Here is a 55,792-nt window from a genome sequence, read left to right on the forward strand (position 1 = left end):
CTGCGGCAACACTTCCTTTGCCGCTTCGTCGAGGATCGCCAAGGCCTCGCCCTTGCTCACGCCGGGGCGCGGGGCGAAGGTGATCGATACCGAGTTCAGCTGCTGGAAGCGTTTCAGCGATTGCGGCTGCGCGGTTTCCTTGAGCGTGATCACCGTGGACAGCGGGATCAGGTCGCCATTGCGGGCGCGGGTGTAGTAGTTGTCGAGCGCGGAGGCGTTGAGGCGATCGCTGCGCTGCACCTGCGGGATCACCAGGTAGGAGCGGTTCTGCATCGCGAAGCGGTTGCTGTAGCCGCCGGACAGCATCGCCGCCATGTCGGCCGCCAGCGTGCGCATGTCGATGCCGAGCGATGCTGCCTTGTCGCGATCGATGTTGACCTCGATCCGCGGCTTGTCGATCTTCAAATCCTTGTCGAGGAAGATGAAGCGCTTGCTCGCCATCGCCTTGGCCAGGATGCCGTCGGCCAATTCGGACAGCTGGCTGAGTTCGCCGACGCCGCCGATGATGAATTCGCCGCCACCATCGCCACCGGCGCTGGGCAACGCAGGCGGCACCAGGGCGAAGGTGTTGAGGCCGGTGACCTGGCTGATCTTCGGCTGCAATTCCTGCTGCAGCACCGCGTTGGTCGAACGCGAGCGCTCGCTCCACGGCTTCAGCACGAAGCCGGCCATCGCCATCGGGCTGGCGCCGCCGCCGCTGCCACCGAAGCCGCCGTTGAACAGGAAGTAGTTATCCACTTCCGGCACGCTCCTGGCGATCTCGGTGATTTCCTGCGTGTACTTCTCGACGTAGTCGAGCGTCGCGTACGGATCCGCCTGGGCGATCGAGAAGATGAAGCCCTGGTCTTCCATCGGCGCCGGTTCCTTGGGCGCGGTGACGTACAGGAAGCCGCAGCTGACCAGCACGATGGCACCGAATACCGCGATCACCGACTTGGTCTCCAGCGCGCCGTGCAGCTTGCGCTGGTAGCCCTGGCGCAGCCACTCGAAGCGCGCGTCCAGCCAGGCTTCCAGCTTGCCCTTGCCGCCGGCCGTGTGCGGCAGCAGGATCTTGGAGCTCATCATCGGTGTCAGCGTCAGCGCGATGATGCCGGACAGCAGCACCGCGCCGGCCAGGGTGAAGGCGAATTCGGTGAACAGCACGCCGGTCAGGCCGCCCTGGAAACCGATCGGCAGGTACACCGCGATAAGGGTCGTGGTCATCGCCACTACCGGCCACGCCAGTTCGCGTGCGCCGCGGATCGCCGCGTCGTACGGCGACATGCCTTCCTCGATGTGGCGGTGGATGTTCTCCAGCACGATGATCGCGTCATCGACCACGATGCCTATCGCCAGCACCATCGCCAGCAAGGTGAGCAGGTTGATGGTGAAGCCCATCAGCAGCATCAGGAACAACGCGCCGATCATCGACAGCGGGATGGTCACCGCCGGGATCAGCACGCTGCGGAAGCTGCCCAGGAACAGGAAGATCACCACGATCACGATGACCAGCGCCTCGACGATCGTGCTGATCACTTCGTTGATCGCGTCCTGGATCGCCTCGGTGCTGTCGTAGGGGATGGTCGCCTTGATGCCCTGCGGCAGGCCCGGGACGATCTGCTCGTCCCACAGCTTGCGCACATCCTTGATCACGTCCAGCGAGTTGGCGTCCGGCGCGACGAAGATGCCCATGAAGGTGGCGGCTTCACCGTTGATGCGCACCGAGGTGCCATAGCTTTCCGAACCCAGCGCGACGTCGGCCACGTCGCCGAGGCGAATGATCGCGCCGTCCTGCTCGCGCACCACCAGCTTGCGGAACTCGTCGGCGTCGCGCAGGTCGGTGCGCGCGGTCATGTCGATGGCGACCATCTGGCCCTTGGTCGAGCCCACTGCGGCCAGCACGTTGTTGGAATTCAGCGCGTTGGCCACGTCGCTGGCGGTGACCTTGAGCGCGGTCATGCGATCCGGCTTCAACCACACGCGCATGGCGAAGGTGCCGGCGCCGAGGATGTCTGCGCGCTGCACGCCCGGCACGGTGACCAGCTTGGGCTGGATCACGCGGGTCAGGTAGTCGGTGATCTGGTTGTTGTTGAGGGTCTCGCTGGCGAACGACACGTACATCGCCGCGATCTGCTGGCCCTGCTGCAGGTCGATCACCGGGTCTTCCGACTCCGGCGGCAGCTGGCCGCGCATCTTGTTGACCTTGGCCGAGATCTGGGTGAGCGCTTCGCTCGGGTCCTGGTCCAGCTTGATGTAGGCCTGGATCGTGCTGATGCCGGCGGAGCTGGTCGAGCTGAGGTATTCGATGCCCTCCGCGCTCGCGATCTCGCGCTCCAGCGGCGTGGTGATGAAGCCCTGGATCAGGTCGGCATCCGCACCGTAGTAGACCGTGCTGATGTTCACCACCGCATTGCGCATCTCGGGGTATTCGCGCACGTTCAGCTCGGTGTACGCGCGCAGCCCGAACAGCAGGATGAACAGGCTGACCACGATGGACAGCACGGGCTTGTTGATGAAGAGATCGGTGAATTTCATCGGGTGTCCTCTCCCGTTCCCTCATGCGGCAACGGGTTGGGGTGCATGTGGCGGTGGACGATCAGCGGTTGGCGGCCTGCGGCGCCGCGTCGGCGGTCGGCTGCACCTTGTTGTTGATCGTCACTTCGGCGTCGTTGCGCAGCTTGAGCAGGCCGGAGGTCACCACCTGTTCGCCGGCTTTCAGCCCTTCGATCACCGCGACCAGATCGCCGCGAGTGGCGCCGGTCTTGATGAAGCGCTGGGTGACGGTGAGCTTGTCGCCGGTCAACGGCTTGCCCTGCATGTCGGTCTCGCCTTCCTTGCGCTTGACCTTGCCGATGACGAACACCGCATTGCCGTACGGGTTGAAGCTGACCGCGGTCTGCGGGATCACCACCACGTCGCGTTCGCCGCTGAGGGCGAAGCCCACGTGGGCGAAGCTGCCCGGGCGCAGCTTGCCGTCCGGATTCTGCACGGTAGCCTGCGCCTTGAAGTTGCGGGTATTCGGATCCACCAGCGGTTCGACGGCGGTCACCCGGCCATCGAACACCACGCCCGGGATCGCGTCCACGGTGGCGCGCACCATGGTGCCTTCGACCATCTGGTCGATGCGTTGCTCGGGCAGGCTGAAGTCCAGGTAGATCGGGTCGAGTTGCTGCAGGCTGACGATGGCCGCGCCCGGCGCGATGTACTGGCCCAGGTTGATCTTGCGGATGCCCAGCACGCCGGAGAACGGTGCGCGGATCGTCTTCTGGTCGATCAGCGCATGCTGTGCGTCGACCTGCGCCTGCGCGGTGGCGGCGGCGGTGATCTTCGACTGCACGTCATCCAGCGAGACCAGCTTGTCCTTGCCCAGCTTCTGCCAGCGGTCGGCTTGCACCCGGGCCAGCTTGGCGGAGGCTTCCAGCGACTTCAGCGTGGCCAGCTCGTTGGCGGCATTCAGGCGCACCAGCACCGCGCCGGCGCGGACCGGCTGGCCGGCATCGAACTCGATGCTGCGCACTACGCCGCCGGATTCGGTGGTGACGTCGGCACCGTTGATCGCGACGAAGGTGCCGACGGCCTCGGCATCGTCGCTCCACTTCTGCGCAAGCGCATTGGCAGTGCTCACCGCAACGGCCGGCTGCGGCATGTTGTCGAAGAACTTGTTGGTTTGCGCGCCGATCATCGCCTTGGTGCCGAACACGCCGCCGAAAATGACGAGGGCGGCGATGAGCATCAGGATCATGCGCTTGCGCGTGGAGGGCGGGCGCTTGGGTGTGGTCTTCGACATGAGGTGGCCTCTGCGGGATGCAGGAATGTTATTAAACTGAACGGTCTACTATTGTGCCTGAAACCGTTTGCGGCGCAATCCGTGACTGAGGTCATGGTTACGTTTGCATACGCAGCACGACGAATGGCCGGCGTGTTTTTCGACATCGCAGCGGCATGGATGGCGGGCACAAAAAACCCCGCAGCTTTCGCTGCGGGGTTCGGATTCGCGGACGGATCGCAGGGGGAGCGATCCGGGTGGCGCGAAGGAATTACTTGGCCTTGGCAGCCTTGGTCACCTTCTCCACTTCGGCCTTGGCCTGGGCGGTGACGGTCTCGAACTGACCCTTGGCCAGTGCGCCGATGGCTTCGTTGGTCTTGATGGTGTTGGCGAACACTTCCTGCGCGATGCCGAAGCTGCGCTCGGTGCTGGTGCGGGCGATCTGGGCGCCCTTCGGCAGCACGGCCTTCAGGCCATCGAAGTCACGCACATTGGTCAGCTCGCCGAAGAAAGCGAAGGCGGCATTGGCGTTCTCTTCGAAGGTGGCCAACTGCAGGCCGAATGCCTTCTCGGCATTCTGCAGAGCGAGGCGATTGACGTTGGCGGCCACGTCGGCGAACTGGCTGGTGGTCTTGGTGAACTGTTCGTTGAACTGGTACATGGCGGGTCTCCTGCGATATCCGGCAGGGATTGCCGGTTTGTGCGATGCAGCATAAGCTCACTTATGTTGCGATGCAACATCACGCCGACGAGCGGTCGCCAGCCATTCAGTTTCAATGGAATCAGCGATTTAGCGCAGGAGCTCGCTTAGCTGCGTCGGCCGAAATGGTGCTGGCTCGGGCGTGGCGGGGGCAGCAACCCCTCCGCCGGCGGCGGCACCGCCAAGGCGCCGGCCACGGCCCGGGCGAACGGGGCAAGATGATCCAGTGCGCGCGCGTAAACCCCGCGTTTGAACGTCACCACATGCTGCATCGGGTACCAGAAATCGACCCAGCGCCAGCCGTCGAACTCGGGTTTGTCGGTCAGATCCAGGCGCAGGTCGGCATCGGCGCCCTTGAAGCGCAGCAGGAACCAGACCTGTTTCTGGCCGATGCAAACCAGCCGGTCGTTGCGGCGGATCGCTCGTGGCGGCAGGCGGTAGCGCAGCCAGCCGGGGGTGGCGCCCAGCACGTCCACGTGTTGCGGCATCAGCCCGGTCTCTTCCCGTAGCTCGCGATACATCGCTTCCAGCGGGGTCTCGTCGGTGTTCATCCCGCCCTGCGGGAATTGCCAGCCATCCCGGTGCACGCGACGTGCCCAGAACACCCGTCCATCCTCGTGCATCAGCACGATGCCCACGTTGGGGCGAAAGCCGTCCGGATCGATCACGATCGGACTCCGGCAAATTCACTACGCCCGACTCTGCCACGTGGCTTGCGCACGGAGCAAGCGGGCCGTGCGTGGATTGACGGCCACCGCCGATGCGTGAATAATTCGCGGTTCTCCGCGCGGCTATGTAGCTCAGCCGGTTAGAGCACAGCACTCATAATGCTGGGGTCGGTGGTTCGAGTCCACCCATAGCCACCACTGCGGATACACATCGAAAACCCGCCGAATGGCGGGTTTTTCGTCTCCACACAGACTTCGCGCGCAGGGCCGAATGGACGTCTTCAAAGTCTTCACCATCGAAGCCGCGCACCGGCTGCCAAACGTACCGGAAGGGCACAAATGTGCGCGCCTGCACGGGCATTCGTTCCGGGTCGAACTGCGCGTGTCCGGCGAACCAGGTGCGGACTCCGGCTGGGTCATGGACTTCGCCGACATCAAGGCCGCGTTCCAGCCCCTGTACGACCAGCTGGACCACCACTACCTCAACGAGATCGATGGCCTGGACAACCCGACCAGTGAGCGCCTCGCCATGTGGATCTGGGCACGGCTCAAGCCGGTATTGCCGCCGCTGTCCGAAGTGGTGGTACACGAGACCTGCACCTCCGGGTGTTCCTACCGGGGCTGAACGGCAGCAGTCGGGCGATGGTTTGGAATTGACAATCATTCGCGTTTGCGGTCTGATAGTCGAGCCATGTACATCTGCATCTGTAACGGCGTCACCGACCACCAGATCCGCGAAGCGGCGGAGGCGGGTTGTGCCTCGCTGGCCGAACTGACCATGCGCACCGGCGCTGGTGCGAATTGCGGCAGTTGCCTGTCGTCGGCCGAGGCGATCCTGGACGACGTGCGAAACCGTCGCGAATTGCCATTGCCGGTCTTGCAGCGCGCTGCATAGTCGTGGCTTGGCAGAGACCGGCCATCCCAATCACGAGCCATGATGCGGACGATTCGCGTTCCGCTATTTTGCATGACTTCACGCTAGAGTCCGCGCATCCCAGCAAGTGAAGGAGCGCAGCCATGAAGGGCGACGCCAAGGTCATCGAATTCCTCAACAAGGCGCTCTACAACGAGCTGACCGCGATCAACCAGTATTTCCTGCACGCCAAGATGCTGAAGAACTGGGGCCTGAAGGAATTGGCCGAGCACGAGTACCACGAGTCGATCGACGAGATGAAGCACGCGGACAAGCTGTCCGACCGCATCCTGTTCCTCGATGGCCTGCCGAACTTCCAGGCGCTGGGCAAGCTGCGCATCGGCGAGAACCCGCGTGAGTTGATGCAGTGCGACCTGGCCCTGGAGATGGAAGCCGTGCCCCTGTTGCGCGAAGCGATCGCGCATTGCGAATCGGTCAATGATTACGTCAGCCGCCAGCTGTTCGCCGATATCCTGGATTCCGAGGAAGAGCACATCGACTGGATCGAGACCCAGCTGTCGCTGATCGACCGGATCGGTGAGCAGAACTACCTGGCCCAGCAGCTCGACAAATAAGCCACGGCTCGCGCCGTGGCATCAGCCGCCTTGCAGCTTCGCCTGCAGGGCGGCACGCACCTGGGCGAACTCGCCGACGATGCGCGCCACCGCATTCGCAGGTTGGGCCAAGGTACCGTCGCGCGCGCCATGCTCGAGGTCGCGCGCGGCATCGGACAGGGTGGTCGCGCCCACGTTCGCGCTGGACGACTTCAAGGTATGCGCCGCCACGCGCAGCGCGATCGGGTCGCCACTGACCGCGGCGCGCTCGAGTTGCGCGATCAGGCGCGGGGCATCTTCCAGGTAGAGCGCAATGATCTTGTCGACCTCGCCGCCGAGTACTTCGCGCAGGTCGTTGAGCACATTTTCGTTGAGTACCTGCGGCTGCCCGGGTTGTTGCGCCGGGTGGTCGCCGGTGATCGGCTCGACCGCCAGCTTCACTCCACGCCACCGGCTGATGCAGCGCTCGAGTTCGGCGCGGGTGACAGGCTTGGCGAGGTAGTCGTCCATCCCTGCGTCCAGGCATTTCTGCCGATCGCCGGCCATCGCATTCGCGGTCATCGCAATGATCGGAATGCGTTGTTCGGCCCCGCTATTGTGTTCGTGCTCGCGCCAGCGTCGCGTCGCGGCATAGCCATCCAGTACCGGCATCTGGCAGTCCATCAGCACCAGGTCGTAGGCGGATGCCTGCAGCTTCTCAAGCGCCACCTGCCCGTTGCCTGCTGTTTCGCAATCCATGCCGATGACCTGCAGGAGGCGTTGCGCCACCATCAGGTTCACCGGGTTGTCCTCCACCAGCAGGATGCGTGGCGTGGCCTGTTGCGTCATGTTGCTGCCTGCGGGCAATGAATTGCGATGGGCGAAGGGATCGATATGTGTGGTCTGTGCACCCGAGAGCGCTGCCCGCAAATCCGGATCGGGTGCGCCGCGCGGGATCACACTGGCCCCGGAAGGCAAGTCGACGGAGGTCGTCTCGTCGCCGCGAAGGTAGAGCAACCTGACTTTGCCGTAGAGAGCCGTGCGCTCCAGATTGCGCGCCAGAGAGAGTGCGGTGCTGCGAATGGTACCAAGGTCGCCGAGTACGACCGAATAAGTCCAGGGGTCGCCTTGCGAGGCCGCTTGGCGCAGCCGCTCCAACGCATCATGGGTATTTTCCGCGGTAGTCAGGCGCATGCCCCAGTTCGGCAGCAGCATGGCCAGGCGTTGGCGCAGCCGGCCATCAGCGGTGATCAGCAGGACACGAGCACCGGTGAGATCCGCTTCGCGCGCAGGCATGTCACCCTGGACCTTGAGCAAAGGGATCTCGAACCAGAAGGTCGACCCCTGGCCTTGCTCGGAATCCACGCCGATGTTGCCACCCATCAAGGTGACGATGCGCTGGCAGATCGCAAGCCCAAGCCCGGTACCGCCATACAGTCGCGTCGTCGAGGCGTCGGCTTGGCTGAAGGCCTGGAACAGCCGATCCTGCGCGGACTTGGAAATGCCGATGCCGGTATCGCGGACTTCGAAGCGCAACTGGTGCTGGGCCGCGGTTTCGCGCATGCGCTTCACGTTCAATGCGACGTTGCCGCGTTCGGTGAACTTCACCGCGTTGCTGATCAGGTTGCTGAGCACCTGCCGCAAGCGCACCGGGTCGCCGCGCACGGGCAGGCGCACGCTTTGTTCGATATTCAGCTGCAGGCGCAGTCCCTTGGACTCGGCCGGGCGCTCCATCAGCGTGATCACGCTTTCCAGCAATTCGCGCAGGTTGAAACCCGTGGTCTCCAGTTGCAGCTTGTCGGCTTCGAGCTTTGAGTAATCGAGGATGTCGTCGACGATGCGCAGCATCTGGTGCGAGGACGTGAATGCGGTGCGCACCAATTCCATCTGGTCGAGCGGCATTCTCGAGTGCATCAGCAGGTCGAGCATCGGCACGATGCCGTTGAGCGGTGTGCGGATCTCATGGCTCATGGTGGCCAGGAACTCGCCCTTCGCCATGACCGCGGCTTCGGCGGCCTGCTTGGCGCGGGTGAGGTCGTCCTCAAGCTGGGTATGGCGGTTGATTTCGAGTTGCAAGGCGTTGACTTCGGCTTCGCCACGACGGCTGCGTTCGTTTTGCTCGCGCAGCAGGGCTTCATTCTTGCTGGCAGTCAATGCCATGGTGGTGGTTGCAAACAATGCCAACAGTGCGAGTGCGAGTGCCATGCCTTGCCAAGGGCCCCGCACATCGAATTGATCCAATGCCAACGTCAGAGCCACGCCTGCGGCGGCACCCAGTGCCAACCATCGTACGGTCAGCAGGTTGGAGCCGCGATCAACGCCGTCGTTCATAGGGTTGCGTGCTGGAAATCGAAATTGAGTTCGTGTTCGACGCGCTGCACCAGGTTGCCCTGGATGAAGTCGATGCCGCCCATCCACAATGCCGCCGCAGCTTGCGGGTCTTCCACTGCCTGTCCAATGACTTGCAAGCCGAGGCGATGCGCGCGGTCGATCGCTTCGCGCATTTCGTCGCGCAAGTTCGGCGGCAGCGGTTGGCGTGCGTACTCCGCGGACAAGCGCAGGTAGCCAAGCGGCAGTTGTTGCAGCAACTGCTCGGCATCCCCGTTGTGCCGGTATTGACTGAGACAGAACTGCACGCCGACGGGGACCAATTCTTCGCAGAACTGGCGCAGCAGCATCGAGTGCACCAGTGCATCTTCCAGGCGCATGTCGATCACGAGCGACGGGCCGTCGATGCTGGCCGCTTCCAGTTCCTGCGCAAGCCAGCTTGCATAGTCGTCTTGTGCAAGCGTGCGTGGCGACTGCGAGACGAACAGGCGAATCGGACGGCTCTCCGCGCGTCGTTTCTGCAGCAAGGACAAGGCCTGCTGAATCACCCAGCGGTCAAGCTGGGGAACCAGGTTGGCGGAATCGGCAAGAGGCAGGATCTCGCCGGCGCTGTGCTCGTTGCCGGTGCTGTCGCGCATACGCAGGAGTACCTGGAATTGCGCTTCTTCGCCCCCCGCCACTGCGACCACCGGTTGGAATGCCAATTGCAGGCCGTCGTTCTCGAGCGCGATACGGATTTCATCGAGCAGGCCGTCGGCGGCATCCGCGGCGGATGCGCTCGGCGGGACATAGGCGCCGATGCCGGCAGCATCGGTTCGAGCGAGCCGCGCGCCTTCCTCGGCGGACGCCAGTGTGGCGCCTGCGTCGCTAAAGCCATGCGTCAGATCCGCATAGCCGACCGTCGTGCGCAGTCGGATGGTCTCGTCGCCCACTTGGAAGTCGTGATAACCCATGCCATCGCGCAGGTTGCGTGCCAGGGCGTCGAGTGGAATGCCGCCCGGATCGGACGCGATCACCAGGAAGGCATTGTCGCTGAGACGTGCTGCAGCATGCGATTGCGCCAGGTCGCCCAGGAAGCGTCCGGCATCGCTCATCAGTTGCTCGAATTCGGCATAGCCGAAGCGATTGCGCAATGCGATGGCGTTGCCGGCCTCCAGCATCAATACACCGCCGGTGCGTTGGGGGAGCAGTTCGGCAAGCTTTTTCATCAACGCCGGGCGAGTAAAGAGGCCGGTGATCGGATGACGTTCCGGCTCGGTGGTGACCGCTTGCCTGCTCTGTGCAAGTCGCGCGCGGTGCACGCGGCTTTTTACCGCCGCAATCAGGTGGCGTGGCCGAACCGGTTTCAGGATGAAATCGTCCGCGCCGTGCTCCAACACCTCCATTTGCCTTTCCGGATCCTGGTCGCCGGTCAGGAACACCACCGGTAATTGCGAGAAACGCGGGTGTTCGCGGATCTGCAAGGTCAGGGCAGTGCCGCTGGTGCCCGGCATATGCAGATCCATCAGCACCAGGTCGGGCTCGAAGTGCTCCACGGCGGCCATCACCTGTTCCGGCACGGCAACGACCTCGGCTTGCATGCCGGCGCCACGCAGGATGGCCTCTGCAAACAGGGCCTGGCTGCGGTCGTCTTCAACGACCAGAATGCGATACGGCGTCTCGCTGAGCGAAATGGACATTGGTGGCAAGGCGGGGGATGTCCCTGCATTTTGCCTTGAGATCGCGCCGATGGAACCCTTGGCTTGCGAAGAGGGCGGTATTTCGGTCGTGCTGGATGGATCCGTCATGCTGCCCCCTGTCGGGCATCACGCAACACGCGCCCGTATCAGGGCCTAACGCAAAACGCGGGGACGGGAGGCCATGGCGGGGCGTCAGCCCGGTTGCGGCTTCGGCGCGCGACCGAACACCTTGCGCCAGATCCACCACACAAACAGCGCGAACAGCAGGCTGATGCTGACCACGATCGCCAACGCCAGCCACGGATGGCTGAAGGCCAATGCCAAGCCGCCAACGACGACGGCATCCTCGGTTACGGAGGCCGTCCAGTTGCTGACCGGCTCGGGCGAGGTGTTGAGCAGGGCGCGTGAACCGGTCTTGATCAGGTGGCTGGTCAGGGCCACGCCCGCACCAGTGGCCAGCATGCCGGCACCCAACTCGCCGTTGGGCGACATTGCCGCCGCTGCCAGGAAGGCACCCGCCGGCACCCGCAACAGGGTATGCAGCAGATCCCAGACCGAATCCACGCCCGGGATCTTGTCGGCAAAGAATTCCGCCGCCGCTAGTGCACCGGACGTGCCCAGCACCCACGGTGATTGCGCGGCCTGCATCGCTTCCGGCAGGTGTAGCCAACCGAAATAACCGGCCAGGCCTACGCCGAACACGGTCAGGTACACCCGGATGCCGGCCAGCCAGGCCAGCAGCACGCCAATGGCGAACAGGTGGGCTTGGTCCATTGCAGTGCTCCCCGAACGCCCCGAAATGGCGTCATGGCCCGAGTCTATACGGCAGTGCGGCTTGACGGATGCTTAAAACCGATGCGATATCGCGCCATGCAGTTTTTCACACCACCCCGTCGGGCCGCCGGCAGCGGCCATCCGCGGATGGCATTCGCCTTACTTGTGCTGGCCGCGCTGGCCTTCGGCGGCTGGGGCCTTTGGCGCGCGTTCGGGCCGCAGCCGGCCAACGCCCGCGACACGTTGCGCACGCAGGCTTCGCGCATCGACATCCTGGAGCAGGAGGTCGCCACGCTGAAGCGTTCGGACCAGATCAGCCGCCAGGCCAATACCGATCTGCAGGGCACCCTGGCCGAGCGTGACGAGGAAATCGCCAGCCTGCGCGCGGACATTGCTTTCTACGAGCGATTCGTGGGTTCCACTGCGCAGCGCCACGGCCTGTCCGTGCACGAATTGAAGCTCCAGCCGCAGCGCGACCCGCAGCTCTGGCACTTCGTCGCCACCCTGACCCAGAACCTCAACCGCGGTGCGGTCAACCGCGGCCGCCTGCTGCTCATGGTGGAAGCCAGCAACGGCGGGCGCATGCAGAAGCTTGGCTGGGGCGAGTTGCGCCAGCAGCCGAACGCCCCCGGCATCGAATATTCCTTCAAGTATTTCCAGCAGATCGAAGGCGATCTGGTACTGCCCGTCGGGGTGAAACCGGTGCGGGTGATCGCGCGGCTGGTGCCCGCCGCAGGTAGCCCGATGGAGCAGAGCTTTACCTGGGGCGATGCCACCGTTGGCGCACCCGCAAACCGCTGATTTCCGCCCATGCGGTTGAACGGCGCGCGTCTGCGCCCCATTCTGTGCACATGGATATCGTCACGCTCGACACCGTCACCCACGCCGCCCCGCCCCCGCCAATGGATTTCACCGCCGCGGCGGCAGCCAAGGTGCGCGAACTGATCGCCGAGGAAGGCAATGCGGAACTCAAGCTGCGCGTGTACATCCAGGGCGGTGGTTGCTCCGGGTTCCAGTACGGGTTCGAGTTCGACGAGAACCAGGGCGAGGACGATTTCGCCATCGTCACCGACGGCGTGAGCCTGTTGGTGGATCCGCTCAGCCTGCAATACCTGGCCGGCGCGGTGGTGGACTACAGCGAATCGCTGAGTGGCGCGCAGTTCGTGATCCGCAATCCGAACGCCAAGACCACCTGCGGCTGCGGTTCGTCGTTCACGATGTGAGCGAGCGCGGCTCGCCCTTTGCCTTCGTCGATGGCGCGCTGGATCGCGCCGATCACCTGCGTGGCGACTCCAATGCGCTGAGCGCGCTGTGGTCGCAGGCCGGCGTGATCGTGCTGGATGCCGATGGCCGCGCCTTCGCCGATGAAGGCAAGGCGTTGCGCGTCATGCGCGGTGCTGAACTCGGCGGTGGCCCCGGCACCACGACGTTTCTTGGCCTGCGCGATGGTAAAGCCTGGTTCTTCGCCGATGCCGCAACACTCGCCATCGAAGCCCCCAATCGCGTCGACTTGCGCAGTGCCGCCACCTACTGGCCGGCGTGGCAGGCCAGTGTGTTCGCGCAGGCACGCGCGCTGCAGCACTGGCACCAGCGGCATCGCCATTGCGGCGTGTGTGGTGCGGCGATCGAATTCCGTCGCGCCGGTTGGCTCGGCGTGTGCACCGCATGCAATAGCGAGCACTACCCGCGCACCGATCAGGCGGTGATCGTCGCGGTCGGCAACGGCGATCGCCTGCTACTGGGTCGACAGGCCGGCTGGCCGCCGCGACGCTGGTCGGTAGTGGCCGGCTTCGTCGAGCCCGGCGAAACCCTGGAACAGACCGTTGCCCGCGAAGTGCTGGAGGAAACCGGCGTGCGCGTGCGTGCCGGTACTGCGCGTTACCTGGCCTCGCAGCCGTGGCCATTTCCCGGTTCGCTGATGCTGGGCTTCATCGCCGAAGCGGAAGCGGACACGCCGGTCGCCAATGACGAGTTGGAAGACGCGCGCTGGTTCACCGTCGATGAAGTGCGCGCCGGTCTGCAGAACGATTGGGCGAAGGCTGATGCGGAAGGCGAGGGCATCGTGCTTTCCTCACCCATTTCCATCGCGCGGCATGTGATCCGTGCGTGGCTGGCCGAGCAAGACGCAGCCCGCGCCGACAACTGAACGCGCCAGCAAGTAAACTCGTGGCATGGCCGCCACCCTGCTTGCCGTCATCGTCGCACTCGCCATCGGTCACCTTGCGCCGGACGCCGCCTCCGGCGTGCGCCAGTACGGCTGGTTCGGCGGCTGGCTGCGTTGGCTCAACGCGCAATTCCCCGAAGGCAGCATCTGGCGTGGCGCGTACGGCATCGCGCTGGCCTTGGTGGTGCCGCTGCTGGTGGTCGGCCTGTTCCAGCTCGCACTCGACCAGCCGCTGTGGGGCTTCGTCGGCCTGCTGTTCGACATCGCCGTGTTGTTCTACTGCTGGGGCCCGCGTGATCTTGATCTCGATGTCGCCGCCGTGCTCGACGCGCCGGATGCCGCATCGCGCCGCAGCGCCGCCGAGCGCCTGTGGCCGGAAGGCGAGCCCGCCAAGCTCGATGGCGCATCGCTGGTCGAAGCCGTGTTCCGCAACGCGCTGCGCCGCTGGTTCGGCGTGCTGTTCTGGTTCTGCCTGCTCGGCCCGTTCGGCGCGGTGCTGTATCGCCTGAGCGTGCTCGCGGTGGAACGCGAACACGCGCAACTCGCGCACGAAACCGCGAGCGGCGCGAAAACCTGGCTCGCCATCCTGGAATGGCCGGTGGCGCAGCTGATGACGCTAGCGCTGGCCCTGGTCGGCAACTTCGACAGCGTGATGGCGGCATGGCGCGAGGAAGGCGCGTTCGGCTTGCATGGCAACCTGCTCAACACCGCCGCCCGCGCCAGCGTGCGCAGCGAGATCGCCGAGGAAGTGGCGGACTACACCGAGTCCGGCGTATCGGCATCCACCGCATTGGCCGAAGTCTTCGGCGAACTGCCGGAACTGCGTGATGCGATGAGCCTGGCCTGGCGCATCCTGGTGCTGTGGCTGGCGGTGATCGCGCTGTTCGTGATCGCGGGCTGGATCAGTTAGGCCGCATCCCCGCGCAATTCGCGCACCTTCGCCTCAAGCAGTTCGGCCGTCGCCACCGCGCCATCCATCGGTGCGCCCGCCACCACGTCCACATGCGCGCGCAACCGGCGCGGCACGCGCATGCGATCCAGCAGCTCGCCTTCCTTCGCATTGGCGCGGCGGCTCCACATGCTGCCCCACATGTTCTTCAGCGCCATCGGCACCACCGGCACCGGGCGACGCTCAAGGATTTTTTCGACGCCGGATTTGAACGGCGCGATGTTGCCGTCCTTCGTCAACGCGCCTTCCGGGAAGATGCAGACCAGTTCGCCGTCGGCCAATGCGGCATCCACTTCGTCGAATGCGCGCTGCATCAGTTCTGGATTTTCCTTCGCGCCGGCAATCGGGATCGCCTTCGCCGTCTTGAAGATCCAGCGCATCACCGGGATGTTGAAGATCCGGTAGTACATGACGAAGCGCGCCGGCCTCGGGATCGATGCGGACAGGATCAGCGCGTCCATGTAGCTGACGTGGTTGCAGACGATCAGCGCCGCACCTTCGTCCGGGATCTCGTCGATGCCGCGCGTGCGCAGCCGGTAAAGCGTGCGCACCAGCAGCCAGCTGAGGAAGCGCATCAGGAATTCGGGGACGATGGTGAAGATCCAGATCGCCACCAATGTGTTGGCGATCGCCAACGCCAGGAACAGTTGCGGGATGCTCCAGCCGGCCCAGGTGCGCAGGGCGAGGCACAGCAGCGAGGCCGCCACCACGAAACCCGAGTTCTGGATGTTCAGCGCGCCGATCACCCGCGACAGTTCGGTCTTCGGCGTGCGGCTCTGGATCAGCGAGAACAACGGCACCACGAAGAAACCGCTGAACAGGCCGATGCCGACCAAGTCGATCACGATCCGCCAGCTGCCGGGCTGCGCCATGAAGCCGGCGACGTCGAGCCCAGTCACGGTAGCCGCACCGCTGCGCGCGAAGAACAGGTCGAACAGGAACGCACTCATGCCGAACGCACCTAGTGGCACCAGCCCGATCTCCACCGTGCGCGCGGACAGCTTTTCGCACAGCATCGAGCCGACCCCGGTGCCGATCGAGAACAGCGCCAGCACGAATACGTACAGCGTGTTGCTGCCGCCGAGGTTCAAGGGCGCGTAGTCCGGTAGCTGGGTGGCGAACACCGTGCCCACGAACCAGAACCAGCTCACCCCAAGCACTGCATTGCGCACCGCCAGCTGCTTGCGCGCCAGCCGCAGCACATCGCGCGATTCGGTCAGCGGATTCCAGTTGATCCGCAACTCCGGCATCGAGGCCGCCACCGGCGGGATCATCCGGCTGGCGATGTTGCCGCACACCGCAAGCGCGATCACCGCCGCGCCCGCCGCATACGGCCCATGGCTGCCAGCCACGGTGAAGATCAGGCCGCCGAACAACATGCCGGTGAGGATGCTGACCGAGGTGCCCATCTCCACCAGCCCGTTGCCGCCGGTCAATTCGCGCGGGTGCAGCACCGCCGGCAGGATCGAATATTTCACTGGCCCGAACAGCGTGCTTTGCACCCCGGTCAGGAACAGCGCCACCAGCAACAGCGGCAACGCCTTCAGCACGAAGGCCAGCGCCGCCAGCGACATGATGAAGATCTCCATCGTGGTGGTGATCCGGATCAGCCTGTCCTTGTCCAGTTTCTCCGCGATCTGCCCAGCCGTGGCCGAAAACAGGAAGTACGGCAGGATGAAGATCGCCGGCGCCAGCGAGGCATACAGCGTGCGCTGCGACGGGCTGGCATCCATCCAGAACAGCAGGCCGATGATCGCTTGCCGGAACACGTTGTCGTTGAACGCCCCGAAGCACTGGGTCACGAAGAACGGCAGGAACCGGCGCTGCCCGAGCAACTGGAATTGGTTGGACGACATGAGGCCCCCTGCATGGATGGGGGGAGTCTAGCGGAGGCCGGCTATGTCGGACCCCTTTTCGCTTTTCGGTATGCTCGGCGCAGGGAGGGCAACGGATGCCACTGAGTCTCAACGAAATCCGCGAGCGCGCACGCGCATTCGCCAAGGAATGGGCCGGGGAAACCAGCGAGCGCGCCGAAGCGCAAAGCTTCTGGAACGGGTTCTTCGATGTGTTCGGTGTCAAGCGTCGCCGCGTGGCCGTGTTCGAGCAGAAAGCCGCGCGCTTTACCGGCAGCACGCATGGCCGCATCGACGTGTTCTGGCCCGGCGTGATGCTGGCCGAGCACAAGAGCGCGGGCGTGGATCTGGATGCAGCCTACGCACAGGCCACCGATTACTTCGCAGGCATCGGCGATGCCGAACTGCCGCGCTACGTGCTGGTCAGCGATTTCCAGCGCTTCCGCCTGCACGACCTTGAAGGCGATGCCGCCCCGGTCGAATTCGAACTGCGCGAGTTGCACAAGCACATCGGCCGCTTCGGCTTCATCAGCGGCTACCAGACCCGCACCTACAAGGAACAAGACCCGGTCAACGTGCAGGCCGCCGAGCGCATGGGCAGGCTGCACGATGCGCTGAAGGCCGCCGGTTACGACGGCCACCAGCTGGAACTGCTGCTGGTGCGCCTGCTGTTTTGCCTGTTCGCGGACGACACCGGCATCTTCCCGCGCCACGCCTTCCATGAACTGGTGGCGCAACGCACCTCGGAAGATGGTGCGGACCTGGGCCTGTGGATCGGCCGCCTGTTCCAGGTGCTCAACACGCCGGAAGACAAGCGCCAGAAGACGCTGGACGAACAACTGGCCGAGCTGCCTTACGTCAACGGCAAGCTGTTCGAGGAAATGCTGCCGCTGGCGGATTTCAACGCGCAGATGCGCGGCCTGCTTCTGGATGCCAGCGCACTGGACTGGAGCCGGATCAGCCCGGCCATCTTCGGCTCCATGTTCCAGTCGGTGATGGACAGCAAGGCCCGCCGCAACCTGGGCGCGCACTACACCAGCGAGACCAACATCCTCAAGCTGATCGGCCCGCTGTTCCTGGACGGCTTGAAGGCGGAGCTGGACAAGGCCGGCAAGGACGAGAAAAAGCTGGCCCAGCTGCATCGCAAGCTGGCCATGTTGAAATTCCTCGATCCGGCCTGCGGCTGCGGCAACTTCCTGGTGATCGCCTATCGCGAACTGCGCGAACTGGAATTGGAAGTATTGAAGCGCCAGTTCGCCACCCAGCAATCGGTGCTGGTGCGGGTGCAGGACCATGTGTTCATCGATGTCGACCAGTTCTACGGCATCGAGATCGAGGAATTCCCGGCGCAGATCGCGCAGGTGGCGATGTGGCTGATGGACCACCAGATGAACCTGCGCGTGTCCGAGCACTTCGGCGAAAACGTGGTGCGCCTGCCGCTGAAGAAGTCTGCGACGATCGTCCACGGCAATGCGTTGCGGATCGATTGGAGCGATGTGGTGCCGGCGGAGACGTTGAGTTACATCCTGGGGAATCCGCCGTTTATCGGCTCCAAGATGATGACCGCCGAGCAGCGCGACGATCTGCTCGCGATTGCCGGTTCACTGAAGGGCGCAGGCGTGCTGGATTTCGTCAGCGCGTGGTACCTGAAGGCCGCGCAGTACATGGGCGCTCATCCGATCCGCGCGGCCTTCGTTTCCACCAACTCCATCACCCAGGGCGAACAGGTGGGCGTGCTGTGGGGCGAGATGCTGCAGCGTGGGATGCACATTTTCTTCGCTCACCGCACGTTTCAGTGGAACAACGAAGCGCGTGGCGTTGCCGCCGTGCATTGCGTGATTGTCGGCTTCGCAAACTCGAGTATCGCGCCAAAGCGCTTGTTCGACTACGAAGATATTCGGGGCGAAGCACATGAAGTCGATGCGGTGAATATCAATCCGTATCTTGTTGATGCGGCGAACCTCTTGCTTGCAAAGCGTTCAGCGCCGATATCATCAGTGCCCGAGATTGCGTTCGGAAGCATGCCGAACGACGGAGGCATGCTTTTGCTCGACGAAGACGAGCGCAAAGCTTTGCTAGCACTGGAGCCAGCAGCGGCCGCTTGGGTGCGGCCGTTCCTTGGTTCGGTGGAATTCATTAACGGATTGAAGCGATGGTGCCTGTGGCTGGTTGATATTTCACCAGCTGAGTTGCGTGGACTTCGGCATGTTTCAGAACGTATCGCTTCTGTGCGAAAAAATCGCTTGGAAAGTAAGCGCGAGACAACGAAGACCTTGGCGATGACGCCATCGTTGTTCGGAGAAATTCGTCAGCCAAAAACTCGGTACATCGCAATTCCGAAAACATCCTCGGAAAATCGTGCCTTTGTACCGATGGGATTTTTGGCGCCAGAGGTTATTGCAAGCACCGAATTATTCACTGTCTCTGGCGGCGCCTTTTATGAGATCGGAGTTCTACTTTCGACCATGCACATGGCATGGGTGCGCACAGTCTGTGGTCGCTTGAAAAGTGACTATCGCTATTCCGCCGGCATCGTCTACAACAACTTCCCCTGGCCGGACATTCCCGACGATAAACATCGCACTGCGATAGAAACTGCCGCGCAAGCCGTGCTGGATGTCCGCGCCGAGTTCCCGGAATCCACGCTGGCTGATCTGTACGACCCGCTGACCATGCCGCCCGCCCTGGTCAAGGCGCATGCCGCCCTCGACAAAGCCGTGGACGCCGCCTACCTCGCCGCCGAAAAAGCCGCCGGCCGCAAACCGCCGAAACTCACCACCGACGCCGAGCGCGTGGCCTTCCTGTTCGAGCGTTACCAAGCCCTCACCAGCCTGTTGCCGGCGGCGAAGCCGAAGAAGGGGCGCAAACGTAGTTAGGAGATTCCGACATGGACGTTGTCATGAAAAGCCTGTTGCCCGCCATCATCCTGCTGGCCTTGATATTCATTCCCGTGGGTTTGGTGGTCGCAACGGTGTTGTTGCAGAAGCGGGCGGACAAGCGCAGCGAGAGGCGCTCGCCGATCAACGAGAAATTGTTGCATCAAGCCGGTTCGCAGGCACGCAAGAAGGCCGATGCACTTGGCGACGACCTGATGGAACGACTCATGCAGGTCATGCTGATCGGCCCGATGGTCATGCTGGTCATCCTTCTTCCGCGCGTGAACTGGTCCAAGTTGCAATTCCACTGGATCAATTGGCTGGTGTTGGTCGGTGCGCTGTGTTGGGTGTTGTGGCTGGCATGGCGGATTCTTCGCTTGCGCACGGATCGTGTGAAGTGGCTGGAGGGCATGCGCGCGGAGATGGCCGCTGCGCAGCAGCTGGACCGTCTGCAAGCGCAGGATTGCTACGTGCTGCATGACATCCCCGCGAAGGATTGCAACATCGACCATGTCGTGGTTGGCCCGCACGCTGTCTTCATGGTCGAAACCAAATCACGGCGCAAGCCGGGGCAGGGCAAGGCCTCCGCCAACATGACGTACGACGGCAAGGCACTACAGTTCCCGGGCTGGAGCGAAACCAAGCCGTTGGAACAAGCGCGTGCGCAGGCGAGTTGGCTGTCCGATTACCTGCGTGGCGAAACAGGCGAGCCAGTGCCCGTGGTCGCCGTGGTTTGTTTGCCAGGATGGTATGTGCAATCCGGGAAAGAGGCGTATCGAAGCGATGTCCGGGTCATTAACCCGAAGATGACGGCGCTGTTCATCGATGCAGGCAACCGTCCTTTGCTGGCAGACGCCCAACGCAACCGGATCGTGAATGCGTTGCAGAAGCAGTATCCGGAAATCGAACAGTAAAAAAAATGTCATGAAAAAATTCTTGGCTAAGCAGAAAAACCAGGCCGCACTTATGCGCACCTTTGGCGAAGACAGGGCGGCCGAGAATGCGCAGGACGAAGCCGCATGAGCAGTCTGTTCTTTTCTTACTCGCACAAGGATGAGGCGCTGCGCGATCGGTTGGAGGTGCACCTGGCGTCGCTCAAGCGCAGCGGTGCCATCGCCACCTGGCATGACCGGCGCATCACGGCAGGCGATTCATTCAGTCAGCGCATCGACGAACACCTGGAACGTGCGGACATCATCTTGCTGTTGATCAGTCCTGATTTCCTGGCGTCCGATTACTGCCACGACATCGAGATGCAGCGCGCCCTGCAGCGACACGCCGAAGGCAGCGCGCGCGTGATCCCTGTCATCCTGAAACCCTGCGATTGGCAGCATTCGCCTTTTTCTTCGTTGCTGGCGGCACCCACCGACGGCAAGCCAATTACACGCTGGCCGGATGAGGACGAGGCATTCCTGGATGTTGTCCGCCAGATTCGTGCAGCCTTGCCCGCGCCCGGTTCGGTCGCTTTCGACCAAGGACTGCCTGCAGCAACTCATGCGGTGGTCCAGCCGCCGATTGCCGGCCCCAGATCGAGCAACCTGCGCCTGCGCAAGCAATTCAGCGACGCAGACCGCGACCAGTTCATCGAAGATGCGTTCGAGTTTATGGGACGCTTCTTCGAGAACTTACTTGCCGAGCTTTGCGAGCGTAACGCCTCAATCGAAGGCCGTTTCAAGAGGATCGATGCCAATCACTTCAGTGCGGTGATCTACGAGTCTGGCAAAGCGCGCAGTCAATGCACCATTCGCTTGGGCGGCCCTTTCGGGAAAGGCATAAGCTACTCGAGTGACGTAGGCGGATCCGGTAACAGCTGGAACGAGATGTTGTCCGTTGAATGCGACGATCAACATCAGTTCTTGCGCTGCATGGGTATGTCCATGATGGGCAACCACCGCGATCAGCAGCTCAGCCATGAGGGTGCCGCCGAGTATTTCTGGTCCATGCTTATCGCGCCGCTTCAGCACCATTAGCGCAATGGCGGCAGCGTAAAGTTTCGCCGTTTCCTGTCCAGTAGCGAGTCACGCATGCGCCTCGAAAAAATCTTCGCCATCCAATGGGCCAACCTGTACCCGATGTACCTGAAGAAGGCCGAGGCCAAGGGCCGCACGCAGTCGGAGCTGGACCAGGTCATCCGCTGGTTGACCGGTTACACCGCAGCCGGGCTGCGCAAGCAGAACGAAGGCGACGCCGACCTCGAGACCTTCTATGGCAAGGCGCCCAAGTACAATCCGAACGCGGCGCTGATCACCGGGATGGTCTGCGGGGTGCGGGTGGAAGACGTTGAGCATCCGCTGATGCGCCAGATCCGCCGGCTGGACAAGCTGGTCGATGAACTGGCCAAGGGCAAGCCGATGGAGAAGATCTTGCGCGGGTGATGGCGGTCGCATGCAAGGAGGCGGGATGAGACAGGCGGGCCGCATCGGCCAATGGAACGACGACAAGGGTTTCGGGTTCGTGACCCCGAATGGCGGTGGCGCGCGTGCGTTCGTGCACGTCAAGGCGTTCCAGGTCTCCGCGCGACGTCCGGTGGTGGGCGACCTGATTTCCTACGACACCGAAACCGATGCGAAGGGGCGCTTGAATGCCATCAACGTGCGGTTCGCCGGGCAGCGCATCCTGACGCCTGCAGCGGCGCTGCGGCGCACGCCGAAGACACGCACAACGCCGATGCGCACTCCGCGGCTGACCATCGCGATCACGTTCCTGCTGGTCGTAATCGCGCTGGCGGTGTTGGGCATCATGCCCGCGACACTGGCGTTGGCCTACCTGCTGATGAGCGTGGCGTCGTACCTGATGTATGCGTTCGACAAGGAAGTGGCAGGCAGGGCGCGGTGGCAGCGCATCCCCGAAAACACCTTGCATCTGCTGGACCTGCTGGGTGGATGGCCAGGTGGCCTGATCGCGCAGCACGTGGCGCGGCACAAGACAGTCAAGGCGTCGTTCCAGCGTGCGTTCTGGATCACGGTGGTGTTGAACTTGTTGGCATACGCTGTGTTGTGGCGCAGCGGGATTGCGGCGACGTGGACGGAGTGGTTGCTGGGTTAGTGCTGAGGGAAAAGAGGAGAAGGGGTCGGAGTGAAGTTTCCTGTTGCCAGCCGCCTGCAGCTACCGCCCGGCGAATGGGCCACGGTGCTCGACGGGCTTTGCGCCCGCTTTCCGCAGATTCCACGGGACACATGGCTGGATCGCTTTTCGCGTGGACGCGTGCAGGATGCGAGTGGGTTAGCGCTTGGTGTCGACACACCGTATCGGGTGGGCATGGAAGTGCGCTACTTCCGCGAGGTGTTTGATGAGCCGCGCATTCCTTTCGAGGCACGCATCGTGTTTGCCGATGCACACCTGCTGGTGGCGGACAAACCGCACTTCCTGCCAGTGATGCCAGCGGGGCGCTTTGTTCGCGAGACCTTGCTGTCGCGCTTGCAGGCGCAGCTGGGCAATGCCGATCTGGTGCCGCTGCACCGCATCGATCGGGAGACGGCGGGGCTGGTGCTGTTCTCGGCCAATGAAACAACACGCAGGGCCTATCAGGACTTGTTCCGCAAACGCCTGATCCGGAAATTCTACGAAGCCATCGCGCCACCCTTGCCGGCGCTGTCGATGCCGCACATGCACAGCTCGCACCTGCGTGCGGGCGAGCCGTTCTTCCGCATGTGCGAAGCGGATGGCGATGCCAATAGCCACACCCGCATCGAGGTGATCGAACGTGGCGTCGATGCGTGGCGTTACGCCCTGCAGCCGGTGACTGGCCGCAAGCATCAGTTGCGCGTGCACATGGCGGCGCTGGGCGCGCCGATCGCCAATGACGGTCTTTACCCGGCCTTGCGTCCGCACGCGCCCGGGGATTTCAGCCGGCCATTGCAGTTGCTGGCCAAGTCACTGCACTTCATCGATCCGCTGGACGGCAGGGAGCGCGGGTTTGAAAGCGGGCAGGTATTGTCGATCTGAAACCCAAGGCGTCGGCGCAGTTTGTTCGCCCGTATTGATCCCGTGCCCACCTGCACTGTTCCCCGTTACGCAGGGCTGACTACCGCCGATACCGCGCCTTGCCCTCATTGACCTTGTGCTTCGCCTGCACGCGCACGCGCGGGCGCAACCAATCGGCGAATTCGGTTTCGGTCAGGCTGCCATCGGCGAGTGACAGCATGTGCAGGTATTTTTCTTCGCCGCTGGCATCGAGTTCGACATCGTTGAGTGCAAGGAACACGCGATAGGCGACGTGTGCGGTGCGCTTGTTGCCGTCTACGAAAGGATGATTGCGGGCCAAGCCGAAGGCCAGGCTGGCTGCGAGTGCCGCGATGTCCGGCGGCGGGTCGCCATAGGCATGCAACTGCTGCGGCTTCGCCAATGCAGATTCCAGCAAGCCTTCATCGCGCACGCCGCTGCTGCCGCCGTGTTCGGCCAGTTGTCGTTCGTGGATGGCCAGCGCCAACGTGCGGTCGATCCAGACGATCATCGCGGCGCGCTCATTGCGCCAGCTTGCGCAGCACGTCGCGATCCTCGCGCATGATCTGCTCCGCCACTTCCATCTGCGCGGCGAATTCCGGGTCATACGTGGTGAGCCGCAGGCCGTCCGGGGTTTCCACCGCGTACAGCTCGTCGCCTTTCTCCACGCGCAGGCGGGCCAGCAATTCCTTGGGCAGGATGACGCCGGCGGAATTGCCGATGGCGGTGACTTTCAGCTTCATGGCGGTGGCCTGGTTGGCGAGAACGACGTTATAACGAATGTAATACGGATGTCGTGCCGCTGGCAAGCCGCTGGATGAACCGGGCGTCGACATCGGCCATGGCGTTTTCGAACGAGCCAGCTTGGTCTGGCTAGGGTGTGTGCAACCCACCGATGAGGAGGTTTGCATGACGGCCGATACCAAGAGTCCGCTGGAACAGGTGAACGACACCTTGGCCCAGCTCAAGGAAATGCGTCACTACTCGAAGACCTACGTGGAGCAGCTGACCACGCAGTGGCTGCTGTTCGATGGCCAGCTGAAGAAGTTGAAGCAGGCCGGCAAGTTCGAGGACCTGATGACGCGCCAGGCGGAATTCCACGAAGCGCTGGATAGCGAGATCGGCGAATTGGAAGAACTGGCCGCCTCGTTGCAGCCGGCGCCGGAAGAACAGGCCGCTTGATCTTCCGCGTGTGATCCACCGCACTGCGCTGCATTGCAGCGTTCCAGTGAGATGACCGCCATCGGGCGATACCGTTGCTAGAGTGCGGTATCGCCCGTTTGGTGTTTGCACATGAGCACATCCCTGATGCCCGCCGCCTTCCTCGGCCACGGCAGCCCGATGAACGCCATCGAGCGCAACCGCTACACCGAGGCCTGGCGCGCGTTCGGCGCGTCGGTGCCGCGCCCGCGGGCGATCCTGGCGGTGTCCGCGCATTGGTACGTCAATGGCCTGGCGGTCACCGCGATGCCGCGCCCGCGCACCATCCACGATTTCTACGGCTTCCCGCAGGCCTTGTTCGATGTGCAGTACCCGGCACCGGGGCTGCCCGAGCTCGCGGAAGAAGTGGCGGATGCGGTCTCGCCGGATCGTGTCGGCGCGGATCTGGACGGCTGGGGCATCGACCACGGCACCTGGGGCGTGCTGGTGCACGCCTTCCCCGAAGCCGCCATCCCGGTGGTGCAGTTGTCGATCGATGCGCGCAAGCCGCTTGACTGGCATCTGCAGCTGGGCGCGAAACTGGCGGCGCTGCGCGAACGCGGCGTGCTGATCGTGGGCAGCGGCAACGTGGTGCACAACCTGCGCGCGATGGATCGGCAGCAGCCGGATGGCGGATTCGATTGGGCGCATCGCTTCGATGACGCCGCGCGCGAATTGATGACCGCGCGCCCGCACGAGATCGCCACGCTGGCCTCGCATCGCGACTACAAGCTTGCCGTGCCCACCGACGAACATTTCCTGCCGCTGCTCTACATCGCCGGACTGGCGTCTGCCGCAGGCAAGCCGACCAAGGCATTGGTCGATGGCTATGCCTACGGCTCGCTGTCGATGACGTCCTATACGTTGGAGGCGCATTGCCCGCAGTCCACCGACGATGCCGGTGGCGCGGGACCGTTGGACACCAGCTTCCCGCCGGAAGACGCGAACATCTGACGTTCCCTGGCGCGGCGATCAGCCCGCCGCGCCCAGCGTCTCGCGCACGGTGGCGTGCAGGTGGCCGCGCATGCTCAACCAGCCGGCCAGCATCGCCGCCACGGTGCCGACCAGCGCGCCGATGGCCAGCGTGCTCCAGCTCCACGTGGGCGGCAGATCCAGCACGCGCTGCGCGAACAGGGTGCCGATGCCGGCAGCCGCGAGTGCGGCGATGCTGCCGGCGATCGCGCCGATCGCGCCGAATTCCACCAGCTGCGCATTGCGCAATTGCGCGCTGCTCGCCCCCAGCGTGCGCAACACGCCGAGCTCGGTGATGCGTTCGCGCCGCGTTGCCGCCACGGCGGCCACGAACACCAGGCAGCCGGACAGGAAGGCGAACCAGAACACCACCTGGATCACCAGTGCGGCCTGGTCGCCGATGCGCTGGATCTCGCCGGTGATGGCGTCGATGTCGATCACGTTGGCATTCGGCACCGCGCGCGCGAGTTCGCTGGCCAATGCGGTATCGCCACGCGGCACGCGCACCGCGGTGATGTAGGTCGCGGGCAGGTCGCGCGCGATGTCGGGCGAGGCCAGCACGAAGAAGTTGGGCGTGAAGCTTTCCCAACGCACATCGCGCAGGCTGGTGATGGTGCCTTCGATGCGCTGGCCAGCGACATCGAAGGCGACCTTGTCGCCCAGCTGCCAGCGCAACTGTTCGGCGAATTCGGTTTCCACCGAGAACTCATTGCGTGCCGTCGCCGCGTTCCAGAACTTGCCGGCTTTCAGCGTGTTGCCTGCCGGCAGCGCAGCGGCGCTGGAGAGATTGAATTCGCGGTCGGCCAGGCGTTCGCCGCGGCCCTGCGGTGCGGGACGTCCACGTTCCTGCGCGCTGGGGCCAACGTAGCGCGCGCGAATCAGCGGCGACAACCCGACCGATGCGTAATCGAGCCGATCCAGCACTGCATCGAACGCCTGCCGTTGTTCCGGCTGCACGTTGATGACGAAGCGGTTCGGCGCGTCACCGCGCACGGTCGCCTGCCACTGCTCCCACACATCGGTGCGCACCAGCAGCAACAGCAGCAGCGCCATCAGGCTGGTGCCGAGTGCCACCACCTGCGCGACGGTGAGGCGGCGGCGTCGCGAAAGATTCAGCAACGCATAACAGGTGATGCCGCTGCCGCCGCGTCCGGCGCGTGCGACCAATGCCGCCAACGCCCAGCCGGCGATACCGAGCACCACGGTCGTTGCCAGCAAACCGCCCAGCAGGATGCCCGCCGCCTGCGCATTGCCGGCGGCCTGCCAGAACAGCGCAAGCAGGCCGAGCATCGCCAACGCGAACAACACGAGCGCGGACGGCGAAGGTGTACGCAGGTCGCTGCGCAACACCGCCAACGCACTCACCCGACGCAATGCCAGCAGCGGCGGCAATGCGAAGGTGAGCAGGATCCAGAAACCGACCAGTGCACCTTGCAGTAGTGGCAGCAATTTTGCGGGAGGTAATGCTGCGCCGAGTTCTTTCGCGATCCACGCACCGGCGATCTGCTGCAGCACCGCGGCAGCGGCCAGCGCGGCGATGATGGCGATGCCGCCAAGAATGGCGAGCGTGCCGACGTACAAACCGACGATGTCGCGCTGGCCCGCACCGAGCGCGCGGAACGTGGCCGCGATCTGCCGATGCCGCTCCGCATGCTGGCGCGCGGCCATGCCGATGGCGACGGCGGCCAATGCGGCGGTCAGCACCAGCGAGATCGATAGAAAGCGTTGCGCCCGATCCAGCGCGTTGCGCAATTGCGGGCTGAGGTCGTCGCCGGTTTCCACCCGTGCGCCGGGGCTGCGGTCGGCTTCGCGCGCTTTCACCCATTGCGCAATCGCGGTCGGTGCGCCGCTCACTGCCACCCGCCAGGTCGCGCGCGCGCCGGGGCCGAGCAGGCCGCCGGCTTCGACCTCGGCCAAGGGCAGGATCACGCGCGGACCGAGTTCGACGCCATTGAGGGGACGGTCGGGCTCCTCGACCACGATGCCCGCCAGCTGCAGCGGGCGACCGCCGACTTCGACCATGCCGCCCAGCGAGGTACGCATGCGCTGTGCACCGGATTCGCTCAGCCACAGGGTGCCTGCTGCAGGGCGCGGCAGGCGCTGCACGCCTTGCGAGGTGCGCACCGTGTACGGGCCGAGCAGGGGTGCGTCATCGGCCAGCGCTTTCAGCGTGCCGAGCTGCGGTGCGGCTTCGCGCGAGCCGACCATGCTGGCCAGTTCCACGCTGCGATAGAGGCGCAGGTTCAGGCGTTGCGCGTCGGTGACGGCGGTATCGATGGTGCCATCGTCGCTGCTGAACGCGGCATCGCCGCCGACCAAGCGGCGGCTTTGTTCGGCCAGCGCATCGGTGGTGCGTTGGGCGATGCTGCCCACGCCGGCCAGCGCCAGCACGGCGACGAACAATGCGGCCAGCAGTACGCCGAACTCGCCATTGCGCCAGCCCTGCCAAGCCTGGCGTGCGGCCATCCGCATGGTGCCGGCAAGCGTCATGCGAGCAGGCGCCCGGCATCCAGCCGCAGCTGGCGGTCGCAACGTGCGGCCAGCCGTTCGTCGTGGGTGACCACCACGACGGTGGTGTTTCGCGCGCTGTCCATGTCGAACAGCAGGTCTTCGATGGACAGGCCAGTCTTGCGGTCGAGGTTGCCGGTGGGTTCGTCGGCGAACAGGATGCGCGGCCGCGCGACGAAGGCGCGTGCAATCGCCACGCGTTGTTGTTCACCGCCGGACAACTGGCGCGGCAGGTGATGCAGGCGCTCGCCCAGGCCGACCTTCTGCAGCAGTTCGCGCGCAGCCTGCGCGCCGTTCTGGCCGCGCAGTTCCAGCGGCAGCGCCACGTTGTCCAGCGCGCTCATCGCCGGCATCAGCTGGAAGTTCTGGAACACGAAGCCCACCGCCTGCGCACGCAACGCGGCGCGTTCGTCTTCATCGGCATCCTGGATCGGTACGCCATCCAGCCAGACGTCGCCACGGCTGGGCACGTCCAGCCCCGCCAGCAGCGAGAGCAGGGTGGTCTTGCCGGAGCCGGACTCGCCGACGATGGCGACGCGCTCGCCGGCCGCGATGTCCAGGGTGATGCCGTCGAGGATGGTCAGCTGACTGTCCGGCAACGCGACGGTCTTGCCGACACCGTGCGTTCGCAAGCTGCCGCGTGCGGGCGTGCTAGCGTTTGCAGCAGATTTCGAAGACGGAGCCGGGTCGATGGCGGCAGTGCGGGCGTGGGTGCTGGGGGTCTGTTCCATGCTGCTGATCCTAGCGGCGCCGGATGCGTTTGCGCGAGAGCTGAAGGTCCTGGTGATGGGCGATTCATTGTCCGCCGCCTACGGCCTGCGTACGGAGCAGGGCTGGGTGGCGTTGGCCGATGCCAAATCCACGCGTTACGCCTTCCACAACGCCAGCATTTCCGGCGAAACCACAGCCGGCGGGCGCAGCCGGATCGCGGCCGAACTCAAGCGGGTGCAGCCGGATATCGTGGTCATCGAATTGGGCGCCAACGATGGCCTGCGCGGGCTGCCGTTGCAGCAGATGGGTAGCAACCTGGGCTGGATGATCGGGGCATCGAAAGCGGCCGGCGCGCGGGTATTGCTGGTGGGCATGCAGCTGCCGCCGAATTTCGGCCGTTATGCCACCGATTTCCAGCGCAGCTACGGTTTGATCAGCGAGCGGTTAGGCACCGGCCTGGTGCCGCATTTCCTCGCCCCTCTGGGTACGCAGCGCAGTTGGTTCCAGAGCGACAACCTGCATCCCACCGCCGAAGCACAGCCGCTGTTGGTGGATGAAATGCTGAAGGCGCTGGACGCGGTGACTGCGCGCTGACTCAAGCCTCGCCGCGCTCGCGCGCGATCGCGCGCCAGCCGATGTCGTTGCGATGGAATTCGTTGGCCCAATGAATGGCATCGACGCCGGCATACGCATTGCGCTGCGCATCGGCCACGCTGTCGCCCAGCGCGGCTACGCACAGCACGCGGCCGCCAGTGGCGATGATGTCGCCGGCATCGTCCAGTGCGGTACCCGCATGGAACACCTTGGCATTCGCGGGCACTGCATCGAAGCCTGAAATCACGTCGCCGATGATCGGGGTTTCCGGATACGGTTTCGATGCCAGCACCACGCCCAGTGATGGCTGCGGCGTCCACTGCGCTTCGGTGTTGTGCAGCTTTTCGTCGATGGCGGCTTCGACCAGTTCCACCAGATCCGATTCCAATCGCAGCATCACCGGCTGGGTTTCCGGATCGCCGAAGCGCACGTTGAATTCGATCACCTTGGGCGCGCCGCTGGCATCGATCATCAGCCCGGCGTAGAGGAAGCCGGTGAACGGAATGCCGTCTTTGATCATGCCTTGCACGGTCGGGTTTACTACGTCGCGCATGACCCGCGCATGCACCTCCGGCGTGACCACCGGTGCCGGCGAATACGCGCCCATGCCGCCGGTGTTCGGGCCGGTATCGCCATCGCCAACGCGCTTGTGGTCTTGCGAGGTCGCCATCGGCAGTGCGGTGCGGCCATCGACCATCGAAATGAAGCTGGCCTCTTCGCCATCCAGGAACTCTTCGATGACCACGCGCGCGCCGGCATCGCCGAACGCATTGCCGCTGAGCATGTCGCGCACGGCGGCTTCGGCCTCGTCCAGCGTCATCGCCACGATCACGCCCTTACCGGCGGCCAGGCCGTCGGCTTTCACCACGATGGGCGCGCCCTTGTCGCGGATGTAGGCAAGCGCGGCATCGACATCGGTATGCACCGCATAGAACGCAGTGGGAATGCCGTGGCGCTGCAGGAAGTCTTTCGCATACGCCTTGCTGCCTTCCAGCTGCGCGGCCTTGGCGGTGGGTCCGAAGATGCGGTGACCGGCGGCGCGGAACGCATCCACGACGCCCGCGACCAGCGGTTGCTCGGGGCCGACCACGGTCAGCGCGATGCCCTCGTCCTGCGCGAGTTGCAGCAGGCCGTCGATGTCGGTGGCCTTGATCGCCACGTTGCGGCATTTGGCTTCGGTCGCGGTGCCGGCATTGCCCGGTGCCACCAGCACTTCGGTCACCCGCGGCGATTGCGCCAGCTTCCACGCTAATGCGTGTTCACGACCGCCGGAACCGATCACCAATACTTTCATCGCGTTGCCTCTTGTGTGAGATCGAGCATCTGCAGCGAGACCAGTTTGCTTCCGCCGGCAACGTGCTGCTGGCCCACTTCGACGAAACCGAAGCGATCGTGGAAGGCCTGCGACGCCGGATTTGGCGGCTCGAGGTTGTATTCGCACACCACGTGGTCGATGCCGTGCTGGCGCGTCAGCGCGAACAGGTCGCGGTACAGCTTGCCGCCGATGCCCATGCCAGCTGCGGCTGCATCGACCACGATGCGATCCACGTAGACGAAGCGCGGGTAGCGCGTGGCGAACCAGCGGAAATTGTCGTTGTCGTACGCCGCCGTGTGATCCATCGCCAACAGGAAGCCGAGTACACGGCCATCCACTTCGGCGACGCGGAAGCGGCAGGCGAGATTGGCCAACGCTTGCAACCGCGCGTGATCCATCGCGCTGGTCTGCGCGACCTCGGCATCGTTGAGCGCGAGGATGCGCTCGAAGTCCGCCGCTGCGGCGTCGCGCAGGATCACGTCGGCCATGTCAGTGGCGGAAGTGGCGCACGCCGGTGAACACCATCGCCAGGCCGTGTTCGTCGGCGGCGGCGATGACTTCGCTGTCGCGCATCGAACCGCCCGGCTGGATCACTGCCTTGATGCCGGCTTCGGCGGCGGCATCGATGCCGTCGCGGAACGGGAAGAAGGCATCGGACGCCATCACCGAGCCTTCGACCTGCAGGTTGGCGTCGTGCGCCTTGATGCCTGCGATGCGCGCCGAATATACGCGGCTCATCTGCCCGGCACCGACGCCGATGGTGTGCAGGTCTTTCGCGTAAACAATCGCGTTGGATTTCACGAACTTCGCCACCTTCCACGCGAACAGCAGGTCGCTGAATTGCGCCTCGGTCGGTGCCAGCTTGGTCACGACCTTCAATTCATCGCGGGCGACCACGCGATCATCGGCGGTCTGCATCAGCATGCCGGAGCCGACGCGCTTGGTGTCGATGAAGCCGGGCGACGGCGCTGCCAGCGGAATCCGCAGCACGCGCACGTTGGCCTTCTTCTTCGCGTAGGCGAGGGCTTCGTCGTCGTAGTCCGGTGCGATCAGCACTTCGACGAACTGGCGGTCGAGGATAGTTTTCGCGGTGGCGGCATCGAGCTTCGTGTTGAAGGCGATGATCCCGCCGAACGCGCTAGTGGGGTCGGTCGCATAGGCGGCTTCATAGGCATCGCCGCAACCCGCGCCGACTGCCACACCACACGGGTTCGCGTGTTTGACGATCACGCAAGCCGGCGCGTCGAACTGGCGCACGCATTCCCAGGCCGAATCGCTATCGGCGATGTTGTTGTAGGACAGTTCCTTGCCCTGCAGCTGGGTGAACGTCGCCAGCGAACCCGGCGCCGGCCACAGGTCGCGGTAGAACGCGGCCTGCTGGTGCGGGTTTTCGCCGTAGCGCAGGTCCATCACCTTGACGAAATTGCCGTTGGCCTGCGCGGAGAATTGCGCATGGCTGCCGTCGTCCTGCTTGGCGGAGAGGAAGTTGCTGATGCAGGCATCGTAGAAGGCGACGTTGTTGAACGCGGCGACCGACAGCGCGAAACGGGTCTTCGCCGACAGTGCGCCATTGTTCGCATTCAACTCGTCGACGATACCGGCGTATTGCGCCGGATCGGTGGCGACCGCCACGCGGGCGAAATTCTTGGCTGCGCTGCGCAGCATCGCCGGGCCGCCGATGTCGATGTTCTCGATCACGTCCGCGAACGTGCTGGACGGGTCCATCGACACTTTCAGGAACGGATACAGGTTCAGCACTAGCAGGTCGATTTTCTCGATGCCGTGCTCCGCCATCACCGCGTCATCGGTGCCGGCGCGGCCCAGCAGGCCGCCATGCACCTTCGGATGCAGGGTCTTGACCCGGCCATCCATCATTTCCGGGAAGCCGGTGTGGTCGCTGACGTCCTTGACCGTCAGGCCCGCCTCGCGCAGCGCCTTGGCCGTGCCGCCGGTGGACAGCAGTTCCACGCCATGCGCGGCCAATGCCTTGGCGAAGTCGAGCAGGCCGGTCTTGTCGGACACGGACAACAGGGCACGGCGAACGGCCACGGCGGGGCCTTCGAACAGGTTGGCGGTCATGCGGGGAGGCAGTGCGTGGGGAAGCGCCAATTATAGGCGCTGGCGTTGCAGCCGCTTACGAGGCCAGCCCGTAATCCTTGAGTTTCTTGCGCAAGGTGGCGCGGTGGATGCCCAGCATGGTCGCGGCGCGGCTCTGGTTGCCGTCGCAATGCTTCAGCACTTCAGCGAACAGCGGGATTTCAAGCTCGCGCAAGGCAATGTTGTACAGGTCGTCGGTGTCGCAGCCGTCCAGGTCGCGCAGGTAGCGACGCACGGAGTTCGTCACATGGTCGCGCAACGGCGCGCGGTTGGCGTCCTGGCGGTCGGCGGAAACGTTCAAGCGGGAGCCCTCGATGCGAACCGCGCCGAGCGAATCCATCGCCGCGGGAAGGGGAGTCTAGCGCGCTGCGCGCGCGGATGTCATCGCGCCGGCCTATTCATCGAAAAAATAGTGCGCGCGCCGTGCAAATGGATTCACTCGAAGCGGAAGTCGAACGCGACGATGCCCGCCGCCGGTTCCACGATGTCGAAGGCCAGTTGGGTAGCCTGCCCGGGAACGAGCAGCGCGTCCTTCGGCGCGTCGCCCAGGTAGTCGCGCGGCTGGAAGCGGCGCGCGCCCAACTGCCGGCCTTCGGCATTCGACAGCATCAGTACCAGTGCCGGCCACGGCTGCGGCCAGGCGGCGTCGTTGCGGAAGCTGGCCTGCACGCGCAGCACGCCGGGGCGGCCGGGCACCGCGATCACGTCGCGCGAGAGCATGCTGAAGGCGGTGGGTTCGTGCCATGCGGGCACGCTGCAGCCAAGTGCGCCGCAGGTCGTGATCACCAGTGGCCGCCAGCGCGCATCCGCCGCGAGTTGCGCGCGCTGGCTGAAGAACAATTGCGCGAGCAAGACGAGCAACAGCAATGCCAATGCGATCCATTCGCCGCGTCGCGAGCGCGGCGGCGCGGCTTCGCGGATGAAGCTCGGCGCGCGGCTCACTTGCGCCTGCCTTCGATGCGGATCCAGTCTTCCCGTTGCGTCGTGCGCAGGTCGTCGAACCATGGCGCATAGCGTTCCAGTAGCTCGCTTTCCTGGCCGGCAAGGATGCCGGACATCGCGATGCGCCCACCCGGTGCAACGCGCGCGGCCAGCGTTTCCGCCAACGCATCCAGCGCGATGGCGAGGATGTTGGCCACCACCACCGGGTACGTGCGTACCGGTTCGTCCTGCGGCATGTACACGTCGATGCCGGTGCCATTGCGCTGCGCGTTGTCGGCGGTGGCGATCAGCGCCTGCGGATCGTTGTCGACGCCGACCGCACGCGCCGCGCCAAGCTTCAGCGCGGCCAGCGCGAGGATGCCGCTGCCGCAGCCGAAGTCGAGCACCTCGCGGCCTTGCAGCTCGCCTTGTGTCGCAAGCGTGTCCAGCCATTGCAGGCACAGCGCGGTGGTCGGATGGGTGCCGGAGCCGAAGGCCAGGCCGGGATCCAGGCGCACGATCGCGGCATCCGCTGCGTTCGCGTCCTCGGGCAGTTCATGGTTCCACGGCACGATCCAGGTGCGTGCACCGAAGCGCATCGGCTGGAACTGGTCCAGCCAGGCGCGTTCCCAATCCTGATCTTCGATCTTCTCGAAGCGTGCCTGCGTCCAGTCGAGTCCAGGATCGAAGGCTTCCAGCGCGGCCAGCAGCATCAGTGCATCGGTGTCGGCATCGAACAATGCCGTCAGTGTCATTTCGTGCCAGAGGGGGATTTCGCCGACGCCGGGTTCGAAGATCGCCTGTTCGTCCACCGCGTCCAGATGCGCGTCCTGCAGAGTCACTGCCAGCGCGCCCACGTCTTCCAATGCGTGCTCGACGCGCGGCTGCTGGTCTTCGGTGCAGGGCAGGCTCAGTTGCAGGTAGGGCATGCAGGGAAATGGCGCGGGGGAGGCCGCGCCATTCTCGCAGTTTCGCCGTGCCCGTGGATCAGCGGCCGCGCGCTACTCAGCCGCCGAGGATGCCTTTCAGCAAACCCTTCATCGAAGGCTTCTTCTGCGGTTGCTGCGGCTTGCCCTCTCCATCGTCCATCTGCTGCATGTTGCCGAAGTCCATGCCCAGCATCGCGGTGGCGGTGGACTTGGCGCGGAAGCGGACGCTCCACTCCGGATTCCACGGCTGTTTCGGATCGGCCGGCTTGGGCGGATAGGTGATCCAGCTCTCCGGGCCGTAGGCGGTCATCATCAGCATGCCCGGCATGGTGGCTTGCTGGCCCTGCATGTTGGAGGCGCCGGCGAAGATGCCCTTCGGGACGGTGCAGCTGGTGGCGCTGGAAGGCAGCAGGATCTTCTGCTTCAGCCATTTGTCGATATAGCTGCCGCTGAGATAGGCATGCAGTTCCTGGCCGGCGCCGGGAATGTCGGCGCTGCTCCAGATGGTGAGCGCGTAGGAGTTCTCGCCGAGCACCTGCATGTGCATGCCGGTGATGAAATACGCGCGGGCGCGATCGACCGAAGGCCAGCTCAGTCCCACCGCCGCGGTCGGCTCGCCTTGCGAGCGCAGCATCAGTTTCGGCATGAAGTCGGCGTTCTGTTCGACCTGGAACTGCATCGACGCAGGGATGCCGTCGCCGGTGATCTTGTGTTCGCCGGCAAGCCGCGCGCCGCTCGGCACCTGCTTGCCGGACTTGCGGTTCGGCCAGTAGACCCAGCCCTGTTTCACGTCGATGTCGCGATCCGGCACGTACTGGCCCTTGGACAGGCTGCCGGTGGACTGGAAGTCCACGCCTTGCATGCTGCCTATCGGGTTCTTCGGATCGATGGTCTTGCCGCCGCCCTTGATCTTGAAGGTCGCGACCTTGGGTTGGCCGGCACGCACCGCCGCGCCGCAACCCCAGTATTCGGAGATCTTCACTTCGACATCGGGGATCTTGCCCGGTGGCGTGCTGCCCTTGGTTGGCGTGCTGGGTTCGGGCTCGATCAAGGTCAGCGATTTGCCCAGCTTCAGTCCGCCCGGGATCAGATCCTGCGCCTCCACGCCCGGCTTCAGGTCGTTGCGCAGCGCCATGTCCATGTACTGGCCTGTCATGCCGCCCACGCGCGCGTTCGGGTAGACGAATCGGTTCTCGGCGCCGCCACCCATGCGCTTGGCCATGAAACCGCCCAGCCCACCCATCATCCCGCCCATGTCTGGCATCCCCGCCATGTTGTGGGTAAGGACGTCGATGTACAGGTTGGTCGGCGGGTTCTTCGCCTTCTGGCTGGCGGCGGGCAGGGCGACCAGCGCGGTGGTCAGGGCGATGCAGAGCAGGTGGCGGCGTTGCATGGTGGCTCCGGCTTTCGGTTCGATCCTCCACTCAGTAGCGGATTTTCGAATCGAAACCGGTCATGCGCGCGCCGCTCAGATCACCGACAGCGCTTTTTCCTTGCGCTCCGCCAGCTTCTTTTCCAGGTAATGGATGTTCTGCCCGCCCTGCGCGAACCCGCCATCGGCCAGGATGCGCTGCTGCAGCGGCACGTTGGTCTTGATGCCGTCCACCACCATCTCGCTCAGCGCCACGCGCATGCGCGCGATGGCCTGTTCGCGGTCGGCGCCGTGCACGATGAGTTTTCCGATCATCGAGTCATAGTTCGGCGGCACCCGGTAGCCTTCGTAGATGTGCGAATCCACCCGCACGCCCGGGCCGCCCGGCGAATGGAAATGCGTGACCAGCCCGGGCGAGGGCATGAAGGTGTCCGGGTCTTCCGCATTGATGCGGCATTCGATGGCGTGGCCTTTCAGCACCACGTCGCTCTGCTTGATCGACAATTTGTGGCCGGAAGCGATCAGCAATTGTTCGCGCACCAGGTCGATGCCGGTGACCAGTTCGGTGACCGGATGCTCGACCTGGATGCGGGTGTTCATTTCGATGAAGTAGAAGCGGCCGTCTTCGTACAGGAACTCGAAGGTGCCGGCGCCGCGGTAGCCGATGCGGATGCAGGCTTCCACGCAGACGCGGCCGATCTCGGCGCGTTGTTCGTCGGTGATGCCGGGCGCGGGTGCTTCCTCCACCACTTTCTGGTGTCGGCGTTGCATCGAGCAGTCGCGCTCGCCCAGGTGGATGGCGTTGCCCTGGCCATCGGCCAGCACCTGGATTTCCACGTGGCGTGGGTTCTCCAGGAACTTCTCCATGTAGACCATGTCATTGCTGAAAGCCGCCTTGGCTTCCTGCTTGGTGGTGGCAATCGCATTGGCCAACGCGGCCTCGGTATGCACCACGCGCATGCCGCGCCCGCCGCCGCCGCCCGCGGCCTTGACGATGACCGGATAGCCGATTTCCTTCGCCAACTTCGCATTGGTCACGGCATCGTCGCCCAGCGGGCCGTCGCTGCCGGGGACGCAGGGCACGCCGGCGGCCTTCATCGCGCGAATTGCTTCCACCTTGTCGCCCATCAGGCGGATGGTGTCGGCCTTCGGGCCGATGAACACGAAGCCGGATTGTTCGACGCGTTCGGCGAAATCCGCGTTCTCCGACAGGAAGCCGTAACCCGGATGGATCGCCTGCGCGTCGGTGACCTCGGCCGCGGCGATGATCGCCGGCATGTTGAGGTAGCTCTCGCTGGACGGCGCCGGGCCGATGCAGACGGATTCGTCCGCCATCGCCACGTGCTTGAGGTTGCGGTCCACGGTGGAGTGCACGGCAACCGTGCGGATGCCCATCGAATGGCAGGCGCGGAGGATGCGCAGCGCGATCTCGCCGCGGTTGGCGATGACGACTTTATCCAGCATCGGAAACCTCGCCTCAGCCGATAACGAAGAGAGGCTGGTCGAATTCGACCGGCTGCCCGCTCTCGCACTGGATCGCCAGCACGGTGCCGGAAACGTCGGCTTCGATCGGGTTGAACATCTTCATCGCCTCGATGATGCCCAGCGTTTCGCCGGCCTTGACCGCCTGGCCGACGCTGACGAAGGCCGGCTTTTCCGGCGAGGGGCTGGCGTAGAAGGTGCCGACCATCGGCGCGCGCACCACGTGGCCGGCCGGCAGGTCGGCATGCGGCTTGTGCGAGCCGCCGGTCGCGGCTTCGGACGGCGAATGCATCGGCATGACCGGCGCGGCAGCCGCCGGTGCGGCGTGATGCACGGCCGGGGCAGGCGCGGCGGCCTGCACGTAGCCGCCCTTCGGCACGCGCGCCAGGCGCACGGATTCCTCGCCTTCCTTGATCTCGATCTCGGCCAGGTTGGATTCTTCCAGCAGGTCGATCAGCTTCTTGATCTTGCGCAGGTCCATCGTGATGCCTCTTGGGGTCAGGCCGCGAGCCGCGCGATCGCGGCGTCGAGGGCGTAGCGGTAGGAATCGGCACCGAATCCGCAGACCACGCCGACCGCCTTGTCGCTGAAATAGCTGTGCTGGCGGAAGGGTTCGCGGGCGTGCGGATTCGACAGGTGGATTTCGATGAAGGGGATCGCCACCGCGGCCAGCGCATCGCGCAAGGCCACGGAGGTGTGGGTGAAGGCGGCCGGATTGATCAGGATGAAGGCGGTGCCGTCGCTGCGGGCGGCTTGCACGCGTTCGATCAGTTCGTGCTCGGCATTGGACTGGAAACTCGCCAGGCGATGGCCGACGGCCTGCGCGCGCGCGCTCAGGTCGGCGTCGATGTCGGCCAGGGTCGTGCGGCCATAGACCTCCGGCTCGCGGGTGCCGAGCAGGTTGAGGTTGGGGCCATGCAGGACGAGCAGCTGCGCCATCGACAGGATCATCGGAACGGGCGCGCAGTGTCGCGCAGGCCGGCGATGCTGTCCAGTTCGGCGAACTTTTGCCGAATAATCGAATTTTAAACGACTGTTTGAGCGAAGGCTCTAATTGGCGTCAGCCCAGTCGGCGATGTCCTGCTGGTCATCGAACGGCCCGATCTTGGTCTTCAGCACGCGCCCATCGGCCGACACCAGCACCGAATACGGCAGCACACCGGCCGGATTGCCCAGTCGCACACCGGCATCGGCCGGGCCGGGGGTATCGATCAGGTTGGGGTAGGTGATGCCCAGCCGTTGCAGCATGGCTTGCGTCGAAGTTGCATCATCAAGCGCGATACCGACAACTTGCGTGCCGTTGCTGCCTTTTTCGGCGGCAAATGCCTGCAGTTCCGGCATTTCTTTGAGGCAGGGCGCGCACCAGCTGGCCCACAGATTGATCAGGGTGGGCTTGCCGGCCCAGGCAGCGGGAATGTCGGTTTTCGTGCCATCGACGGTTGCCAGTGTCATTGTCGGCACGATGTCGCCCCGTTTGGCGATCTTGACACCGGCAGGTACCGCTGGCGCTTGCGCATCCAGCACCGCGCCGAGCACGCGTTGGCCGGGTTCGGTACCGGCCAGGCGCTGGGCGATGGTGGGCTCGAAGTACAGGCTGGCCGCCGCGCCGGCGATGGCGGCCAGCAGCGCGACCAGCAGGATTCCCTTGTTCGACGGCATCAGCGCCCGCCCGCGGCTTGTGCGAGTGCCTCGTCTGCGATGCCCGGGGTCAGGATCACCGGCAGGATCCGGCCTTCGCCGCCGCCGCGCGGATACACCACATAGAGCGGCACGCCCACTGCCTTGTGCCGTTGCAGGTAGGCGGTGATGACGGGATCGACATCGGTGTAGTCGCCGACCATGTAAACGGCATTGGCGGCTTCCATTGCATCGCGGAAACCGTCGCGGGCGAACACGGTCTTTTCGTTGGCCTTGCAGCTCACGCACCAGTCGGCGGTCATGTTCACGAACACCACCCGGCCTTGCGCGCGCAGGTCGGCCAGCGCCTGTTCCGAAAACGCCACGCTGGCGATGCCGTTGTTCGTGGCGATGGCGGCGGTGTCCGGCTTCGGCAGGCGATGCAGCTTCAACAGCGGCCAGCCGATACCGACCAGTGCGGCCAGCACGAGGATCAGCCAACCACGTCCGCCGCCGCTGCGCAGCCGCGTCCACGCCCAAGCGCCGAGCGCCAGCGCGATCGCCGCGGCCAGCCACAAGCCGGCGGCATCGGCACCGCGTTGCTTGGCCAATACCCACACCAGCCACGCAGCCGTCGCATACAGCGGGAAGGCGAGCAGCTGCTTCAGCGTTTCCATCCACGCGCCCGGCTTCGGCAGCAGGCGCGCGAAGGCGGGCACGAAACCGATCAGCAGGAATGGCAGCGCCAGGCCCAGACCCAACATCAGGAACACCAGCATGCCGCCGGCGGCCGGACCGGTGAACGCATAGGCCAGCGCCGCGCCCATGAACGGCGCGGTGCAGGGCGTGGCCAGCACCACCGCCAGCACGCCGGTGAAGAAATCGCCGGACATGCCGCCGCGCTGCATCAGCGCGCCGCCGCGCTGGCCGACGCCGACATTCGCGTACCACAGGCCGGACAGGCTCAAGCCGAAGGCGAACACCACCAAGGCCAGCACCGCGACCACCAGCGGCTGCTGCAGCTGGAAACCCCAGCCCAGCGCCAATCCTGCCTTGCGCAGCGCCAGCGCCAATGCGCCGAGCGCGGCAAAGCTCACGATCACGCCGGCGGTGTACGCGAGTGCATGCCTGCGCGCGCGCTGCGGGCTTTCGCCGCTCTGCGCCAGCGACAGTGCTTTCAGCGACAGCACCGGCAGCACGCAGGGCATCAGGTTGAGGATCAGGCCGCCGAACAGGGCTAGCAGCAAGGAAGCGAGCAGGCCGCGGGTCTGTTGTTGCGGCGGCTGGGTGCGTTCGATGCCGCTGGTCGCGCTAATGACAGCGGCGTCAGAAGTGACGGGCGCGGTTTCAGCGGATGTGACGTTGGTTGCGGCGGTTGTATTGGTGGTTGCGGCGATCGTTTCGGCCGATGCCGGTTCGACGGCCGCGACCGGCGTGATCGTGCCGGCGGGCAACGACACCGCCAGCTTCCGGGTCATCGGCGGATAGCAGATGCCATCGGTCTGGCAGCCCTGCAAGCCCAGCAGCAGCGTGCCCTTCGCGGCCGTGGTCACCGTACGCGTCACCGGCACGGCGATTTCGACCTGGCCGAAATACACGGCGACATTGCCGAAATGTTCGTCGCGATAAGGCTGCGCCTTCGGCAATTTCGATGCGGGCGGCAGCGTGGCGGACAGGCCCTTGCCGGCATCGAGCTTGATGGAAAGCTTGTCGCGGTAGATGTAGTAACCGCGTGCCGGGGTCAGCCGCAGCAGCAGGGTATTTCCACCGTCGGAGATCACCTCGGTGGTGAATGCCTGTTCCACCGGCAACGGTGCGGCATCGGTGGCACCGGTATCGGCATTGCCGAAGCCGAACAGTCCGCCGGCCTTTTTCGCGAAACCGAAGCCGGCATCGCCGCCAGCGGCGGGCAGCGCGACTTTCAGCGTGCGCGTTTGTGGCGGATAACACACGCCAGCATCGGCGCAGCCCTGGTATTTCACGGTCAGCGTGGTGCTTGTCGCGCCGGCTGCGGGCGTGCCGCTGAGCGTGCCGGTCAGTTGCTGGCGATAGGTTTCGACGTCGCCGAAGAATTCGTCGTGGTGCTTGTCTCCGGTGGGCAACGCCAGCTTTGCGTTGCTGAAACCCGCATCCGCTTTGATCGAGGTGCGGTGCCGATACAGGTAATAGCCTTCGGCGATCTGCCAGCGCACCTCGATGCGATCCGGCGCGGTGGCTTGCGCGGAGAGCACGAACACCTCGTCCACCGGCGGCAGTTCGAAGTCCTGGGCGACGGCCGAGGCCGCAGGCAGGATGAGCAGCAGGGCGAGGCTGGCCAGCCAGCGGCGCAGGCGGGAAGGGGATGCGGTCATCGGCTCAGTCTAACGGGCGGGTCTGGCCGGCCACCCACTCCAGATAGGCGGGCAGGCCGGTGGCGGGTTCGACCGCCAGCAGCTCCGGCAGTTCATGGGGATGCAGTGCGATCAGCCGCGCCTGCAGGGCGTGATAGGCCTCGGCGCTGGTCTTGATCAGCAGCAGCGCTTCATCCGCCGCTTCGACTTCGCCCTGCCAGCGATACACGGAGCGCAGGCAGGGCAGGATGTTCACGCAGGCGGCTAGCCGCTCCTCCACCAGCACGGTGGCGATGCGCTCGGCGCTGGCGGCATCCGGGCAGGTGCTCAGGCAGATCAGGACAGGCATCGGCATAGCGTAGCGGCGGTGCTGCCCGGCGGCGTCTGCCGAAAGTTAGTCCCCGGCCCTTGAAAGGCCGCCAGGCCGCCCCATCTCCAGTCCGTCCCCGCTGGGGTTTTTGTTTGCCCTGGTTTTTGGCACTTGCCATGCGCGACTGCTAGAATTCGCGGGTTTTCCCACGTTAATCAACCATTTACCGAGGTTGTCATGTCCAATATCAAGCCGCTGCACGACCGCGTGGTCATCAAGCGCATGGAAGAAGAGAAGCTGTCCGCCGGCGGGATCGTGATCCCGGATTCGGCCACCGAAAAGCCGATCAAGGGCGAAGTGGTCGCCGTGGGCACCGGCAAGGTGCTGGACAACGGCCAGGTGCGCGCGCCGCAGGTCAAGGTCGGCGACAAGGTGCTGTTCGGCAAATACAGCGGCACCGAAGTGAAGCTCGACGGCGTCGACCTGCTGGTCGTGAAGGAAGACGACCTGTTCGCGATCCTCGGCTGATCGCGCGTCGCTTCCGAAAACTTTCCCCTATTGAATTCTTTTTGAGGTAATCGCAATGGCTGCCAAGGACATTCGTTTCGGCGAGGACGCGCGCTCCAAGATGGTGCGCGGCGTCAACGTGCTCGCCAATGCCGTCAAGGCAACGCTCGGCCCGAAGGGCCGCAACGTCGTGCTGCAGAAGAGCTACGGCGCACCGACCATCACCAAGGACGGCGTCTCCGTCGCCAAGGAAATCGAACTGGCGGATGCCTTCGAGAACATGGGCGCGCAGATGGTGAAGGAAGTCGCTTCCAAGACTTCCGACAACGCCGGTGACGGCACCACCACCGCCACCGTGCTGGCGCAGGCGTTCATCCGCGAGGGCATGAAGGCGGTCGCCGCCGGCATGAACCCGATGGACCTGAAGCGCGGCATCGACCAGGCCGTCAAGGCTGCGGTCGTCGAGCTGAAGTCGCTCAGCAAGCCGTCGTCCACCAGCAAGGAAATCGCCCAGGTCGGTGCGATCTCCGCGAACTCGGACGCCAACATCGGCGACCTGATCGCGCAGGCGATGGACAAGGTCGGCAAGGAAGGCGTGATCACCGTTGAAGAAGGCAGCGGCCTGGACAATGAACTCGACGTGGTCGAGGGCATGCAGTTCGACCGTGGCTACCTGAGCCCGTACTTCGTCAACAACCAGCAGTCGATGTCGGCCGACCTGGATGACCCGTTCATCCTGTTGTACGACAAGAAGATCTCCAACGTGCGCGACCTGCTGCCCGTGCTGGAAGGCGTGGCCAAGGCCGGCAAGCCGCTGCTGATCGTGGCGGAAGAAGTGGAAGGCGAAGCGCTGGCGACCCTGGTGGTCAACACCATCCGCGGCATCGTCAAGGTCTGCGCGGTGAAGGCCCCGGGCTTCGGCGACCGTCGCAAGGCGATGCTGGAAGACATGGCCATCCTGACCGGTGGCGTGGTGATTTCCGAGGAAGTCGGCCTGTCGCTGGAGAAGGCCACGATCAAGGACCTGGGCCGCGCCAAGAAGATCCAGGTATCGAAGGAAAACACCACGATCATCGACGGTGCCGGCGAAGCCGAAGGCATCCAGGCCCGCATCAAGCAGATCAAGGCGCAGATCGAGGAAACCTCCTCCGACTACGACCGCGAGAAGCTGCAGGAGCGCGTGGCCAAGCTGGCCGGCGGCGTTGCGGTGATCAAGGTCGGTGCCGCGACCGAAGTCGAGATGAAGGAAAAGAAGGCACGCGTTGAAGACGCCCTGCACGCGACCCGCGCTGCAGTGGAAGAAGGCATCGTCCCCGGCGGCGGCGTGGCCCTGATTCGTGCCAAGGCGGCGATCGCCAACCTGAAGGGTGCCAACGAAGACCAGAACCACGGCATTGCGATCGCGCTGCGTGCGATGGAAGCCCCGCTGCGCGAGATCGTGACCAATGCCGGCGACGAGCCGTCGGTCATCCTCAACCGCGTGGTCGAAGGCACCGGTGCGTTCGGCTACAACGCCGCCAACGGCGAGTTCGGCGACATGATCGAGTTCGGCATCCTGGACCCGACCAAGGTCACCCGCACCGCGCTGCAGAACGCCGCGTCGATCGCGGGCCTGATGATCACCACCGAAGCGATGGTGGCCGAGGCCCCGAAGAAGGACGAACCGGCGATGCCGGCCGGCGGTGGCATGGGCGGCATGGGCGGCATGGATTTCTGATCCGGCGCCATCCGCTGCACTGCTGTACAGGAAGGCCCGCGCAAGCGGGCCTTCTTTTTTGCGCGCGGGACGCGGATCATCGGTGGTTTCCGAAAAGCGGTGCGACGCGTGGCGACTTCCAGCAACAGCGATGTCCTGATCATCGGCGGCGGCCATAACGGCCTGGTTTGCGCGGCGTATCTGGCTGGCGCCGGATTGAAGGTGCGCGTGCTGGAGCGCCGCCATCTGGTCGGCGGTGCGGCGGTGACCGAGGAGTTTTATCCCGGCTTCCGCAACTCGGTGGCCAGTTACACGGTCAGCCTGCTCAACCCGAAGGTGATCGCCGACCTGCGCTTGGCGCAGCATGGCCTGCGCGTGGTCGAGCGGCCCTACGCGAACTTCCTGCCGCTGCCCGATGGACGCAGCTTCCGCTTGGGCGGTGGCCATACCGAAGCGGAGATCGCCAAATTTGCGCCGGGCGATGTCGCGCGCTGGGCGGATTACAACGCGATGCTGGATCGCGTGGTGGCGGTGTTGAAGGAACTCGTCCATCTCACTCCGCCGAACATCGGCGAGCGCATCGCCTTCGCCGACTGGCTGGGATCGTATGCAGTCGCCAAGCGGCTGAAGCACCTTGACCTGCGTGGCCGCCGTGACCTGCTCGACCTGTTCACCAAATCTGCCGGCGAACTGCTCGACCACTATTTCGAAGGCGAGCCGTTGAAGGCGGTGCTGGGCTGGGATTCGGTGGTCGGCAATTTCGCGAGTCCCTACACGCCGGGAAGCGCCTATGTGCTGCTGCACCACCTGTTCGGCGAAGTGAACGGCAAGACCGGTACCTGGGGCCACGCCATCGGCGGCATGGGCGCGATCACCCAGGCGATGCGCGCCGAATGCGAGGCGCGCGGCGTGAGCATCGAGACGGATGCCGAAGTCGCCAGCCTCATCGTCGAGAACGGCAACGCGGTCGGCGTAGCGTTGGCCGATGGCCGCGAATTGCGCGCGGCCACCATCGCCAGCAACCTCAACCCGAAGCTGCTCTATACGAAACTGGTCGAACGCACGCAGCTCGATGAAGACACCGCGCAGCGCATCAACCGCTACCGCAACGGTTCCGGCACCTTCCGCATGAACGTGGCGTTGAGCGAGCTGCCGGATTTCACCGCGATGCCGGGCACGCAACAGCAACCGCACCACTCCAGCGGCATCCTGATCGGACCGTCGCTGCAGTATTTCGAGCAGGCGTATTTCGATGCCAAGTCGAAGGCATACAACGCCGGTTGGGCGCGTAAGCCCATCGTCGAAGTCGTCATTTCGTCCACGCTGGACGAAACCCTCGCGCCTGCGGGCCAGCACGTCGCCAGCCTGTTCTGCCAGCAGGTGAATCCGCAGGTCGACGGCGGCTGGGACGCGCATCGCGACACCGTCGCAAAACTCATGATCGACACCGTCAACGACTATGCGCCGAACTTCGCGCGCAGCGTGCTGGGCTACGAGGCATTGAGCCCGCTCGATCTGGAACGCCGCATCGGCCTGGTCGGCGGCGACATCTTCCACGGCGCGCTGGGTCTCGACCAGATGTTCAGCGCGCGCCCGCTGCTCGGCCAGGGCAACTATCGCGGCGCGTTCAAGCACCTCTATCTCTGCGGCTCCGGCACGCATCCGGGCGGCGGCGTGACCGGCCTGCCGGGGCGCAATGCCGCGCGCGAAATCCTCAAGGACCTGCGGCGCGGGCCGCGGCCGGACTGAAGCGGCCGGCTCAGGCAATCGTGAGGCGAGGCCGGTGGGTATTCGCGCAGCGACATTTCGAGTCGCGTAGCGAATACCCGCCGGCCTCGCCGTCGCCTGAACTCTGACCTGTTCGCCACGACGGCCCCGTTGGTTGCGTTGACCATCACGGAAAACGCCCATGGGCCGCACCCCGCTGTTCCGTCTCCTGCAACGCGCCGCCGCCATTGCCCGCGCATCCCGCCACGTGCGCATGCCGCTGGACGAATTCCACGAGGTGGTGCGCACGCAACGCATCGATCGTCGCCGTCGCCGCCTGCTGCAGTCGGCGGGCGCCAGCGCATTGCTGGCCGGTTGCCAGTCGCTGCCCGCACCGATGCGCGCGAACACGGATGACGAAGTCGCCATCGTCGGTGCCGGGATCGCCGGACTGACCGCAGCGTGGCGGCTACGTCAGCAAGGCGTACGGGTGCGTGTATACGAAGCACAGAACCGCATCGGTGGACGCATGCTCTCGTTGCGCAACCACTTCGCCGATGGCCAGGTGATCGAGCTCGGCGGCGAACTGATCGATACCGGTCATGCGCATATCCGCAAGCTGGCCGGCGAACTGGGCCTCACTCTCGACGACCTGCTCGATGGCGACGGCGACCACGACACCTGGTTCTTTGATGGCCGCGCGATCGGCGAAGCCGAGATCGTGCGCGCCTTCATGCCGGTGGCAGCGGCGATCGAGCGCGACCTCGCCGCCGCCGGCGATGGCGACTACGACTACACCGACCAGAATCCGAAGTTCCGCGAACTCGATGCGCTCAGCATCGCCCAATGGTTCGACCGCAATGGCGTGAGCGGCTGGCTGCGCAAGCTGCTCGACGTGGCCTACACCACCGAGATGGGGCTGGAGGTCGAGCAGCAGTCCGCGCTGAACTTCCTCACCTTCATCGGCACCGAGGACAAGGACGCGTTCCGCATCTTCGGCAGCAGCGACGAGCGCTTCCACGTGCGCGGCGGCAACGACCTGATCCCGCAGGCGCTGGCGGCGAAGCTGGCGGATGCCATCGAACCCGGCCATGTGCTGGAAGCGCTGCGCGGCGATGCAGACGGCTACGTGCTCAGCTTCCGCAAGGGCGAAACTTCGCGCGAGGTGCGTGCCGCGCAAGTGGTGCTGGCACTGCCGTTCACCCTGCTGCGCAAGGTGCGCATCGATGTTGCGCTGCCACAGCGCAAGCGGCAGGCCATCGACAACCTCGCGTATGGCAGCAACGCCAAGCTGATGATCGGTTTCGAGCGCCGGGTCTGGCGCACGCACGGTGCCAATGGCGCGTCGATGAGCGACCTCGGCTACCAGACCAGCTGGGACACCTCGCGCAAGCAAGCGGGAACGGCGGGGGCATTGACCAATTTCACCGGTGGCCGCCACGGCATCGAACTCGGCCAGGGCACGCCCAAACAGCAGGCCGAAGCCGCCGTGCGCGACCTCGAACGCGTGTTCCCCGGCATCGCCACCGCACGAGGCAATGCCGCCGAGGCGCGCATGCACTGGCCATCAAATCCGTGGGTACTGGGCAGTTACGCCTGCCTGCGCCCGGGAGACTGGTCATCCCTCGGCGGGGTGATGGGCGAGGCCGTCGGCGGCCTGCATTTCGCCGGCGAACATTGCTCGGTCGAGGCGCAGGGCTTCATGGAAGGCGGCTGCGAATCCGGCGAATTGGCGGCACAGGCCGTGCTGATTCAGCGCGGTGCAGCCGTGGCACAGCGCTGAATATCATTCCTGTACTGAACAGTATTTTTTTGCAGCGCAGCGTGCAAAGCCCATAACGATTCCTTCACGATCAGCCCGCATCCCGACGTGGGGGAGGGAGCAAGCCCGCTGAGACTTCGGTCGAAGCGGGCTTTTTTATTGCCTGCTCCGCGCCAAGGTGCCCGCACCCGCATGCAAGAATCGTGCGATGCACGATCTTCAGCCTCACATCGACCGCAAGCTCGCGCTGCTTCCGGCGGACGCCGCGTGGCGCGCCGACGCGCCATTCATTGCCAAGCTGCGCCAGCTCGCCATCGCCAGCGATTTCGCGCTGGCCACGCTGGCCACGCAGCCGGACCTGATCGAGCACCTGCAGGCCGATGACGGCGCCACGCCGGCCACGCCGCCCATGCTCGACGCCGGCAACCGCGCCGACTGGCCGCGCCTGCTGCGGCGGTATCGCCAGGCGGAATCCACCCGCCTGGTCTGGCGCGACGTGATCGAGGGCGATCCGGTCGATGCCATCCTGGCTGGCAGCACCGCGCTTGCGGAAACCTGCCTGCAGTTGGCACTTGGCGCGCTGGAAGCGGAATTCGCGCAACGCTTCGGCAACGTGCGCGACGCGGATGGCGTGGGGCAGCAGTTGGTCGTGTTCGGCCTGGGCAAGCTCGGTGGCGGCGAGTTGAATTTCAGTTCCGACATCGACTTGGTCTACGCCTACGAACACGATGGTGATTCGGACGGCGCGCGTTCGCTGGCGGCATCGGATTACTTCGCGCGGCTCGGCCAGCAACTGGCGAAGCTGCTGGACGAAGTGACCGCGGACGGTTTCAGTCATCGCGTCGACCTGCGCCTGCGTCCGTTCGGCAATGCCGGGCGAGTGGCGTTGAGCTTCGCGGCGATGGAGCAGTACTTCCAGCGCGAGGGCCGCGACTGGGAGCGCTACGCCTGGCAGAAGGCGCGGCCGGTAGCGGGCGATCTTGCAGCCGGCGACCGCTTCCTCGCAGCATTGCGGCCGTTCGTGTATCGCCGTTACCTCGACTACGGTGCACTCGACGGCCTGCGCACGATGAAAGCGGCGATCGCCGCGGAAGTGGCGCGCAAGGAACTGGCCGACGACATCAAGCGCGGGCCGGGCGGCATCCGCGAGATCGAATTCCTGGTGCAGGCGCTGCAGCTGATCCGTGGCGGCCGTGAGCCCGAGCTGCGCGAACGCCGCCTGCTGCCGGCGCTGCAGGCACTCGTGCAGGCGGATCATCTGGATGCCGAGACGGCCGACGCATTGGCCCGTGCCTATCGCTACCTGCGCGTGTTGGAGAACCGCATCCAAATGATGGGCGACGCGCAAACCCATGCGCTGCCCGCCGACGAACTGCAACGCGAACGCGTCACGCGCGGGCTGGGTCATGCGGATATGTCGGTACTCGATACCGAACTTGCAGGCGTGCGCGAGTACGTGGCATCGGAATTCGCCGGCTTGTTGGCACCGCGCAAGGCCGCCAGTGGCGACAGCGACCTGGCGCTGTACTGGCGCAACCTGCCGGACGATGGCGATGCGTCGTCGCTGGCGAGCGCCGGCTTCGAGGCTAGCGACGATCTGCACCGCAGCCTCTGTGATTTCGCCCGCGCGCCTGGTGTGCGCGAACTGTCGGATGCGACCCGCGCGCGGCTGGATCGCGTGCTGCCGGCCTTGCTGCAGGCAGCGGCCAATTCTTCGCAACCGGATGCGGCGCTACGCCGGCTGTTGCCGCTACTACACACCTTGCTGAAGCGTGCGAGTTACCTGGCCCTGCTCGACGAGCAGCCGGCGGCGTTGCAGCGGCTGGTCGATGCGCTGGCGCGCAGCGCCTTGCTCGGCGAACGTTTGGCCGCGCATCCGTTGCTGCTGGACGAATTGCTGGATCGCCGCGTGACCGGCGACTTGCCGGATCGCGAGACGATGCAGGCCGAATGCGCCGTGGTTTTACGCGCAGGCGATGCCGAGGCCTCATTGCAGGCGCTCAACGAAGTGCGCCAGGCGCTGAGCTTCCGCATCGCGCTGGCGTTGCTGGATGCGCGCTGCGATGCACAGGACTGCGCGCGTCGCTTGGCATGGTTGGCAGATGCGGTGGTCACCTGCGTACTGCGCATCGCGCTGGAAGAAATGCACGCGTCGCATGGCGGTATCGATCACGGGCGTTTCGCCGTGCTCGGTTACGGCAGCCTGGGTGGCGAGGAACTCGGCTTCGGTTCCGACCTCGATCTGGTGTTCCTGTACGACGCGCCGGACGGCGCGGCGTCCGATGGTGCACGTGCGCTGGATGCATCGCGCTGGTTCGCCCGCCTCGGGCAGAAGATCGTCTCCCTGCTTGGCGTCGATACCGGCGCCGGCCGCCTGTTCGAAGTTGACGTGCGCCTGCGCCCGGATGGCGCGAAGGGTTTGTTGGTCTCCAGTCTTGCGAGTTTTTCCGAGTACCAGCGCGAACGCGCCTGGACCTGGGAGCATCAGGCGCTGGTCCGCGCGCGCTGTGCTGCGGGCGATGCCGGGCTGTGCGGCGATTTCGAGCGTCTGCGCGAAGCCGTGCTGGCCCGCCTGCGTGAGCCGATCGCGGTGGCCGAAGACGTCTCCAAGATGCGGCGCAAGATGCGCGCCGAACTCGATCGCAGCGACGCGGCGCTGTTCGACATCAAGCAAGGCGAAGGTGGCCTGGTTGATCTGGAATTCCTGTTGCAATCCCTGGTGCTGCGCAATGCGGCAAGCGCGCCGGCGCTGTGCATCCCGCGCGCCACGCCGCTGTTGATCGACGCGGCGCAGGCGGCAGGGCGACTGGATGTCGATACGCGCGATGCACTGCAGGCCGCGCATGCGGTGCTGTTGGATGCGGGCCTGCGCTGCACCCTGGATCGGCGTCCGCGACGGGTGCCGCTGACGCCGGAGATCGAACAGGCGCGTGGCGCGATTCGTGCGGCGGTGCAAGCGCAGGGATTGCGTTTCGACGGGGAGGAAAAGGGGGCAGAGTGAATTTCGCGCCGATACCAATCGGCAGTATCCGGATGTCCGGCCGCAAAACCGCAAAACTTCACTCTGCTCCCTTTTTGCCGTTTACGCGCCCGCAATCGCCAACCGCTGCCGCACTTCCGCCGCCACCCGCGCGGTTTCGCGCAGCGGCTCGGCCGGGAAGGATGCGAGCGTGGCATCGAGATCGCGCACGCGGCCGCTGGCGCGCAACGCGTCCAGGAACACCCGCAAGCGTCCGCTGGCGATGTCGGCCGACCAAACAAATATCGGCACCAATGTCGCCGCCGCTTCGCTGAGCATGTTCACGGAATCCGGCGTGCACACGATGCGCTGTGCATGGGCGAGCAAGCCGGCATAGGGATTGGCGCCGTCGCGTTCGTCGCGCCAGCGGATGCCGGGAATGCCGGCATCCACCTTCGCGAATGCGTCTCGCCAACGATCCGGCGTGCGCCGCGAGGCGACCGCGCTGAAGCTGCCGCCCTCGTCGCGGGCGCGTTGCGCGAGTTGCTGCAGCAATGATTCGAATCCGACATCGCACAAGGCCACATGCTTGCTCTGTGCGCCGACCAGCAACACGGTGTGCGGCGCGGGTAGTTCGGCAATGCGCGGAGTATCGTGGCGCGCCTGCGCCAGCCACAGGTCGTCGACGGGATTGAGGCTGCCCAACATCGAAATCACGTTGTCACCGCGCAATCCATCGTGCTGTGGCGCGATGACCAGATCCCAGTGTTCCGGGCCGATGCGCGGATCGAGGACCTGCACCGACTTGCTGCCACGCGCGCGCAGCAGGCGGGTGGCCAGTGCCGCCTGCCGGCCGCAGCCGATGGCGAGCGAGGGTGGCCGTGCGAGGCAGGCGTCGAAGTCGGCCCCGAAGGCGCGGTTCGCACCGGGCATCACGCGCGGCGCCAGCCAGCGCCACGGCGCACGCGGCTGTAACAGGACTTCTGCGAACGTACTATCCAGTGCCTGCGCCAAGGCCAGCGCCTGCCGGGCATTGCCGGCGCGGCCGTCGTGCAGGGCAAGGAGATCAGTCATGCACGACCGCCGGCGCATTGTTGCGCGAATGCATTCAATACGTTCCGATGGCGTGATTTTAGTTTCATCCGTGGAACTCTACACTTTGCCTTGTCGAACTAACCCGAGGATCGCATGTCGCACACCCTGAATGATGCCGCGCTGGACCAGCTGTTCCGCACCGCCCGCACCTACAACGCCTTTTCCGGTGAGGTGTCCGACGAGACCTTGCGCAAGCTGTACGACCTGTTGAAGTTCGGCCCGACCGCGGCCAACTCCACCCCAGCGCGCTTCGTGTTCGTGAAATCGGCCGAGGCCAAGGCCAAGCTGGGCCCGGCGCTGGATGCCGGCAACTACGAGAAGACCATGGCAGCGCCAGTGACCGTGATCGTCGGCTTCGACCAAGACTTCCACGAAAAACTGCCGGTGCTGTTCCCGCATACCGATGCCAAGAGCTGGTTCGAAGGCCCGCGCGAGAACCGCTTCATCCCGGCGTTCCGCAATGGCAGCCTGCAGGGTGCCTACCTGATCCTGGCGGCGCGCGCGCTTGGGCTGGATTGCGGGCCGATGAGCGGTTTCAACGCGGCCAAGGTCGATGAAACGTTCTTCGCCGGCACAGCGATCAAATCCAATTTCCTGGTCAACCTGGGCAAGGGCGACCCGGCCAGCATCTTCCCGCGTTCACCGCGGCTGGGCTTCGACGAAGCCTGCCGCATCGAATAACTACGTATCCACGACATTCCCGCAAGGAGACCCCCATGTTCAAGCGTCTGTTGTTGACCGCCGCCCTCGTTGCCGCCAGTGCCAATGCCTTCGCCGCCGGCGTGCCCTACAAGCTCGATCCGACCCATACCAATGTCATCGCCACCTGGAGCCACTTCGGCTTCTCCAACCCGTCGGCGAATTTCGGCGATGTGGATGGCACCCTGGTCTATGACGCAGCCGACGTGGCCAAGTCCAGCGTCGAAGTCAGCCTGCCGCTGTCGGGCCTGGACAGTTTCGTCCCCAAGCTGGATGAGCATCTGCGTGGCAGCGATTTCTTCGACGCCGCGAAGTTCCCGGCGATCACCTTCAAGAGCCGCAAGGTCGAAGACCTGGGCAACGGCAAGCTGAAGATCACCGGCGACCTGACGGTGAAGGGCACCACCCGCGAAGTCGTGCTGGACGCGCATCTCAACAAGGCCGGCGAGCATCCGATGATGAAGGTGCCGACGGTCGGTTTCGATGCCACCACCACGATCAAGCGCAGCGAATTCGGCGTGGGCGCATTCGTGCCCGCGGTGAGCGATGAGATCACCCTGCGCATCACCACCGAAGCCTCGGTGCCGAAGGCCACGGCGGCCAAGTGAGCCACGCATGATCATCGAACGCCCCGCCGCAGCACGTGGCACCGTCGACCTGGGGTGGCTGCGCAGCAAGCACAGCTTCTCCTTCGGCCATTACCACGACCCGGCGTGGATGGGCTTCGGCCCGCTGCGGGTGATCAATGACGATACCGTCGCCCCGGGCGGCGGTTTCGCCCCGCACCGCCACGCCAACATGGAAATCCTCAGCGTGGTGCTGGACGGCGCGTTGGCGCACCGCGACAGCACGGGCACCGATGGCGTGATCCGCGCCGGCGAAGTGCAGTGGATGAGCGCAGGACACGGCATCGAACACAGCGAATACAACGGTTCGGATGCGCAGCCGGTGCATTTCCTGCAGATATGGATACAGCCGGATCGGCTCAACGCGCAGCCCGCTTACGCGCAGCAGTACTTCGATCCCGAAGCACGCTGCGCCCGCTGGGCGGCCCTTGTGTCGTCCGATGGTGCGGACGGCTCGATCGCGATCCGCCAGCAGGCCACGTTGCGGGCGACTCGCCTGCAGCCGGGCGATGCGGTGGCCGCCGTGCTGGATCCGGCGCGCAAGTACTGGTTGCATGTCGCTACCGGTGAAGTCGCGGTTGGCGAGCGCGTACTGGTGGCCGGCGATGCGCTCGGTTTCGACGACGAGGGCGGTGAGATCGCCCTGCGCGGCATTGCCGACGCCAGCGACGTCTTGCTGTTCGACCTGCCGGCCTGACGCGCCGCGCTGCTAAACTGGCGCGGTTCCCGCAACCGCGTCGCATCGCCATGGCTGAGTCCGTCCACACCGCTTCGTCGCCCGCCAATGCCCAGCTGGAGTACCAGGTGCATCGCACCGACCTGCCGCTGTGCTGTCCGCAGCCGTCGATGGCGCTGTGGAACTCGCATCCGCGCGTGTACCTGGCGATCGAGGCCGACGGCGGGCGCAGCGAATGCCCGTACTGCAGCGCCGTATACGTGCTGGTGGACTGACGCAGCGCGTCGATGCGCCGCCTGACCGTGGTGCAATTGCTGCCGGCGCTTTCGTCCGGCGGCGTTGAACGTTCCACCCTTGAGATCGCCGACGCGCTGGTACGCGCTGGTCATCGCGCGATCGTGGTGTCCGCCGGCGGCCGCCTGCTGCCGCAGCTCGAAGCGCTGGGCGCTGAGCATGTGACGCTCGATATCGGGCGCAAGTCGCTTGTCACTTTTCGCCACGTGCCGGCGCTGCGCAAACTGTTTCGTGATGTCGATGCCGACATCGTCCACGCGCGCTCGCGATTGCCTGCATGGCTTGCCTGGTTCGCGTTGCGCGGGAGCGCGCGTGCGCCGCATTTCGTCACCACCGCGCACGGCTTGAATTCACCTTCACGCTATAGCGCGATCATGGTTCGTGGCGAACGCGTGGTCTGTGTCTCGCAAACGGTGCGCGAGTATCTGTTGCGGCACTATCCGCGGACAGATCCGGGACGATTGGTGGTCATTCCGCGCGGCATCGATCCCGATGCGTTTCCGCATGCGCCGATGCCGGATCCGCAGGCACGCGCACGGGTCGTTGCACTGCATCCGCAACTGAGTGGCACTGGCCCGTTGTTGCTGTTGCCCGGTCGTGGCACGCGGCTGAAGGGCCATGCCGATGCCATCGGCTTGCTCGCCAGCCTGCGCGCGGCGGGCATGGATGCGCGGTTGTGGATGCCGGGTGCGCGGCAGGATGGGCGCGAGGCATATTTGGCTGAACTGGATGAGATGGCGCGCGATGCAGGCGTCGAGGATGCGCTGGCGATGACCGGAGCGACCGCAGCGATTGCCGAGGCGTATGCCGCAAGTGACCTGGTACTGCAGCTTTCGCGCAAGCCGGAGTCGTTCGGGCGCACCGTGATCGAGGCGCTGTCGGTCGGGCGGCCGGTCTTGGGGTGGGCTCACGGTGGTGTTGGTGAATTGCTGGCGGAGCTGCAGCCGCAAGGCGCGGTACCGCCCTTCGACACCACGGCATTGGCATCCGCTGCGCGTTCGGTGCTCGCGCAGCCGCCGGCAGCCGTTACGATGCGGTCTTATCGATTGCAGGCGATGCAGGAGGCAACCTTGGTGCTGTACCGATCGCTGGTGGAGGCATGAGCGCGACACAGGCCGCGCCCGGTTGGCGCTGGGCGCCGGCGTGGGTGCTGGTGTTCGTCGCGTTGTGGCCCGCACCCGGGTACGCTGAGGCCGTGTTGGTGCTTGGGGCGATCGCCGGCATCGTGCGCTTGTTGCTGTCGCGTTTCCGCGGAGGCACAGCCTTGCTCAGCGGACCGGCTTGGGCGCTGACCTCGGTATTGTTCTTCGCCTATTGGCTGCCCGAGGCGATCTCCGCCATCGATGCCGCGGATCGTACGCGTGCTTTGCGCGAAGCGGCTGTCGATCTTCGCTACCTGCCGTTCCTGTGGGTCGTGGCCTCCGCAGTGGCCAGCGAGTATGGGCGCCGTCGCACCTTCAACGGACTGGCGGCAATCGTCGGCATCTGGACACTGGATGCCCTGATCCAGGCGATGACCGGCACCAGTCCGTTGTTCTGGGGCATCGATGGCATCAAGCAGGCGATCAGCGGGCACGGCATGTGCACGGCGTCGGAAGTCGCTGCGCTGGATCGCCTCAGTGGCATGCTCGGGCCGTGCAATCTCAAGCTGGGGATCGTGCTGGCCAGCCTGTCGCCGTTCGCGCTGGATGCCGCAAGCCGTCGCTTCGGCCGCCTCGGCTGGCTGTTGGCGGCCTCAGCGATCGGCCTGGTCATCCTGCTGGCCGGCGCACGCGCGTCATGGCTGACCTACGGGCTGGTGCTCGCGTGGACTGGCTGGCGGTTACTGGGTTGGAAGCGGCTGCTGGCGGTATTTGGTCTCGGTGCCGCGCTGTTGTTGGCAGCGGCATTGGTTTCGCCGCCGGTCGCCGAACGCCTGCACCGCAGCACGGCGGCTTTGACGGGTAACGCCGAAGGCGTGGATCACGCGCTTTCCGGCCGAAGCCGAATCTGGTCGGCTGCGTTGTGCATGGCGCGCACGCATCCGGTGAATGGTGTTGGTGCGCGTGGTTTTCGGGAAGCGTTCCCGGCATGCGATGCGGGTGCCGGTGCGCAGGCAGCCTGGGGCACTGGGCCAGCATTGCATGCGCACCAGATCGTGCTGGAAGTGCTGAGCGAAACCGGCGGCATCGGTCTGCTGTTGTGGTTGGCCGGTGCGGCGATGGCGTGGCGTGCTTGGCGCTATGCCGACACGGCGGCGCGCGAACGTGCACGTCCGGCGATGATGGCGCTGGCGGTCACGATTTTCCC

General features: G+C 65.0%; 52 protein-coding genes, 1 tRNA gene and 1 pseudogene (2 of these 54 cut by a window edge). 28 read left to right on the forward strand and 26 right to left on the reverse strand.

From position 1 onward, the window contains the following. The 4 genes and pseudogenes from G7079_RS03010 to G7079_RS03025 form a co-directional block, all read right to left on the reverse strand. Nucleotides 1-2,514: the 5' portion of an efflux RND transporter permease subunit gene (locus tag G7079_RS03010; RefSeq protein WP_166055427.1), read on the reverse strand. It extends 669 nt beyond the left edge of the window; 2,514 of the gene's 3,183 nt are visible here — the first part of the coding sequence; the start codon lies at nucleotides 2,512-2,514; its stop codon lies beyond the left edge, outside the window. Between the two features lie 61 nt (nucleotides 2,515-2,575). Then, on the reverse strand, nucleotides 2,576-3,766 hold the full coding sequence (locus G7079_RS03015) for an efflux RND transporter periplasmic adaptor subunit (RefSeq protein ID WP_166055429.1): 1,191 nt from the start codon (nucleotides 3,764-3,766) through the stop codon (nucleotides 2,576-2,578). 250 nt (nucleotides 3,767-4,016) lie between these two features. Beyond that, a complete protein-coding gene (locus G7079_RS03020) occupies nucleotides 4,017-4,406 on the reverse strand; it encodes a phasin family protein (protein ID WP_166055431.1) in 390 nt (129 codons plus the stop codon). A gap of 215 nt (nucleotides 4,407-4,621) precedes the next feature. Next, nucleotides 4,622-5,113 (reverse strand): annotated as a pseudogene (locus G7079_RS03025) (RNA pyrophosphohydrolase); the annotation flags it as partial. Between the two features lie 121 nt (nucleotides 5,114-5,234). On the opposite strand from G7079_RS03025, the gene G7079_RS03030 reads away from it, so the two are divergent. From G7079_RS03030 to bfr, 4 genes are all read left to right on the forward strand, one after another. Beyond that, a tRNA-Met gene (locus G7079_RS03030) sits at nucleotides 5,235-5,311 on the forward strand. A gap of 73 nt (nucleotides 5,312-5,384) precedes the next feature. Next, nucleotides 5,385-5,738, forward strand: a complete 354-nt coding sequence (queD, locus tag G7079_RS03035) for a 6-carboxytetrahydropterin synthase QueD (protein WP_166055435.1) — start codon at nucleotides 5,385-5,387, stop codon at nucleotides 5,736-5,738. A 66-nt stretch (nucleotides 5,739-5,804) separates the two neighbouring features. Then, complete coding sequence (locus G7079_RS03040) at nucleotides 5,805-6,008, forward strand: (2Fe-2S)-binding protein (protein ID WP_166055437.1); 204 nt, start codon at nucleotides 5,805-5,807, stop codon at nucleotides 6,006-6,008. A gap of 122 nt (nucleotides 6,009-6,130) precedes the next feature. Next, entirely contained in the window at nucleotides 6,131-6,601 is a 471-nt protein-coding gene (gene bfr / locus G7079_RS03045; RefSeq protein ID WP_166055439.1) for a bacterioferritin, read from the forward strand. A 21-nt stretch (nucleotides 6,602-6,622) separates the two neighbouring features. Here bfr and G7079_RS03050 read toward each other — a convergent pair whose 3' ends face one another. From G7079_RS03050 to G7079_RS03060, 3 genes are all read right to left on the reverse strand, one after another. Next, nucleotides 6,623-8,890, reverse strand: a complete 2,268-nt coding sequence (locus G7079_RS03050) for an ATP-binding protein (protein ID WP_166055441.1) — start codon at nucleotides 8,888-8,890, stop codon at nucleotides 6,623-6,625. Beyond that, entirely contained in the window at nucleotides 8,887-10,566 is a 1,680-nt protein-coding gene (locus G7079_RS03055) for an EAL domain-containing response regulator (RefSeq protein ID WP_166055443.1), read from the reverse strand. Before G7079_RS03055 ends, G7079_RS03050 begins: the two co-directional genes overlap by 4 nt. A gap of 192 nt (nucleotides 10,567-10,758) precedes the next feature. Continuing rightward, a complete protein-coding gene (locus G7079_RS03060) occupies nucleotides 10,759-11,340 on the reverse strand; it encodes a DUF4126 domain-containing protein (protein ID WP_166055445.1) in 582 nt (193 codons plus the stop codon). 147 nt (nucleotides 11,341-11,487) lie between these two features. On the opposite strand from G7079_RS03060, the gene G7079_RS03065 reads away from it, so the two are divergent. From G7079_RS03065 to G7079_RS03080, 4 genes are read left to right on the forward strand one after another with little or no spacing between them, the layout of a single operon-like run. Continuing rightward, nucleotides 11,488-12,141 (forward strand): DUF6776 family protein, encoded by a 654-nt coding sequence (locus tag G7079_RS03065; RefSeq protein WP_166055447.1) that lies wholly within the window; start codon nucleotides 11,488-11,490, stop codon nucleotides 12,139-12,141. Nucleotides 12,142-12,191: 50 nt separating this feature from the next. Then, nucleotides 12,192-12,563: an iron-sulfur cluster insertion protein ErpA gene (gene erpA / locus G7079_RS03070; RefSeq protein WP_166055449.1), complete on the forward strand. Its 372-nt coding sequence runs from the start codon at nucleotides 12,192-12,194 to the stop codon at nucleotides 12,561-12,563. Beyond that, nucleotides 12,560-13,486: an NAD(+) diphosphatase gene (gene nudC, locus G7079_RS03075; RefSeq protein ID WP_166055451.1), complete on the forward strand. Its 927-nt coding sequence runs from the start codon at nucleotides 12,560-12,562 to the stop codon at nucleotides 13,484-13,486. Before erpA ends, nudC begins: the two co-directional genes overlap by 4 nt. Nucleotides 13,487-13,511: 25 nt before the next feature. Further along, on the forward strand, nucleotides 13,512-14,414 hold the full coding sequence (locus G7079_RS03080) for a cobalamin biosynthesis protein (RefSeq protein ID WP_166055453.1): 903 nt from the start codon (nucleotides 13,512-13,514) through the stop codon (nucleotides 14,412-14,414). On the opposite strand, the gene G7079_RS03085 is transcribed toward G7079_RS03080, so the two are convergent. Further along, nucleotides 14,411-16,309 (reverse strand): MFS transporter, encoded by a 1,899-nt coding sequence (locus G7079_RS03085; RefSeq protein WP_166055455.1) that lies wholly within the window; start codon nucleotides 16,307-16,309, stop codon nucleotides 14,411-14,413. The genes G7079_RS03080 and G7079_RS03085 overlap by 4 nt on opposite strands. Before the next feature lie 95 nt (nucleotides 16,310-16,404). On the opposite strand from G7079_RS03085, the gene G7079_RS03090 reads away from it, so the two are divergent. The 6 genes from G7079_RS03090 to G7079_RS03115 all read left to right on the forward strand — a co-directional run bounded on the left by G7079_RS03090 (nucleotide 16,405) and on the right by G7079_RS03115 (nucleotide 23,127). Further along, nucleotides 16,405-19,182, forward strand: a complete 2,778-nt coding sequence (locus G7079_RS03090) for a class I SAM-dependent DNA methyltransferase (RefSeq protein WP_166055457.1) — start codon at nucleotides 16,405-16,407, stop codon at nucleotides 19,180-19,182. 23 nt (nucleotides 19,183-19,205) lie between these two features. Beyond that, a complete protein-coding gene (locus tag G7079_RS03095) occupies nucleotides 19,206-20,096 on the forward strand; it encodes a nuclease-related domain-containing protein (RefSeq protein WP_166055459.1) in 891 nt (296 codons plus the stop codon). A 105-nt stretch (nucleotides 20,097-20,201) separates the two neighbouring features. Beyond that, a complete protein-coding gene (locus tag G7079_RS03100; protein WP_166055461.1) occupies nucleotides 20,202-21,152 on the forward strand; it encodes a toll/interleukin-1 receptor domain-containing protein in 951 nt (316 codons plus the stop codon). A gap of 54 nt (nucleotides 21,153-21,206) precedes the next feature. Beyond that, nucleotides 21,207-21,557, forward strand: a complete 351-nt coding sequence (locus G7079_RS03105; RefSeq protein WP_166055463.1) for a DUF2200 domain-containing protein — start codon at nucleotides 21,207-21,209, stop codon at nucleotides 21,555-21,557. 25 nt (nucleotides 21,558-21,582) lie between these two features. After that, nucleotides 21,583-22,227, forward strand: a complete 645-nt coding sequence (locus tag G7079_RS03110) for a cold shock and DUF1294 domain-containing protein (protein ID WP_166055465.1) — start codon at nucleotides 21,583-21,585, stop codon at nucleotides 22,225-22,227. Between the two features lie 30 nt (nucleotides 22,228-22,257). Beyond that, nucleotides 22,258-23,127 carry a pseudouridine synthase gene (locus tag G7079_RS03115; protein ID WP_166055467.1) on the forward strand — a complete coding sequence of 290 codons (870 nt, stop codon included), beginning with the start codon at nucleotides 22,258-22,260 and terminating at the stop codon, nucleotides 23,125-23,127. 79 nt (nucleotides 23,128-23,206) lie between these two features. Here G7079_RS03115 and G7079_RS03120 read toward each other — a convergent pair whose 3' ends face one another. Together G7079_RS03120 and G7079_RS03125 are read right to left on the reverse strand one after the other, a co-directional pair. Then, nucleotides 23,207-23,635 (reverse strand): type II toxin-antitoxin system death-on-curing family toxin, encoded by a 429-nt coding sequence (locus G7079_RS03120; RefSeq protein ID WP_166055469.1) that lies wholly within the window; start codon nucleotides 23,633-23,635, stop codon nucleotides 23,207-23,209. Between the two features lie 10 nt (nucleotides 23,636-23,645). Next, complete coding sequence (locus G7079_RS03125) at nucleotides 23,646-23,867, reverse strand: AbrB/MazE/SpoVT family DNA-binding domain-containing protein (RefSeq protein WP_166055471.1); 222 nt, start codon at nucleotides 23,865-23,867, stop codon at nucleotides 23,646-23,648. A gap of 166 nt (nucleotides 23,868-24,033) precedes the next feature. Between G7079_RS03125 and G7079_RS03130 the strand changes: the two genes are divergently transcribed. Both G7079_RS03130 and ygiD read left to right on the forward strand, forming a co-directional pair. Further along, on the forward strand, nucleotides 24,034-24,306 hold the full coding sequence (locus tag G7079_RS03130) for a hypothetical protein (protein ID WP_166055473.1): 273 nt from the start codon (nucleotides 24,034-24,036) through the stop codon (nucleotides 24,304-24,306). 111 nt (nucleotides 24,307-24,417) lie between these two features. Next, nucleotides 24,418-25,278 (forward strand): 4,5-DOPA dioxygenase extradiol, encoded by an 861-nt coding sequence (gene ygiD, locus G7079_RS03135; protein ID WP_240906227.1) that lies wholly within the window; start codon nucleotides 24,418-24,420, stop codon nucleotides 25,276-25,278. An 18-nt stretch (nucleotides 25,279-25,296) separates the two neighbouring features. Here the strand turns inward: ygiD and G7079_RS03140 are convergent, their stop codons facing one another. Further along, nucleotides 25,297-27,786 carry an FtsX-like permease family protein gene (locus tag G7079_RS03140; RefSeq protein ID WP_166055475.1) on the reverse strand — a complete coding sequence of 830 codons (2,490 nt, stop codon included), beginning with the start codon at nucleotides 27,784-27,786 and terminating at the stop codon, nucleotides 25,297-25,299. Further along, nucleotides 27,783-28,535, reverse strand: a complete 753-nt coding sequence (locus tag G7079_RS03145; RefSeq protein ID WP_166055477.1) for an ABC transporter ATP-binding protein — start codon at nucleotides 28,533-28,535, stop codon at nucleotides 27,783-27,785. Before G7079_RS03145 ends, G7079_RS03140 begins: the two co-directional genes overlap by 4 nt. Here G7079_RS03145 and G7079_RS03150 point away from each other — a divergent pair. After that, nucleotides 28,534-29,109 carry an arylesterase gene (locus G7079_RS03150; RefSeq protein WP_206203240.1) on the forward strand — a complete coding sequence of 192 codons (576 nt, stop codon included), beginning with the start codon at nucleotides 28,534-28,536 and terminating at the stop codon, nucleotides 29,107-29,109. The genes G7079_RS03145 and G7079_RS03150 overlap by 2 nt on opposite strands. Before the next feature lies 1 nt (nucleotide 29,110). Here G7079_RS03150 and purD read toward each other — a convergent pair whose 3' ends face one another. The 13 genes from purD to cutA all read right to left on the reverse strand — a co-directional run bounded on the left by purD (nucleotide 29,111) and on the right by cutA (nucleotide 41,527). Further along, complete coding sequence (gene purD / locus G7079_RS03155; protein WP_166055481.1) at nucleotides 29,111-30,403, reverse strand: phosphoribosylamine--glycine ligase; 1,293 nt, start codon at nucleotides 30,401-30,403, stop codon at nucleotides 29,111-29,113. Continuing rightward, nucleotides 30,400-30,912 (reverse strand): GNAT family N-acetyltransferase, encoded by a 513-nt coding sequence (locus G7079_RS03160; protein ID WP_240906228.1) that lies wholly within the window; start codon nucleotides 30,910-30,912, stop codon nucleotides 30,400-30,402. The genes purD and G7079_RS03160 overlap by 4 nt, the downstream gene beginning before the upstream one ends. Before the next feature lies 1 nt (nucleotide 30,913). Continuing rightward, nucleotides 30,914-32,503, reverse strand: coding sequence for a bifunctional phosphoribosylaminoimidazolecarboxamide formyltransferase/IMP cyclohydrolase (gene purH / locus G7079_RS03165; protein ID WP_166055483.1), 1,590 nt, complete (start codon nucleotides 32,501-32,503; stop codon nucleotides 30,914-30,916). Between the two features lie 55 nt (nucleotides 32,504-32,558). After that, entirely contained in the window at nucleotides 32,559-32,822 is a 264-nt protein-coding gene (gene fis / locus G7079_RS03170; protein ID WP_240906229.1) for a DNA-binding transcriptional regulator Fis, read from the reverse strand. A gap of 134 nt (nucleotides 32,823-32,956) precedes the next feature. After that, on the reverse strand, nucleotides 32,957-33,463 hold the full coding sequence (locus G7079_RS03175) for a DUF3426 domain-containing protein (RefSeq protein ID WP_240906230.1): 507 nt from the start codon (nucleotides 33,461-33,463) through the stop codon (nucleotides 32,957-32,959). Next, nucleotides 33,460-34,371: a 50S ribosomal protein L11 methyltransferase gene (prmA, locus tag G7079_RS03180; protein WP_166055489.1), complete on the reverse strand. Its 912-nt coding sequence runs from the start codon at nucleotides 34,369-34,371 to the stop codon at nucleotides 33,460-33,462. Before prmA ends, G7079_RS03175 begins: the two co-directional genes overlap by 4 nt. Before the next feature lie 76 nt (nucleotides 34,372-34,447). After that, the gene (locus tag G7079_RS03185) at nucleotides 34,448-35,764 is read right to left on the reverse strand and encodes a hypothetical protein (protein ID WP_166055491.1); all 1,317 of its coding nucleotides are present in this window, start codon (nucleotides 35,762-35,764) and stop codon (nucleotides 34,448-34,450) included. Nucleotides 35,765-35,839: 75 nt separating this feature from the next. Then, nucleotides 35,840-37,207 carry an acetyl-CoA carboxylase biotin carboxylase subunit gene (gene accC, locus G7079_RS03190; protein ID WP_166055493.1) on the reverse strand — a complete coding sequence of 456 codons (1,368 nt, stop codon included), beginning with the start codon at nucleotides 37,205-37,207 and terminating at the stop codon, nucleotides 35,840-35,842. Nucleotides 37,208-37,220: 13 nt separating this feature from the next. Continuing rightward, nucleotides 37,221-37,706, reverse strand: a complete 486-nt coding sequence (gene accB / locus G7079_RS03195; protein WP_166055495.1) for an acetyl-CoA carboxylase biotin carboxyl carrier protein — start codon at nucleotides 37,704-37,706, stop codon at nucleotides 37,221-37,223. Between the two features lie 17 nt (nucleotides 37,707-37,723). Further along, nucleotides 37,724-38,164 (reverse strand): type II 3-dehydroquinate dehydratase, encoded by a 441-nt coding sequence (gene aroQ, locus G7079_RS03200; RefSeq protein WP_166055497.1) that lies wholly within the window; start codon nucleotides 38,162-38,164, stop codon nucleotides 37,724-37,726. Nucleotides 38,165-38,275: 111 nt separating this feature from the next. Next, the gene (locus G7079_RS03205; protein ID WP_240906231.1) at nucleotides 38,276-38,884 is read right to left on the reverse strand and encodes a TlpA disulfide reductase family protein; all 609 of its coding nucleotides are present in this window, start codon (nucleotides 38,882-38,884) and stop codon (nucleotides 38,276-38,278) included. Further along, nucleotides 38,884-41,193, reverse strand: a complete 2,310-nt coding sequence (locus G7079_RS03210; protein ID WP_166055499.1) for a protein-disulfide reductase DsbD — start codon at nucleotides 41,191-41,193, stop codon at nucleotides 38,884-38,886. The genes G7079_RS03205 and G7079_RS03210 overlap by 1 nt, the downstream gene beginning before the upstream one ends. Before the next feature lie 4 nt (nucleotides 41,194-41,197). After that, nucleotides 41,198-41,527, reverse strand: a complete 330-nt coding sequence (cutA, locus tag G7079_RS03215) for a divalent-cation tolerance protein CutA (RefSeq protein ID WP_166055500.1) — start codon at nucleotides 41,525-41,527, stop codon at nucleotides 41,198-41,200. A 192-nt stretch (nucleotides 41,528-41,719) separates the two neighbouring features. On the opposite strand from cutA, the gene groES reads away from it, so the two are divergent. The 5 genes from groES (at nucleotide 41,720) to glnE (ending at nucleotide 50,155) form a co-directional block, all read left to right on the forward strand. Then, nucleotides 41,720-42,010: a co-chaperone GroES gene (gene groES / locus G7079_RS03220; RefSeq protein ID WP_166055502.1), complete on the forward strand. Its 291-nt coding sequence runs from the start codon at nucleotides 41,720-41,722 to the stop codon at nucleotides 42,008-42,010. 55 nt (nucleotides 42,011-42,065) lie between these two features. Then, nucleotides 42,066-43,706: a chaperonin GroEL gene (gene groL / locus G7079_RS03225; RefSeq protein WP_166055504.1), complete on the forward strand. Its 1,641-nt coding sequence runs from the start codon at nucleotides 42,066-42,068 to the stop codon at nucleotides 43,704-43,706. A gap of 108 nt (nucleotides 43,707-43,814) precedes the next feature. Next, on the forward strand, nucleotides 43,815-45,434 hold the full coding sequence (locus tag G7079_RS03230; RefSeq protein WP_166055506.1) for an NAD(P)/FAD-dependent oxidoreductase: 1,620 nt from the start codon (nucleotides 43,815-43,817) through the stop codon (nucleotides 45,432-45,434). Nucleotides 45,435-45,594: 160 nt separating this feature from the next. Next, nucleotides 45,595-47,175 carry an NAD(P)/FAD-dependent oxidoreductase gene (locus G7079_RS03235; protein WP_166055508.1) on the forward strand — a complete coding sequence of 527 codons (1,581 nt, stop codon included), beginning with the start codon at nucleotides 45,595-45,597 and terminating at the stop codon, nucleotides 47,173-47,175. Nucleotides 47,176-47,362: 187 nt separating this feature from the next. Next, nucleotides 47,363-50,155, forward strand: coding sequence for a bifunctional [glutamate--ammonia ligase]-adenylyl-L-tyrosine phosphorylase/[glutamate--ammonia-ligase] adenylyltransferase (gene glnE / locus G7079_RS03240; protein WP_166055510.1), 2,793 nt, complete (start codon nucleotides 47,363-47,365; stop codon nucleotides 50,153-50,155). An 81-nt stretch (nucleotides 50,156-50,236) separates the two neighbouring features. On the opposite strand, the gene G7079_RS03245 is transcribed toward glnE, so the two are convergent. After that, nucleotides 50,237-51,187, reverse strand: coding sequence for a mitochondrial fission ELM1 family protein (locus G7079_RS03245; RefSeq protein WP_166055512.1), 951 nt, complete (start codon nucleotides 51,185-51,187; stop codon nucleotides 50,237-50,239). Nucleotides 51,188-51,301: 114 nt separating this feature from the next. On the opposite strand from G7079_RS03245, the gene G7079_RS03250 reads away from it, so the two are divergent. The 6 genes in view from G7079_RS03250 to G7079_RS03275 are tightly spaced (at most 50 nt apart) and all read left to right on the forward strand, a layout consistent with a single transcriptional unit that may run on beyond the window. Beyond that, nucleotides 51,302-51,889, forward strand: coding sequence for a malonic semialdehyde reductase (locus tag G7079_RS03250; RefSeq protein WP_166055514.1), 588 nt, complete (start codon nucleotides 51,302-51,304; stop codon nucleotides 51,887-51,889). 35 nt (nucleotides 51,890-51,924) lie between these two features. Beyond that, nucleotides 51,925-52,515: a YceI family protein gene (locus G7079_RS03255; RefSeq protein ID WP_166055516.1), complete on the forward strand. Its 591-nt coding sequence runs from the start codon at nucleotides 51,925-51,927 to the stop codon at nucleotides 52,513-52,515. Nucleotides 52,516-52,522: 7 nt separating this feature from the next. Next, entirely contained in the window at nucleotides 52,523-53,230 is a 708-nt protein-coding gene (locus tag G7079_RS03260; RefSeq protein ID WP_166055518.1) for a pirin family protein, read from the forward strand. A gap of 50 nt (nucleotides 53,231-53,280) precedes the next feature. After that, nucleotides 53,281-53,484: a zinc-finger domain-containing protein gene (locus G7079_RS03265; protein WP_166055519.1), complete on the forward strand. Its 204-nt coding sequence runs from the start codon at nucleotides 53,281-53,283 to the stop codon at nucleotides 53,482-53,484. A gap of 12 nt (nucleotides 53,485-53,496) precedes the next feature. Further along, nucleotides 53,497-54,606, forward strand: a complete 1,110-nt coding sequence (locus tag G7079_RS03270) for a glycosyltransferase family 4 protein (protein WP_166055522.1) — start codon at nucleotides 53,497-53,499, stop codon at nucleotides 54,604-54,606. Continuing rightward, nucleotides 54,603-55,792, forward strand: partial view of an O-antigen ligase family protein gene (locus G7079_RS03275; RefSeq protein ID WP_166055524.1) — the 5' portion only. Its footprint extends 103 nt past the window's final position; only the first 1,190 of its 1,293 coding nucleotides appear in the window; the start codon lies at nucleotides 54,603-54,605; the stop codon falls past the right edge of the window. The genes G7079_RS03270 and G7079_RS03275 overlap by 4 nt, the downstream gene beginning before the upstream one ends.

This window comes from Thermomonas sp. HDW16, assembly GCF_011302915.1.
Classification (GTDB): Bacteria; Pseudomonadota; Gammaproteobacteria; order Xanthomonadales; family Xanthomonadaceae; genus Thermomonas.

Excerpts from the sequence above, each read along its gene's own strand:
- G7079_RS03160 (WP_240906228.1), bottom strand. The coding sequence starts at position 30,912 with ATGGCCGACGTGATCCTGCGCGACGCCGCAGCGGCGGACTTCGAGCGC.
- bfr (WP_166055439.1), top strand. The coding sequence starts at position 6,131 with ATGAAGGGCGACGCCAAGGTCATCGAATTCCTCAACAAGGCGCTCTAC.
- prmA (WP_166055489.1), bottom strand. The coding sequence starts at position 34,371 with ATGCCCTACCTGCAACTGAGCCTGCCCTGCACCGAAGACCAGCAGCCG.
- G7079_RS03020 (WP_166055431.1), bottom strand. The coding sequence starts at position 4,406 with ATGTACCAGTTCAACGAACAGTTCACCAAGACCACCAGCCAGTTCGCC.
- purH (WP_166055483.1), bottom strand. The coding sequence starts at position 32,503 with ATGACCGCCAACCTGTTCGAAGGCCCCGCCGTGGCCGTTCGCCGTGCC.
- G7079_RS03210 (WP_166055499.1), bottom strand. The coding sequence starts at position 41,193 with ATGACCGCATCCCCTTCCCGCCTGCGCCGCTGGCTGGCCAGCCTCGCC.
- G7079_RS03100 (WP_166055461.1), top strand. The coding sequence starts at position 20,202 with ATGAGCAGTCTGTTCTTTTCTTACTCGCACAAGGATGAGGCGCTGCGC.
- aroQ (WP_166055497.1), bottom strand. The coding sequence starts at position 38,164 with ATGGCGCAGCTGCTCGTCCTGCATGGCCCCAACCTCAACCTGCTCGGC.
- groL (WP_166055504.1), top strand. The coding sequence starts at position 42,066 with ATGGCTGCCAAGGACATTCGTTTCGGCGAGGACGCGCGCTCCAAGATG.
- erpA (WP_166055449.1), top strand. The coding sequence starts at position 12,192 with ATGGATATCGTCACGCTCGACACCGTCACCCACGCCGCCCCGCCCCCG.
- purD (WP_166055481.1), bottom strand. The coding sequence starts at position 30,403 with ATGAAAGTATTGGTGATCGGTTCCGGCGGTCGTGAACACGCATTAGCG.
- G7079_RS03205 (WP_240906231.1), bottom strand. The coding sequence starts at position 38,884 with ATGCCGTCGAACAAGGGAATCCTGCTGGTCGCGCTGCTGGCCGCCATC.
- G7079_RS03245 (WP_166055512.1), bottom strand. The coding sequence starts at position 51,187 with ATGACTGATCTCCTTGCCCTGCACGACGGCCGCGCCGGCAATGCCCGG.
- G7079_RS03260 (WP_166055518.1), top strand. The coding sequence starts at position 52,523 with ATGATCATCGAACGCCCCGCCGCAGCACGTGGCACCGTCGACCTGGGG.
- G7079_RS03090 (WP_166055457.1), top strand. The coding sequence starts at position 16,405 with ATGCCACTGAGTCTCAACGAAATCCGCGAGCGCGCACGCGCATTCGCC.
- groES (WP_166055502.1), top strand. The coding sequence starts at position 41,720 with ATGTCCAATATCAAGCCGCTGCACGACCGCGTGGTCATCAAGCGCATG.
- G7079_RS03130 (WP_166055473.1), top strand. The coding sequence starts at position 24,034 with ATGACGGCCGATACCAAGAGTCCGCTGGAACAGGTGAACGACACCTTG.
- G7079_RS03060 (WP_166055445.1), bottom strand. The coding sequence starts at position 11,340 with ATGGACCAAGCCCACCTGTTCGCCATTGGCGTGCTGCTGGCCTGGCTG.
- G7079_RS03080 (WP_166055453.1), top strand. The coding sequence starts at position 13,512 with ATGGCCGCCACCCTGCTTGCCGTCATCGTCGCACTCGCCATCGGTCAC.
- G7079_RS03085 (WP_166055455.1), bottom strand. The coding sequence starts at position 16,309 with ATGTCGTCCAACCAATTCCAGTTGCTCGGGCAGCGCCGGTTCCTGCCG.
- cutA (WP_166055500.1), bottom strand. The coding sequence starts at position 41,527 with ATGCCGATGCCTGTCCTGATCTGCCTGAGCACCTGCCCGGATGCCGCC.
- G7079_RS03235 (WP_166055508.1), top strand. The coding sequence starts at position 45,595 with ATGGGCCGCACCCCGCTGTTCCGTCTCCTGCAACGCGCCGCCGCCATT.
- G7079_RS03110 (WP_166055465.1), top strand. The coding sequence starts at position 21,583 with ATGAGACAGGCGGGCCGCATCGGCCAATGGAACGACGACAAGGGTTTC.
- G7079_RS03065 (WP_166055447.1), top strand. The coding sequence starts at position 11,488 with ATGGCATTCGCCTTACTTGTGCTGGCCGCGCTGGCCTTCGGCGGCTGG.
- G7079_RS03185 (WP_166055491.1), bottom strand. The coding sequence starts at position 35,764 with ATGCAACGCCGCCACCTGCTCTGCATCGCCCTGACCACCGCGCTGGTC.
- G7079_RS03145 (WP_166055477.1), bottom strand. The coding sequence starts at position 28,535 with ATGGAACAGACCCCCAGCACCCACGCCCGCACTGCCGCCATCGACCCG.
- G7079_RS03105 (WP_166055463.1), top strand. The coding sequence starts at position 21,207 with ATGCGCCTCGAAAAAATCTTCGCCATCCAATGGGCCAACCTGTACCCG.
- G7079_RS03040 (WP_166055437.1), top strand. The coding sequence starts at position 5,805 with ATGTACATCTGCATCTGTAACGGCGTCACCGACCACCAGATCCGCGAA.
- G7079_RS03050 (WP_166055441.1), bottom strand. The coding sequence starts at position 8,890 with ATGAACGACGGCGTTGATCGCGGCTCCAACCTGCTGACCGTACGATGG.
- queD (WP_166055435.1), top strand. The coding sequence starts at position 5,385 with ATGGACGTCTTCAAAGTCTTCACCATCGAAGCCGCGCACCGGCTGCCA.
- accB (WP_166055495.1), bottom strand. The coding sequence starts at position 37,706 with ATGGACCTGCGCAAGATCAAGAAGCTGATCGACCTGCTGGAAGAATCC.
- glnE (WP_166055510.1), top strand. The coding sequence starts at position 47,363 with ATGCACGATCTTCAGCCTCACATCGACCGCAAGCTCGCGCTGCTTCCG.
- G7079_RS03055 (WP_166055443.1), bottom strand. The coding sequence starts at position 10,566 with ATGTCCATTTCGCTCAGCGAGACGCCGTATCGCATTCTGGTCGTTGAA.
- G7079_RS03140 (WP_166055475.1), bottom strand. The coding sequence starts at position 27,786 with ATGACGCTTGCCGGCACCATGCGGATGGCCGCACGCCAGGCTTGGCAG.
- G7079_RS03265 (WP_166055519.1), top strand. The coding sequence starts at position 53,281 with ATGGCTGAGTCCGTCCACACCGCTTCGTCGCCCGCCAATGCCCAGCTG.
- G7079_RS03015 (WP_166055429.1), bottom strand. The coding sequence starts at position 3,766 with ATGTCGAAGACCACACCCAAGCGCCCGCCCTCCACGCGCAAGCGCATG.
- G7079_RS03120 (WP_166055469.1), bottom strand. The coding sequence starts at position 23,635 with ATGATCGTCTGGATCGACCGCACGTTGGCGCTGGCCATCCACGAACGA.
- accC (WP_166055493.1), bottom strand. The coding sequence starts at position 37,207 with ATGCTGGATAAAGTCGTCATCGCCAACCGCGGCGAGATCGCGCTGCGC.
- G7079_RS03270 (WP_166055522.1), top strand. The coding sequence starts at position 53,497 with ATGCGCCGCCTGACCGTGGTGCAATTGCTGCCGGCGCTTTCGTCCGGC.
- G7079_RS03150 (WP_206203240.1), top strand. The coding sequence starts at position 28,534 with ATGCTGCTGATCCTAGCGGCGCCGGATGCGTTTGCGCGAGAGCTGAAG.
- G7079_RS03255 (WP_166055516.1), top strand. The coding sequence starts at position 51,925 with ATGTTCAAGCGTCTGTTGTTGACCGCCGCCCTCGTTGCCGCCAGTGCC.
- ygiD (WP_240906227.1), top strand. The coding sequence starts at position 24,418 with ATGAGCACATCCCTGATGCCCGCCGCCTTCCTCGGCCACGGCAGCCCG.
- G7079_RS03095 (WP_166055459.1), top strand. The coding sequence starts at position 19,206 with ATGAAAAGCCTGTTGCCCGCCATCATCCTGCTGGCCTTGATATTCATT.
- G7079_RS03250 (WP_166055514.1), top strand. The coding sequence starts at position 51,302 with ATGTCGCACACCCTGAATGATGCCGCGCTGGACCAGCTGTTCCGCACC.
- G7079_RS03125 (WP_166055471.1), bottom strand. The coding sequence starts at position 23,867 with ATGAAGCTGAAAGTCACCGCCATCGGCAATTCCGCCGGCGTCATCCTG.